The 55,784-nt window shown below is 64.3% G+C and carries 53 protein-coding genes and 1 pseudogene; 26 read left to right on the forward strand and 28 right to left on the reverse strand.

Going from position 1 to position 55,784, the window contains the following annotated elements; genetic code table 11:
- Positions 1–101 precede the first annotated feature (101 nt).
- Both AYJ54_RS15750 and AYJ54_RS47190 read right to left on the reverse strand, forming a co-directional pair.
- Positions 102–1,433 (reverse strand): IS1182-like element ISBrsp8 family transposase, encoded by a 1,332-nt coding sequence (locus AYJ54_RS15750; RefSeq protein ID WP_076611642.1) that lies wholly within the window; start codon positions 1,431–1,433, stop codon positions 102–104.
- 127 nt (positions 1,434–1,560) lie between these two features.
- Positions 1,561–2,092, reverse strand: a pseudogene (locus AYJ54_RS47190) (REP-associated tyrosine transposase).
- Between the two features lie 191 nt (positions 2,093–2,283).
- Between AYJ54_RS47190 and AYJ54_RS15760 the strand changes: the two are divergent.
- From AYJ54_RS15760 to AYJ54_RS15775, 4 genes are read left to right on the forward strand one after another with little or no spacing between them, the layout of a single operon-like run.
- Entirely contained in the window at positions 2,284–3,132 is an 849-nt protein-coding gene (locus AYJ54_RS15760; RefSeq protein WP_063699881.1) for a phosphodiesterase, read from the forward strand.
- A gap of 1 nt (position 3,133) precedes the next feature.
- The gene (locus AYJ54_RS15765) at positions 3,134–4,084 is read left to right on the forward strand and encodes a carbohydrate ABC transporter permease (protein ID WP_082905673.1); all 951 of its coding nucleotides are present in this window, start codon (positions 3,134–3,136) and stop codon (positions 4,082–4,084) included.
- A complete protein-coding gene (locus AYJ54_RS15770) occupies positions 4,081–4,950 on the forward strand; it encodes a carbohydrate ABC transporter permease (RefSeq protein WP_063699883.1) in 870 nt (289 codons plus the stop codon). Before AYJ54_RS15765 ends, AYJ54_RS15770 begins: the two co-directional genes overlap by 4 nt.
- 11 nt (positions 4,951–4,961) lie before the next feature.
- The gene (locus tag AYJ54_RS15775; protein WP_063699885.1) at positions 4,962–6,281 is read left to right on the forward strand and encodes an ABC transporter substrate-binding protein; all 1,320 of its coding nucleotides are present in this window, start codon (positions 4,962–4,964) and stop codon (positions 6,279–6,281) included.
- A 76-nt stretch (positions 6,282–6,357) separates the two neighbouring features.
- Here AYJ54_RS15775 and AYJ54_RS15780 read toward each other — a convergent pair whose 3' ends face one another.
- Positions 6,358–7,347 carry a zinc-dependent alcohol dehydrogenase family protein gene (locus AYJ54_RS15780; protein ID WP_063699887.1) on the reverse strand — a complete coding sequence of 330 codons (990 nt, stop codon included), beginning with the start codon at positions 7,345–7,347 and terminating at the stop codon, positions 6,358–6,360.
- 104 nt (positions 7,348–7,451) lie between these two features.
- On the opposite strand from AYJ54_RS15780, the gene AYJ54_RS15785 reads away from it, so the two are divergent.
- Positions 7,452–8,351, forward strand: a complete 900-nt coding sequence (locus tag AYJ54_RS15785) for a LysR family transcriptional regulator (protein ID WP_063699889.1) — start codon at positions 7,452–7,454, stop codon at positions 8,349–8,351.
- Positions 8,352–8,726: 375 nt separating this feature from the next.
- Positions 8,727–9,875 carry a ribonuclease D gene (gene rnd / locus AYJ54_RS15790; RefSeq protein ID WP_063699891.1) on the forward strand — a complete coding sequence of 383 codons (1,149 nt, stop codon included), beginning with the start codon at positions 8,727–8,729 and terminating at the stop codon, positions 9,873–9,875.
- Between the two features lie 192 nt (positions 9,876–10,067).
- Here the strand turns inward: rnd and AYJ54_RS15795 are convergent, their stop codons facing one another.
- From AYJ54_RS15795 to AYJ54_RS15810, 5 genes are all read right to left on the reverse strand, one after another.
- Positions 10,068–11,450: an aspartate aminotransferase family protein gene (locus tag AYJ54_RS15795; protein ID WP_063699893.1), complete on the reverse strand. Its 1,383-nt coding sequence runs from the start codon at positions 11,448–11,450 to the stop codon at positions 10,068–10,070.
- Positions 11,451–11,593: 143 nt separating this feature from the next.
- Positions 11,594–11,764, reverse strand: coding sequence for a hypothetical protein (locus AYJ54_RS51295; protein ID WP_201724198.1), 171 nt, complete (start codon positions 11,762–11,764; stop codon positions 11,594–11,596).
- 13 nt (positions 11,765–11,777) lie between these two features.
- Positions 11,778–12,362, reverse strand: coding sequence for an isochorismatase family protein (locus tag AYJ54_RS15800; protein ID WP_063699894.1), 585 nt, complete (start codon positions 12,360–12,362; stop codon positions 11,778–11,780).
- A 25-nt stretch (positions 12,363–12,387) separates the two neighbouring features.
- On the reverse strand, positions 12,388–13,008 hold the full coding sequence (locus AYJ54_RS15805) for a GNAT family N-acetyltransferase (protein WP_063699896.1): 621 nt from the start codon (positions 13,006–13,008) through the stop codon (positions 12,388–12,390).
- Positions 12,995–13,612 (reverse strand): hypothetical protein, encoded by a 618-nt coding sequence (locus tag AYJ54_RS15810; protein WP_063699898.1) that lies wholly within the window; start codon positions 13,610–13,612, stop codon positions 12,995–12,997. Before AYJ54_RS15810 ends, AYJ54_RS15805 begins: the two co-directional genes overlap by 14 nt.
- Positions 13,613–13,683: 71 nt before the next feature.
- On the opposite strand from AYJ54_RS15810, the gene AYJ54_RS15815 reads away from it, so the two are divergent.
- Complete coding sequence (locus AYJ54_RS15815) at positions 13,684–14,724, forward strand: LysR family transcriptional regulator (protein ID WP_063699899.1); 1,041 nt, start codon at positions 13,684–13,686, stop codon at positions 14,722–14,724.
- Positions 14,725–14,740: 16 nt separating this feature from the next.
- Here the strand turns inward: AYJ54_RS15815 and AYJ54_RS15820 are convergent, their stop codons facing one another.
- Entirely contained in the window at positions 14,741–15,901 is a 1,161-nt protein-coding gene (locus AYJ54_RS15820) for an autotransporter outer membrane beta-barrel domain-containing protein (protein WP_063699901.1), read from the reverse strand.
- A 380-nt stretch (positions 15,902–16,281) separates the two neighbouring features.
- Here AYJ54_RS15820 and AYJ54_RS15825 point away from each other — a divergent pair, with 380 nt between their 5' ends.
- Together AYJ54_RS15825 and AYJ54_RS15830 are read left to right on the forward strand one after the other, a co-directional pair.
- On the forward strand, positions 16,282–16,485 hold the full coding sequence (locus tag AYJ54_RS15825) for a cold-shock protein (protein WP_063699903.1): 204 nt from the start codon (positions 16,282–16,284) through the stop codon (positions 16,483–16,485).
- A gap of 99 nt (positions 16,486–16,584) precedes the next feature.
- Entirely contained in the window at positions 16,585–17,199 is a 615-nt protein-coding gene (locus AYJ54_RS15830) for a GNAT family N-acetyltransferase (protein WP_063699905.1), read from the forward strand.
- Here AYJ54_RS15830 and purN read toward each other — a convergent pair.
- Positions 17,185–17,862, reverse strand: a complete 678-nt coding sequence (gene purN, locus AYJ54_RS15835; RefSeq protein ID WP_063699906.1) for a phosphoribosylglycinamide formyltransferase — start codon at positions 17,860–17,862, stop codon at positions 17,185–17,187. The genes AYJ54_RS15830 and purN overlap by 15 nt on opposite strands.
- Before the next feature lie 4 nt (positions 17,863–17,866).
- The gene (purM, locus tag AYJ54_RS15840) at positions 17,867–18,940 is read right to left on the reverse strand and encodes a phosphoribosylformylglycinamidine cyclo-ligase (RefSeq protein WP_063699908.1); all 1,074 of its coding nucleotides are present in this window, start codon (positions 18,938–18,940) and stop codon (positions 17,867–17,869) included.
- A gap of 153 nt (positions 18,941–19,093) precedes the next feature.
- On the opposite strand from purM, the gene AYJ54_RS15845 reads away from it, so the two are divergent.
- From AYJ54_RS15845 to ppx, 4 genes are all read left to right on the forward strand, one after another.
- A complete protein-coding gene (locus AYJ54_RS15845; protein ID WP_082905674.1) occupies positions 19,094–19,636 on the forward strand; it encodes a CDP-alcohol phosphatidyltransferase family protein in 543 nt (180 codons plus the stop codon).
- 130 nt (positions 19,637–19,766) lie between these two features.
- A complete protein-coding gene (locus AYJ54_RS15850) occupies positions 19,767–20,444 on the forward strand; it encodes a P-loop NTPase family protein (protein ID WP_063699910.1) in 678 nt (225 codons plus the stop codon).
- Between the two features lie 150 nt (positions 20,445–20,594).
- Complete coding sequence (locus tag AYJ54_RS15855) at positions 20,595–22,784, forward strand: RNA degradosome polyphosphate kinase (RefSeq protein WP_063700492.1); 2,190 nt, start codon at positions 20,595–20,597, stop codon at positions 22,782–22,784.
- Positions 22,785–22,799: 15 nt separating this feature from the next.
- Positions 22,800–24,302: an exopolyphosphatase gene (ppx, locus tag AYJ54_RS15860; RefSeq protein ID WP_063700494.1), complete on the forward strand. Its 1,503-nt coding sequence runs from the start codon at positions 22,800–22,802 to the stop codon at positions 24,300–24,302.
- Positions 24,303–24,487: 185 nt separating this feature from the next.
- On the opposite strand, the gene AYJ54_RS15865 is transcribed toward ppx, so the two are convergent.
- Positions 24,488–25,348 (reverse strand): TerC family protein, encoded by an 861-nt coding sequence (locus tag AYJ54_RS15865; RefSeq protein WP_063699911.1) that lies wholly within the window; start codon positions 25,346–25,348, stop codon positions 24,488–24,490.
- Positions 25,349–25,389: 41 nt separating this feature from the next.
- Complete coding sequence (ndk, locus tag AYJ54_RS15870; RefSeq protein WP_063700496.1) at positions 25,390–25,812, reverse strand: nucleoside-diphosphate kinase; 423 nt, start codon at positions 25,810–25,812, stop codon at positions 25,390–25,392.
- A gap of 300 nt (positions 25,813–26,112) precedes the next feature.
- Between ndk and AYJ54_RS15875 the strand changes: the two genes are divergently transcribed.
- The 3 genes from AYJ54_RS15875 to AYJ54_RS15885 all read left to right on the forward strand — a co-directional run bounded on the left by AYJ54_RS15875 (position 26,113) and on the right by AYJ54_RS15885 (position 28,678).
- Entirely contained in the window at positions 26,113–26,367 is a 255-nt protein-coding gene (locus AYJ54_RS15875; RefSeq protein ID WP_063699913.1) for a hypothetical protein, read from the forward strand.
- Between the two features lie 216 nt (positions 26,368–26,583).
- Positions 26,584–26,766 (forward strand): hypothetical protein, encoded by a 183-nt coding sequence (locus tag AYJ54_RS52355; RefSeq protein WP_063699914.1) that lies wholly within the window; start codon positions 26,584–26,586, stop codon positions 26,764–26,766.
- A 49-nt stretch (positions 26,767–26,815) separates the two neighbouring features.
- The gene (locus tag AYJ54_RS15885; protein WP_063699916.1) at positions 26,816–28,678 is read left to right on the forward strand and encodes an ABC-F family ATP-binding cassette domain-containing protein; all 1,863 of its coding nucleotides are present in this window, start codon (positions 26,816–26,818) and stop codon (positions 28,676–28,678) included.
- A gap of 310 nt (positions 28,679–28,988) precedes the next feature.
- Here AYJ54_RS15885 and AYJ54_RS15890 read toward each other — a convergent pair whose 3' ends face one another.
- The 3 genes from AYJ54_RS15890 to AYJ54_RS53490 all read right to left on the reverse strand — a co-directional run bounded on the left by AYJ54_RS15890 (position 28,989) and on the right by AYJ54_RS53490 (position 31,819).
- Positions 28,989–30,416, reverse strand: coding sequence for a DUF1254 domain-containing protein (locus AYJ54_RS15890; RefSeq protein WP_063699918.1), 1,428 nt, complete (start codon positions 30,414–30,416; stop codon positions 28,989–28,991).
- Positions 30,417–30,565: 149 nt separating this feature from the next.
- A complete protein-coding gene (locus tag AYJ54_RS15895) occupies positions 30,566–31,234 on the reverse strand; it encodes a hypothetical protein (RefSeq protein WP_245329030.1) in 669 nt (222 codons plus the stop codon).
- Positions 31,235–31,435: 201 nt separating this feature from the next.
- Entirely contained in the window at positions 31,436–31,819 is a 384-nt protein-coding gene (locus AYJ54_RS53490) for a helix-turn-helix domain-containing protein (RefSeq protein WP_063699920.1), read from the reverse strand.
- Positions 31,820–32,006: 187 nt separating this feature from the next.
- On the opposite strand from AYJ54_RS53490, the gene AYJ54_RS15905 reads away from it, so the two are divergent.
- Positions 32,007–33,047, forward strand: a complete 1,041-nt coding sequence (locus AYJ54_RS15905; protein WP_063699922.1) for a helix-turn-helix transcriptional regulator — start codon at positions 32,007–32,009, stop codon at positions 33,045–33,047.
- A gap of 338 nt (positions 33,048–33,385) precedes the next feature.
- Here the strand turns inward: AYJ54_RS15905 and AYJ54_RS15910 are convergent, their stop codons facing one another.
- The 3 genes from AYJ54_RS15910 to AYJ54_RS15920 all read right to left on the reverse strand — a co-directional run bounded on the left by AYJ54_RS15910 (position 33,386) and on the right by AYJ54_RS15920 (position 35,998).
- Entirely contained in the window at positions 33,386–33,907 is a 522-nt protein-coding gene (locus AYJ54_RS15910; protein ID WP_063699924.1) for a hypothetical protein, read from the reverse strand.
- Between the two features lie 139 nt (positions 33,908–34,046).
- Entirely contained in the window at positions 34,047–34,499 is a 453-nt protein-coding gene (locus AYJ54_RS15915; protein WP_063699926.1) for a DNA polymerase III subunit chi, read from the reverse strand.
- Positions 34,496–35,998 carry a leucyl aminopeptidase gene (locus AYJ54_RS15920; RefSeq protein WP_063699928.1) on the reverse strand — a complete coding sequence of 501 codons (1,503 nt, stop codon included), beginning with the start codon at positions 35,996–35,998 and terminating at the stop codon, positions 34,496–34,498. The genes AYJ54_RS15915 and AYJ54_RS15920 overlap by 4 nt, the downstream gene beginning before the upstream one ends.
- 339 nt (positions 35,999–36,337) lie before the next feature.
- Here AYJ54_RS15920 and lptF point away from each other — a divergent pair, with 339 nt between their 5' ends.
- From lptF to AYJ54_RS15960, 8 genes are all read left to right on the forward strand, one after another.
- Entirely contained in the window at positions 36,338–37,507 is a 1,170-nt protein-coding gene (gene lptF, locus AYJ54_RS15925; protein ID WP_063699930.1) for an LPS export ABC transporter permease LptF, read from the forward strand.
- Positions 37,504–38,601 carry an LPS export ABC transporter permease LptG gene (gene lptG, locus AYJ54_RS15930; RefSeq protein WP_063699936.1) on the forward strand — a complete coding sequence of 366 codons (1,098 nt, stop codon included), beginning with the start codon at positions 37,504–37,506 and terminating at the stop codon, positions 38,599–38,601. Before lptF ends, lptG begins: the two co-directional genes overlap by 4 nt.
- Positions 38,601–41,093 carry an LPS-assembly protein LptD gene (locus AYJ54_RS15935; protein ID WP_063699940.1) on the forward strand — a complete coding sequence of 831 codons (2,493 nt, stop codon included), beginning with the start codon at positions 38,601–38,603 and terminating at the stop codon, positions 41,091–41,093. The genes lptG and AYJ54_RS15935 overlap by 1 nt, the downstream gene beginning before the upstream one ends.
- A 59-nt stretch (positions 41,094–41,152) precedes the next feature.
- Positions 41,153–42,103 (forward strand): peptidylprolyl isomerase family protein, encoded by a 951-nt coding sequence (locus AYJ54_RS15940; protein WP_136623731.1) that lies wholly within the window; start codon positions 41,153–41,155, stop codon positions 42,101–42,103.
- Entirely contained in the window at positions 42,103–43,137 is a 1,035-nt protein-coding gene (gene pdxA, locus AYJ54_RS15945; RefSeq protein ID WP_063699942.1) for a 4-hydroxythreonine-4-phosphate dehydrogenase PdxA, read from the forward strand. The genes AYJ54_RS15940 and pdxA overlap by 1 nt, the downstream gene beginning before the upstream one ends.
- Before the next feature lie 154 nt (positions 43,138–43,291).
- Positions 43,292–44,146 (forward strand): 16S rRNA (adenine(1518)-N(6)/adenine(1519)-N(6))-dimethyltransferase RsmA, encoded by an 855-nt coding sequence (rsmA, locus tag AYJ54_RS15950; protein WP_063699944.1) that lies wholly within the window; start codon positions 43,292–43,294, stop codon positions 44,144–44,146.
- Positions 44,147–44,272: 126 nt separating this feature from the next.
- Positions 44,273–45,331: an alcohol dehydrogenase gene (locus tag AYJ54_RS15955; RefSeq protein WP_063699946.1), complete on the forward strand. Its 1,059-nt coding sequence runs from the start codon at positions 44,273–44,275 to the stop codon at positions 45,329–45,331.
- Positions 45,332–45,422: 91 nt separating this feature from the next.
- Positions 45,423–45,734 (forward strand): hypothetical protein, encoded by a 312-nt coding sequence (locus tag AYJ54_RS15960; RefSeq protein ID WP_245329031.1) that lies wholly within the window; start codon positions 45,423–45,425, stop codon positions 45,732–45,734.
- Positions 45,735–46,232: 498 nt separating this feature from the next.
- Here AYJ54_RS15960 and AYJ54_RS15965 read toward each other — a convergent pair whose 3' ends face one another.
- Both AYJ54_RS15965 and AYJ54_RS15970 read right to left on the reverse strand, forming a co-directional pair.
- Complete coding sequence (locus AYJ54_RS15965; RefSeq protein WP_063699948.1) at positions 46,233–46,496, reverse strand: GlsB/YeaQ/YmgE family stress response membrane protein; 264 nt, start codon at positions 46,494–46,496, stop codon at positions 46,233–46,235.
- Between the two features lie 306 nt (positions 46,497–46,802).
- Entirely contained in the window at positions 46,803–47,306 is a 504-nt protein-coding gene (locus AYJ54_RS15970) for a helix-turn-helix domain-containing protein (RefSeq protein ID WP_161491864.1), read from the reverse strand.
- Between the two features lie 480 nt (positions 47,307–47,786).
- Between AYJ54_RS15970 and AYJ54_RS15975 the strand changes: the two genes are divergently transcribed.
- Positions 47,787–49,061 carry a hypothetical protein gene (locus AYJ54_RS15975; RefSeq protein ID WP_063699952.1) on the forward strand — a complete coding sequence of 425 codons (1,275 nt, stop codon included), beginning with the start codon at positions 47,787–47,789 and terminating at the stop codon, positions 49,059–49,061.
- Here the strand turns inward: AYJ54_RS15975 and gmk are convergent.
- The 7 genes from gmk to fabD all read right to left on the reverse strand — a co-directional run bounded on the left by gmk (position 48,994) and on the right by fabD (position 55,685).
- On the reverse strand, positions 48,994–49,653 hold the full coding sequence (gene gmk, locus AYJ54_RS15980; RefSeq protein ID WP_063699954.1) for a guanylate kinase: 660 nt from the start codon (positions 49,651–49,653) through the stop codon (positions 48,994–48,996). The genes AYJ54_RS15975 and gmk overlap by 68 nt on opposite strands.
- A 3-nt stretch (positions 49,654–49,656) precedes the next feature.
- Positions 49,657–50,544: a YicC/YloC family endoribonuclease gene (locus AYJ54_RS15985; protein ID WP_063699955.1), complete on the reverse strand. Its 888-nt coding sequence runs from the start codon at positions 50,542–50,544 to the stop codon at positions 49,657–49,659.
- Between the two features lie 113 nt (positions 50,545–50,657).
- Entirely contained in the window at positions 50,658–51,932 is a 1,275-nt protein-coding gene (mltG, locus tag AYJ54_RS15990) for an endolytic transglycosylase MltG (protein WP_063699957.1), read from the reverse strand.
- Between the two features lie 125 nt (positions 51,933–52,057).
- Entirely contained in the window at positions 52,058–53,323 is a 1,266-nt protein-coding gene (gene fabF, locus AYJ54_RS15995; RefSeq protein ID WP_063699959.1) for a beta-ketoacyl-ACP synthase II, read from the reverse strand.
- Positions 53,324–53,428: 105 nt separating this feature from the next.
- Positions 53,429–53,668, reverse strand: coding sequence for an acyl carrier protein (locus AYJ54_RS16000; protein ID WP_008551805.1), 240 nt, complete (start codon positions 53,666–53,668; stop codon positions 53,429–53,431).
- Between the two features lie 308 nt (positions 53,669–53,976).
- Positions 53,977–54,714: a 3-oxoacyl-[acyl-carrier-protein] reductase gene (gene fabG, locus AYJ54_RS16005; protein ID WP_063699961.1), complete on the reverse strand. Its 738-nt coding sequence runs from the start codon at positions 54,712–54,714 to the stop codon at positions 53,977–53,979.
- An 11-nt stretch (positions 54,715–54,725) separates the two neighbouring features.
- Positions 54,726–55,685 carry an ACP S-malonyltransferase gene (fabD, locus tag AYJ54_RS16010; RefSeq protein ID WP_063700504.1) on the reverse strand — a complete coding sequence of 320 codons (960 nt, stop codon included), beginning with the start codon at positions 55,683–55,685 and terminating at the stop codon, positions 54,726–54,728.
- Positions 55,686–55,784 lie beyond the last annotated feature (99 nt).

The following is a 55,784-nucleotide window of genomic DNA, read 5'->3' on the forward strand; positions in this document are numbered from 1 at the left end:
CGTAGAGCCTGTGAAGCTATTGGATCTGCGGAGATTGGCCGGCAGGGAAATGGCGAGTTGAGTTGATCCGAGGGCTGTGACGAGGCGGACTGTGGGTGCCACTATGGTTTGGCGAGATGGTGGCCCTGCAGGATGTTGTTGGTGAGCGCGTACCAGAGGACGACGGCGCGGACCTTTTCGATACCGCGGACGGTCAATTGCCGCAGGTCCCAGTTGCGCCAGCGGGCATGTATGCATTCGCAGATCGTACGGGCTCGGTACTGAGCTTTGCCGTCTTCGCTGGCCATGCGAGCACGCCAGGCCAACACGCCCGGACCGTCGCCATGCCGGGGCAAATAAGGATCGACACCGCTCCTGGACTGCGTTGGTGGACAGTAGATGTCGATGCCTTCGCTATGCGCCCACTCGATATCCTCGGCGCTGCAGAAACCGCCATCGACGAGGTGGCGGCGGGGAAAGCGGCCCAGCAGTGATCGCGTTCGTTCCAGCATCGGCCGCATCAGGCCGCGATCCGATCCATTGTTGTCGACGTCGACCGTGACCACGATCAGCTCGCCCGCCGCGCTGGCCACCTGCACGTTGTAGGCTGGACGAAAGCCGGCATCCGCCATCTTCATCACCCGCGCCTGCGGGTCGGTGGTGGAGGCCCGCGCCTCCTTCGGCTTTTTGCCATTGCCGCCCTTCTCGTCGAGCTGCTTTCGCTTGCGCTTGATCTCGGCCAGCGCCGCTTGCGCCGCCTGCACCCGCTCGCTGCGTTCGCGCGCCGCGCGCTCCCTCGCGGCCCGAATGCGCCGATTGCTGGCTTCCGGATCCGCATCGACCTCGCGCTTGAGCTCCTCCACCACAGCCTGGGCCTGCGCCATCTGCCGATCCAGCGTCGCCTCCCGCCGGAACGATCCGGTCCCCGCATTGGCCCGTATCCGCACCCCGTCCTGGGTCAACTTCTCCAGATCGACCAGCCCCGCCTTGCTCAGCGCCGCCAGATGCTCGCTCAGCAGGCGGTCGAGCAGGTCGGCACAGCCGACCCGGAAGTCCGACAGCGTGTGATAGTTCATCGACACTCCGCCACATAGCCAGCGATAGACGTCATGGCTCTCGCAGAGGCGGTCCAGCGCACGCGCGCTGCCCACGCCATCGCTCGTGGCGTAAAGCCAAAGCGCCAGCAGCAGTCGTGGCGATGGCGGCGGATGACCGGGCGTATTCTCCCGCGCCTTGACCCGATCCTCAAGCTCGCTCAGGTCCAGCCCCTCAACATAGGCCCAGATCACGCGCGCCGGATGCTCTTGCCCGATCAGGCTCTCGATATCCACGGCACGCAGTTCGATCTGGTCACGCATCGGCTCGCGCAGCCGCGGCGCTCCAACCGGCTCTGCACCTGCTCGCGGCTTCGCCTGTTCCGGCAGCTCTCCAAATAGCTCTTCGTCAGCCATCATCCCCTCCGCCGAATCAAGGCACACAGAGAATCACGACGGCCTTGATCTCCGCTACATCCGCCCAGCCGAAATGAAAGATTCACAGCCTCGTAGGGTGGGTTAGCCGAAGGCGTAATCCACCACGGGCTCACGTCCGCTCTCCGAACTCGCCGACAATCCCGGAGTCGCCGCCCCAATCCCCGGGAAACAATCCTGTACGGACATCGCGGTGAAACGACGAGTAAGGCCAATCGCGCACCTTCGAGACGTGCCCGTGCTTGACGGGATTGTAGTAGCAGTACTCGACGTGGCGCGTAGTCGGCCTCGTTGCGGATGAGATGTTCCCAAAATCGACGTTGTCGGACACCACGTTCGTTCCGTGCCGCGCGTACGGCGCTCAGTCGCTCGTTCGCTGGGAGTGCTTTGGCGAAACGCGTCTTAATCAGCCGCCAGCGGACCGAGAAATCAGAATCGCCCGGTGGCAGCTGCAAGATTGCGTGCAGATGATCGGGCAGGACCACAAAGGCATCGATAGCGAACGGATGGCTCCGGCGCGTTGCGGCGACAGCCTCTCGCAATATTTCGATCTGGGCAGTCAGGAGAGCTTTCCGCCGGTCAAGCAGGTTCACGGTGAAGAACCAACACCCTCCGGGAACGAATGCGCGGCGATAGTTAGACATGGGCGGGAAATAGCACAACTTTGAGTTGGCTCACAGTGGTGGATTACGCCTGCGGCTAATCCACCCTACGCGGCTGACATTGTTGACACCCTTGGAACCGCTGTCATCAAACTGATACACTCGCGCTCTAACGGGCTGGCAGGCCGTCTTGCCGGAGGCGACCGTCCTCCCAAAATCCAGACAAGCGCGCCATGCCCTTCAAATTCATCCATCTCACCGACACGCATCTCGCAGGCCCGGGACAACAGCTCTACGGCCTCGATCCGCGCGCCCGGCTGGATGCTGCCATCGCCGACATCAACAAGCACCAGTCCGACGCCGCCTTCGCCGTCGTGACCGGCGATCTCACCCATTGGGGCGAGCCTGCGTCCTACGCCAATTTTGCCGAGGCGATGGCCGCGCTGAAAATTCCCTACATTGCCATGGTCGGTAATCACGATCGCCGCGTGGCCTGCCTCGACGGGCTGAAGGCGGCGCCGCGCGATCCCAACGGCTTCGTGCAGGGGACGCGGACCACGGAGCACGGCCTGTTCGTCTTCCTCGACACGCTGGACGAGACCAGCCATGCCGGCGAGATGTGCGCAAAGCGCTTCAGTTGGCTTGCTAGCACGCTCGCCGCGGCGCCCGCCGCTATGCCGTTCGTGGTGTTCATGCATCACCCGCCCTTCCCGGTCGGCGTGCATGCGATGGACGAGATCGCGCTGAAGCAGAGCGCCGAATTCGCCGAAGTGATCGCGCCCTACCGGTCGCGCATCCGCCATCTCTTCTTCGGCCATGTGCACCGGCCGATTTTCGGCAGCTACGGCAAGATCCCCTTCTCCACGCTGCGCGGCACCAACCACCAGGTCTGGTTCGAGCTCGATGCGAACGCTCCGCATCTCGCAAGCCACGAGCCGCCGGCCTATGGCGTGGTGCTGATCGACCAGGAGAACCTGGTCGTGCACAGCCACGACTTCCTCGACACCAGTCTGCGCTTCCCCTTCGCCGCACCGGCGGGAATGGACGACCGCGACTATGCGCTCAATTTCCCGGCGCGATGAGATGAGCCTCGCTGAACCCGCGGCTCTCCCGGTCGCGACCTCGGCGCCGCCGCGACTTCATGCTCTCAGGAGGTTTGCAACCGGCTTCAAGGCCTCGCTGCCGGCCTATCTCCTGCTGCTGCCGTCGCTGGTCTTTCTCGCGCTGTTCACCTATGGCGCAATGGGACGCGTGTTCGTCGATGCGCTCTACCAGCGCACCACGCCGAAGGCGCCGGTTCGCTTCGTCGGCCTCGACAACATCACGGCGGTGCTCGCCGATCCCTCCTTCACCGGCGCGGTCGTCAACAATCTCATCTACGCCGTCGGCACCGCGATCCCCAGCATCGCCCTCGCACTGCTGTTCGCGCTCGCGCTCTCGCGCACCAACGCGGTGACCAGTGCGCTGCGCGCTGCGCTGTTCCTGCCGGTGCTGATCCCGATGGTCGCGGCGTCCGCGCTATTCCTGTTCATCTTCCTGCCCAATGTCGGGCTACTCGACTACTACATCGGCCGGCTGCTTCCGGTGCTGCCGAACTGGCTCGGCGACCCCGACATCGCGCTCTACGCGATCATGGTGATCACGATCTGGAAGAACGCCGGCTACTACATGCTGTTCTTCCTCGCCGGCCTGCAGGCGGTGCCGGAGGATGTCATGGAGGCGGCGCATCTCGACGGCGCCGGACCATTCATGCGCCTGCGCTACATCATCCTGCCGGAGCTGCGCCCGACCTTCCTGTTCGTCACCGTGATCGCCACGCTCAATGCGGTAACGCAGGTCGACCACGTCTTCGTCATGACCAAGGGCGGTCCGTCGAACGCCACCAATCTCGTGCTGTTCTACATCTATGAGCAGGCGGTGGAGCATTACGACATCGGCAAGGCTTCGGCGGCGACGCTGCTGACGCTCGCGGCGCTGATGGCCCTGACCGCGCTCTCCTTCCGCACGCTCGCGAACCGGGATGGTGGGCCATGAAGCTGTTCAACGCGCTGTTCAAGGACGCCCCGCTCGCCACCCGCAACGAGATCACGCCAAAGCTCGGCTTCGCGCTGACGGTGCTGCTCGCGATCGTCTGGCTCATCCCGTTCCTGTGGATGGGCGTGGCGACGTTGCGGCCGCCGTCGGACGGCATCAACCTCATGGCCGAGCTGATGCCGAGCCTGAAGCCGACGCTCGACAACATCAGGGACGCCTGGGAGATCGGCGATTTCCCGCGCTACTTCCTCAACACCGCGTTCATCTGCACCGGCATCCTGCTCGTGCAGTTCGTGACGATCACGCTGGCGGGCTTTGCCTTCGCGCGCCTCGCCTTCGCCGGCAAGACGCTGATCTTCTATTTGTTCCTGATGCAGCTCATGCTGGTGCCAGTGCTGCTGATCGTGCCGAACTTGAGGCTCGTGGCGCAGCTCGGCCTCTATGACAAGCTCACCGGCGTCATGATGCCGTTCTTCGCCTCGGCCTTCGGCACCTTCCTGATGCGACAGGCCTTTGAGGCTATACCGACCGAGCTCGAGGACGCAGCGCTGATCGATGGTGCAGGCCTCTTTCAGCGCATCCGCCACATCTACGTGCCGTTGTCGCTGCCGAGCTTCTCCGCCTTCGCCATCATCTCGGTGACCAGCCACTGGAACGACTTCCTCTGGCCGCTGATGGTGATCAATTCGCCGGACAAGCGGCCGCTCACGGTCGGACTGTCCGTCTTCACCGCCACGGCCGAGGGCACCCAGGCCTGGGGCACGATCGCCGCGGGCACGCTCATGGTGATCGCGCCGCTGCTCATCACCTTCCTGATCTTCCAGAAGCGTTTCATCAGCTCTTTCGTCACCTCAGGCATCAAATAGGAGATTTTTCGATGCTGTTCTCCCGCAGGCTCATGCTTGGCCTCGCCATGGCAGGCGCCCTCGCCTTCCCGGCGATGGCCGAAGGTCCGACCGAGATCGACCTGTTCTTCCCCGTGCCCGTCGACGGCAAGCTTGCGCGCGACATGGGCACGCTGATCAAGGAGTTCAACGAGACCCATCCGGACATCAAGGCGACCGCCGTCTATACCGGCTCCTATGACGACACGCTGATCAAGACGCGCGCTGCGATCAAGGCCGGCAAGCCGCCCGCCGCCGTGATCATGTCGGCGAACTTCCTGCTCGATATGCAGATCGAGAACGAGCTCACCAATCTCGATTCCCTGATCGCCGCGGACGGCACCACCAAGGAGCAATTCCTCGGCCAGTTCTTCCCGGCGCTGCAGGGCAATGCGGTGATCAACCGCTCGGTCTACGGCGTGCCCTTCCACAACTCGACGCCGCTGCTCTACATCAATGCCGATCAGGCCAAGGAAGCCGGCCTCGATCCGAACAAGCCGCCGCAGACCTGGGCGGAGCTCACCGACTGGGCCAAGAAGCTCACCAAGCGTGAGGGCGACAAGGTCACCCGCTGGGGCATCGCCATCCCCTGCGCCTATGACTATTGCGGCTGGATGATGGAAACGCTCACCATGACTAATGGCGGGCGCTACTACAACGAGGAGTTCGGCGGCGAGGTCTATTACGACACGCCCTCGATGCTCGGCGCGCTTACCTGGTGGAACGACCTCATTGCCAAGCACAAGGTCCATGCGCCGGGCGCCACGCCCGGTCCGGCCGTCAGCACATCCTTCATCTCCGGCAATGCCGCGATGATGATGCTGTCGACGGGCTCGCTGACCTATGTGCGCGACAACGCCAAGTTCAACTACAAGGTCGCCTTCATCCCGCGCAACGTCCGCAATGCCGTGCCGATCGGCGGCGCCTCGCTGATCATTCCGGCGGGCCTCGAGGCCGACAAGCAGAAGGCCGCCTGGACGCTGATCAAGTGGATGACATCGCCGGAGAAGAGCGCCTGGTGGAGCCGCGCCACCGGCTACTTCGCGCCCAACATGGCCGCCTACAAGACGCCTGACATGGTCGACTTCCTGGGCAAGAACCCGGACGCCAAGACCGCCGTCGAGCAGCTCGACGTCGCAAAGCCCTGGTTCGCCACCTACAAGACCGTGCCGGTCCGCAAGACCCTCGAGGACGAGGTGATGCTGGTCCTGAACGGCAAGAAGCAGCCGAAGGAGGCGCTCGCCGCCGCCCAGAAGGCCGCCGACGAGCTGCTCAAGCCGTACAATGCGGAGACGTCGCTGAAGCTGCCCTGAGGCCGGCTGCATACGCAAACAAGCTCCGGCGCTCCGCGATGCGGGGCGCCGTTTCTTTTGGAAGGCGCAGGCCCGCTCAGATCGTCACGACGATCTTGCCGAACTGCGTGTTTGACTCGAGGAAACGATGCGCCTCGACGATCTCCTCGAACGGAAACGTCCTGGCGATGATCGGCTTCAATGTACCGTCCGACAGCCCGTCGAGGATGAACGCCTTCGCCCGCGCAAGCCGCGCGGGATCACGGAGGATCTCGTGCACGAGATAGCCGCGCAGGATGAGGCTCTTGCTCAGCACGTGGAAGAGCGGGAACGGTGTCGGCTCGGGACTCAGTCCGCCATATTCGATGAGAATGCCGCCCGGCGTCATGGCCGCGGTCAGCGGCTCGAACGCTGGCCCGCCGACCGCGTCGAACACCACTCGGACACCATCTGAGCCCGCGGTATCCTGTAGCCGCGATCGAATGTCCTGTTCGGTCGACGCGATGACGTCGGCGGCACCCACATCGAGCAAGGACCGCCTCTTGATCGAGCTCCGCGTCACCGCGATCGGTCTCGCGCCGATCCGGTTCGCGATCTGAATGGCGGCAAGGCCGACGCTGCTCGATGCCGCCGTGATGACGACGGCTTCCCCTCGCCCGAGCCCGGCGATGTCGACCAGCGCCCCGAACGCCGTGAGATATTGCATCCACGCCGCAGCCGCCGCTTCGAAGCCGAGCTCGGACGGGTGCTTCACGACGAGCTCCGCTGGGAACGTCGCGAGCTCGCCATAAGCCGGCCATCGCACCATCGACACGGGCGGCACGATGCTGACGGCCTCGCCCGGCATAACGCCGGTCACATCTTCGCCGACCACTTCAACGGTGCCCGCGGCCTCTAGACCAAGGCCCGAGGGAAACGTCGCCGTTTCGATATAGGTGCCCGCCCGCAACAGCGCTTCCGCACGGTTCAGCCCCAGCGCCTTGACCCGGATCTGAACCTCGCCCCGTGCCGGTGGAGGCACGTTGACGGTTTCGATCTGCAGCACCTCGGGACCGCCAAGCCGGTGAAAGCGAACGACGCGAGCCATGGACATACTCCAAAACAGTTGAATTGAATGAAGCTATGCCAGCGGCGCTCCTGCCGGATAAATCACGCCGCAGGCCGAACAATCGAAACCAGGAGTTTATAATCATGGACCGCCTGACCAGCATGGCCGTGTTCGTCAAGGCCGTCGATCTGGGCTCGTTCGCCGCCGCGGCCGACGCCTTCGAGATGTCCGGGCCAATGGTCGGCAAGCATGTCCGTTTCCTCGAACAGCGCCTCGGCGTCCGCCTCCTCAACCGCACCACGCGACGCCAGAGCCTGACGGAGGCCGGACAGGCTTATTATGAGCGATGCCGCGCCGTGCTCACCGAAGCGGAGGCCGCCGATGCTGCCGCTTCTGACCAGCTGACCGAACCGCGCGGCAGGCTGCGCGTGACCATGCCCGCTCTGCTAGGGCGGCATTGCATCGCTCCTTTGCTATTGAAGCTCGCCCGGAAATATCCGCAGCTGGAGCTCGATCTCTCGTTCGGAGATCCGATCGCGAACCTCATCGACGCCGGCTACGATCTGGCAATCCGGACTGGCGACCTCGACGACCAATCCGGCGTGATCGCGCGGCGCATCGCCAGCCAGAGAATGGTGGTCTGCGGCTCGCGATCCTACCTGCGCGCCAACGGCAAACCGAAATCGATCGATGATCTCGGCCAGCACCAGGCGGTCATCTATCGCCGCTCCGGGCGCGTGCGGCCTTGGCTGTTCCCCTGCGAAGGTCAGTCCCCGTGCGAGGTCGTGCCAACCGGCCGGCTGCGGCTCGACGATCTCGACGCCATCGCCGATGCCGCAACGCGGGGGATGGGCCTTGCCTGGCTGCCCTATTGGCTCGTCCGCGAACGCCTCCGCTCTGGCGCGCTCGTCACCCTCTTCGAGGGCCAGCCGGAATTCCTCTACGATTGCCACGCCCTCTGGCCGCGCTCGCCCCAGTTGCCGCCGAAGGTTCGCGCCGCCGTGGACACCCTGGCGGCCGCCCTGCCGAAGCTCATGACCTGACGGGGGATGAAGCTCATGACCTGACGGGGGACAAGGCCCATTAACCTCTCGTCCACCATTCCGCCCGGCCCTCCGCCGGTAACCACGACAATTAACAGACCGTCAATGTGACCCCGACAAGTCTAGCGGTCTTACGGGGGATTTTGCCGTGGATCTGTTGGTTTTCGAGTTCCTGGGACTGGCGCTGGTCGCCATGTGCGTGGTCGTGGTGGCGCTGCCCTGCGCCCGCAAACCCTCGCAGCGGATCCGTTACGAGTAGGATTTTCGGCCGATGTGAGCGATTCCGGCCCAATGCAAGGCTCGAATTCGCTACGAGCCCCTTGACATCACAGCACTTTCGGCAGAACGGCTGATGCTACGTGTCATGGGCCGTTCATGGATCTGATTACCACCACCGCTGACCTCGCGGCTGCCTGCAGCCGGCTGGCCAAGCACCCCGTCATTACCGTCGATACCGAGTTCCTGCGCGAAACCACCTACTACCCGCTATTGTGCGTGGTGCAGATGGCGAGCGCTGAGGAAGCGGTGGTCATTGACGCCCTGGCCGAGGGTATCGACCTCAAGCCGTTCTTCGAGCTGATGAGCAATGAGAGCGTGCTGAAGGTGTTCCACGCCGCCCGCCAGGACATCGAGATCATCTGGCATCAGGCCAACATCATTCCGCATCCGGTGTTCGACACCCAGGTCGCGGCCATGGTGCTCGGCTACGGCGACAGCATTGCCTACGACCAGCTGGTCGAGAAGGTGACCGGCCACCGGCCGGACAAGACCCACCGCTTCACCGACTGGTCGCGCCGGCCGCTGACCAAGGAGCAGATGCATTACGCGGTGTCCGACGTCACGCATCTGCGCGACGTCTTTGCAACGCTGGACGCGGACCTGAAGAAGCGCTGCCGCAGCGAATGGGTCTCCATCGAGATGGAGGTCCTGACTTCGCCGCGCACCTACGACTTCCACCCCGAACGCGCCTGGGAGCGGCTGAAGACGCGGGTCCGCAAGCCGAAGGACCTCGCGGTGCTGATGGAGGTCGCGGCCTGGCGCGAGCAGGAGGCGCAGAGCCGCGACGTGCCGCGCGGCCGCGTGCTGCGCGACGAGGCGATCAGCGACATCGCGACCCACGCGCCGAACACGCTGGAAAAGCTCGCCCATCTGCGCTCGGTGCCGAAGGGCTTTGAGAAATCCAAATGGGGCGCGGATATCGTCGCTGCGGTCGAGCGCGGGCTGGCGCGGGATTTCTCGACACTGCCGAAGCTGGAGAAGCCGCGCAACAACTCCAATGGCGCGGCGATCGTCGAGCTGTTGAAGGTGCTGCTGCGCATGACGGCGGAGCGCCATGCGGTGGCGAGCAAGGTGATCGCGACCGTCGACGATCTCGAAGAGATCGCAGCCGACGACGAGGCCGACGTGCCGGCGCTGCGCGGCTGGCGCCGCGAGCTGTTCGGCGACGCCGCGCTCAAACTCAAGCGCGGCGAGCTGGCACTCGCGATCGAAAAAGGCCGCGTGATCGGGGTGAAGCGGGCGTAGTCTGCCCTCCATACCTCCCCAATGTCGTCCTGGCGAAAGCGAGGACCCATTACCCCAGGGAGGAGTTCGGCGAAGACGTGTTGTCCGGTACTCCTACCAACCGCTATCGATAGATTACGCGGTATGGGTCCTGGCTTTCGCCAGGACGACACCGAAGGTGTGAGCGACAGTCAACTCACCATGACCCGCCGCCTACGCCGGCGTAAGCTTCGCCGCCTCCGGCTTCATGTCGTCCAGCACGCCTGCGATCGCGGTGACCAGCTCGTCGATCTGGCCCTTGTTGACGATCAGTGGCGGGCAGATGGCGATGGCGTCCAGCATGTTGCGCGAGATCACGCCGCGCTCCTGGAGCATGCGACTGGCGATGCCGCCGACGGCGCCGGGCGTCGCCGCTGCCGTCTTGCGCTGCTTGTCGAGCACGAGCTCGAGAGCCGCGATCATGCCGACGCCGCGGACCTCGCCGACCAAGGGATGGCCGGCGAGCTCGCGCAACTTGCCCTGCAGATAGGCACCCGTCTCGGCGGCGTGCGCGACCAGACCGCGCTCCTCGATGATCTTCAGGTTTTCCAGCGCCACGGCCGAGCCGACGGGGTGGCCGCCGGCGGTGAAGCCGTGGCCGAGCACGCCGATCTTGTTGCTCTCATCTGCGACCGGCTCGAACATGCGGTCGTTCAGAATGATCGCCGACAGCGGGAAGTAGCTCGAGGTAATCTGCTTGGAGACCACGATCGCATCGGGCTTGATGCCGTAGGTCTCGCAGCCAAACATCTTGCCGGTGCGGCCGAAGCCGCAGATGACCTCGTCGGCCACCAGCAGGATGTCGTATTCGTTCAGGACCTTCTGGATCTTGTCCCAGTAGGTCGCGGGCGGCACGATGACGCCGCCCGCGCCCATCACCGGCTCGCCGAAGAAGGCCGCGATCGTCTCTGGCCCTTCCTTGACGATCAGGGCTTCCAGCTCCTCGGCCCGCCGCGTCGCAAAGGCTTCCTCGCTCTCGCCTGGTGCGCCGTCCTTGTAGAAATGCGGCGAACCCGTGTGCAGGATGTTCGGCAGCGGGAGGTCGAAGGAGCGATGATTGTTCGGCAGCCCGGTGAGGCTTGCGGAGGCGATGGTGACGCCGTGATAGGCACGCAGGCGGCTGATCACCTTCTTGCGCTGCGGCTGGCCCAGCGCATTGGAACGATAGGCGATCAGCTTCAGGACGGTGTCGTTCGCCTCCGAGCCGGAATTGGTGAAGAACACCTTGCTCATCGGCACCGGCGCGAGCGCAACCAGCTTCTCGGCGAGATCGATCGAGGGCCCGTGCGATTTTGCCGAGAACGTATGGTAGAAAGGTAGAGCCTGCATCTGCCGGTACGCGGCCTCGACCAGCCGCTTCTCGTTGAAGCCGAGCCCAACGCTCCACAGCCCCGCCATCGCCTCGAAATAGCGCTTGCCCGTCGCATCGAAGACGTAAGGCCCCTCGCCGCGCTCGATCACCAGGGGACCCACCTGCTGATGGGTGCGCGCGTTGGTGTAGGGATGGAGCTGGTAGGCTACATCCCGGGCCTCTTGCGAATTGGGCAGCATGGACATTGCGGAGATCCTCAAGGCTTCACGTCACGTCGCCGGCGTGGCCAGCATCGTCACTTGGCTATTGCGACAATAGAGAACTTGCAACGTCATTTCGTCGGCAGCAATTGCCCGGCAGCGTTGCAGAAAGCAGTGCCGTGCCCTGTTCAGGCCGCCCCGTCATCATCATCGTCATCGGCGCCGTCGGCGGCCTCCCTCACCTCGACGAGCGCCATCGAGAGAAGATAGACGGTCGTAGGCAGGCCAAGCCGGCGCGCCCTTTCGACGGCGCGCGACAAATCGCCTGCCAGCTCCTTCAGCTCGTCCCCCGGAGACAATGTCGTAGCCCACCTATCCGCCGGTCGCGTTCATCTGCACCGCGATGGCGCCGCCCGTCCTGACCAGTTCGGCGCTGGTCCGGATTGTAGCAAAATTAGCGATGACATTCATCACCGCCTGCTTGTAGGTGGCAGCCTCGCCCGCGCCCGGCTGCCGGCAGGCTACCGCGTCACCGACCACTTGGTAGCGATGACTGCGGTGAAATCCGTCGACCACGGTGGCCAGGATGGTCTCGTCCAGAGAAAAGCCGAGCAGTACGCACCGCACACTGCGGATATTGGACATGAAGTCGACGAACCGCGACGAACTATAGGCCGAGGGCAGCGGGTGCTCGAACGTCATTTCCCCCGGCCTCGGCTTCAGTTCGGGGATCCAATCGGTCAGCTTGGATGCCGGATTGAACCAGGCCGCCTGCGCGATGCGCTTTAAGTGCATCACCGGCCAGAGATTGTCGCGCCACAGCGTCAGCAGGTCCTGGCAGCGCGACATGGTGGCGTCGCCGTCGAGGATGACGTGGCGACGCCCCTGCGTCAGATACTCGACCTGGAGATCCGCGCAGACCAGGATCGGCGGATCGTCGTCGACGGAAACCAGCATTTGCTTGCTTATGGCTGCATCAATTCTAACGATCGGCCAGCGCGAGATCGCGCAACGGCGAAGTTACCGCCCGTCCCGCCGAGGCATCGAGCACGCCAGGCCGATCCCAGTCGCCCTCGGGACGGATGATCACATAGGGATCGCTGTCCAGCGTGATGGCGTCCGGCCCCGGCTCGATCTCGAGCACCATCTCCGTATAGGAGAAATCGGAGAAGGTGATCTTGCGGTTGTGGCCGAGCGGCTTGGCGCCGAAATGGGCCCAGAAATCGACCAGACGGTCCTGTGCCTGGCCGTAGATCTTGCGGAACCCCTTGCGCTTCACATAGTCGACGCTCGCCTGCACCAGCTTGAACGAGACGCGCGAGCGCCGATATTGGTGACGCACCGCGAGCCGCTCGACCTTGGCGAATTCGCCGAAGAAGCGCACCCGCAGGCAGCCTGCAGGCTCGTTGCCGACGAAACCGATGAAATGCGCCGCCACCAGATCGTTGCCGTCGAACTCCTCCTCGAACGGACAATCCTGCTCGGCGAGATAGACCGCAGAACGGATGGAGGTGACCAGCATGAGGTCGCTGGGATTGCGCGCGATCCTGACGGTGATGGCGCGGGAGTCCGGTTTGGCGAGAGGGATTCTAGTGCCGTGCATCTGCAAAACTCCTTGCTTGGATGACCGAGCCCGGCATGCGCATCGGCCGCCTATTCCAGGGCCGCTCGTAACACCAGAGATCGGGCTGGAAGCTCGCGACGGGCTCGAAGCCAGTCGCCTTCATGATGTCGCGTCCTGCGACGGTCGACGGCTGCGCATAGCAATCCGCGCTGCGAAACCGCTCCTGACGCAGATGCGCCGCGGCTTTGCCGAGTCCGGCGATCCCACGGCCCTTGGCCGCGATCGCCCAGATGTAGATGGCGGACACCTCCTCGCCGGCGGCGGCGAGATGGCGCGTATCGGGCGCGGTCAGGCAGATTTCGTCGAGCAGCAGCGCATCATGCCCGCGATCGTTGAGGAACAGGAAGGCCATGCCGCCGAGCAGGCTGCCTTTCCGGCTGAAGGTCAGGATGCTCTGGCGATCGAAGGTGAAGTATCTCGCAAGTTCCGCCGTCCCGATCCGCACGCCCGGCACCAGCCGGCGCGCCATGTCCGAAAGCGTCGCAATTTCGGAAAATTGCGCACAACGGACATCGATGTCCGGGCTCAGAGGGAGTGAGTCAAAATCATGCCTTGCGGCAAACGAGCCCCTTTCCATACCCATGTCACCCCTTTATCGTTCGTCGTTTTCGCGCGCCGCTATGACGGGCAGCTTAGCGGTTGGGGATCAGGAGTATGCAGCAACTATTGCACCGGGGTGCTGCGATGATGCAGCACCGTGAAGAAGCCCTGGATGCGTCTTGGGACGATTTGAAGCTGTTTTTAGCGTGCGCAAAATATAAAAGCTTTCGCAACGCCGCTGAGGAACTCGGCCTGACGTCGACCACGCTGATGCGCCGGATCGACCGGCTCGAGGAGAGCATCGGCTGCAAGCTGTTCCTGCGTGACCAGAGCGGGCTCACGCTCAGCGACGAAGGCACCGCGATGATTGCCGACGTCGCGCACATGGAGCGTCATGCCTTCAACGTGTTTCGCCGCGCCTCGCGCTCGTCGAACGATACGACCGGCACCGTGCGCGTCGCAGTGACGGAGGGCCCCGGCAATTTCTGGATTCTGCCGCGGCTGATCGATTTCCAGAAGACCTATCGCAAGATCACCGTCGATCTGCGCTGCGCGATGGAGCAGACCGATGTCGCGCGGCTGGAATCCGATATTGCGATTCAGCTCGCGCCCCCCACCAATCCCGATCTGATCGTCGCGAAGCTCGGACGTCTGCACATCTACCCCTTCGTCTCCAAGGACTACGAGAACCTCTACGGCGTGCCTGCGACGCTCGCCGAATTGAATAACCACCGGATCATCAAGCAGAGCGCGCCGCAGGTCGACGACAGCGCCTATGCCCGCGTGCTTGGGCTGCAGTCGCTGGAGGGCATCGTCGGGATCAAGACCAATTCCTCGGTCGGCGTGCTCTATGCGGTTGAGCGCGGCGCGGGCATCGGCTTCCTGCCGACGGTGTCGATCGCGCTCGGTGCTCCGCTCGTCGCGGTCGATCTCGGCGTGAGCCACCATGCCGACCTCTGGCTCACCTATCACAAGGAGTTTCGCGCCTCCGAGCGGCACAAGATCGTGGTCGACTGGCTGAAGAAGATTTTCGATCCCAGGACCTATCCCTGCTTCCGCGACGAGTTCATTCACCCGAACGCGCTGGTGCCGATGATGGCGTCGGCACGCGAAGGATTTGGACTGGCCGGCTACGTCGCGGCGACTCCGACGTGAGCGCGGGCGCGCCGCCTCACCATCTGTATTCGAAACCGACCGTGCCCTGGTGCGAGCTGAGCTCGTTGCGGAACTTGCCATCGTAGTTGATGTAGAGCCGCGCGGTGTTGGTCAGGCTGAGCGAGGCGGAAGCGCCGGCATCCATGCCGTAGCGGCTCTCGCCAATGCCGGGCACGATGATGCTCTGCGTGCCGAGGCTGACCTGGACCGAGCCCAGGTCCTGATGGAAATTGTCGACGAACTTGCCATAGCCCAACAGATCCAGAATCTTCTGGTCGAAGATGAAGTAGCGCCCGATCTCAGCCCCGATCATGACGCGCGCGCGCGAAATTGCCGTCGAGCCGACATTGAGCGGGTCAAGTCCGCCCGACTCCACGAACGAGGCGCTGGTGGCGCGGACATATTCGAGCGCGCCCTTGGGCACGATCCGCATCTGATCCTTGGTCCAGTAATAGCTGATCTCAGTCAGGGCGCCGTCGACCGCGGCGCGATAGCCCGCGGTCGCCAGGCCGAGGCCGGTGTCCCTGCTGGAATGGACCTTGCCAAAGCCGTGCACCACCGCGAAGGCCCAGGTCCAGGGCCCCTTGTCGACGGAGCCGTTGAAGCCGAGCTGGGTCAGGTCGAGCGTTGCCGACTGCAGCGCCAGCGGCACGTCGATGTCGGTGTGGCTCTGATCGACGGAGAAGCCGATATTGACGCCCGGCGCCAGCCGCGCGCCGAAGCCGGCGACGCCCCCGAACGTCTTGCGCTTGTCGCCGACGAAGTCGCCCTGCGCGTCGGTCCGGACCGAGATGCCATAGCCCTCGAACCAGGTGCGGTAGCGCGGGTCCTCCGTGCTCTCCGAAGCACCGCCGCCGCCGGGATTGGTGCGGAGGGAGCGGCTGACGCCGCCCGACGCCTGGTTGCCGAGCCGCTCCAAAAACCCCGAGCCGAGATCGAGCGTCGTGTTGCCGGCCGACAGGTCGTAGTTGGTGGCAGTCGGCACAGGGACCGGCGTCGGTGACGGCGTCGGTGTAGGCGTAGGCCTCGGGCTTGGCGTCGGGCTCTGCGCAAATCCCGGCGTTGCCGACATGATCACGGCGAACGCAAAAGCCATCGCGATCGCAGTCGCGATACAGCGGACCCGGTCCAGCCTGATCCTCTGCCGTATCCCGCAGAGCTGCGATGTGCAGCGCATGACGACAATTCCCGAAGCAAAATGGCAGCGCGCAAAAATGCAACACACGCGGCGGCGCGTGCGGCGATTTGTGCTGAACTGCCACGGAGTGGTCAATCGGTTGCAGCGCCCGATCAAGGGTGATTGCTTCCGATTGTGGTTCCTCTGCCACAGGTTTGAAATTGCAGTCCGGGACAACCGGTTCGCTCTTGAAAACTGCCCGCTGCTTGCTAACGCGCGATTTTCATGTTGCAATATCCGACACAATCGGATTTGGCCGCTCGACTGTGCGTTTCGCGACGTTGACACTCAAGACTCGAACAGACTTCCGGAAGCCCGTTTGTGGCGTGGCACGCGAAAAGCGGCCGCGTCTTTTTTGTATCTAGAGGAGGAGACTGGCGATGCAAAAGGGCACCGTCAAATGGTTCAACCCGACCAAGGGCTATGGGTTCATCAAGCCGAACGGCAGCGACAAGGACGTGTTCGTCCATATCTCTGCCGTCGAGCGCGCGGGCCTCACGACCCTCAATGAAAACCAGGTGGTTGAATACGACCTCGTGGAGAACCGCGGCAAGACATCCGCGGAGAACCTCAAGGTTTCCTGATTTCTCGCAACACTCTCGCGCAGAGATCACGACGTTGCCCCCGGCTCTGCCGGGGGATTTTGTTTGGCTTGGAGCCCCGGTCCGCATGGGCTGCATGCAATGAGGATTCGACGGGTCCGGGACGCTGACCTCGACGCGCTCTACGCAATCTCGCTTGCGACGGGGTCTGCGGGAGCCGACGCGGCTCATCTCTACCTGGACGGCCGGCTGTTGGGTCATATCTACTCGGCGCCCTATGCACGCCTCGCGCCCGATCTTGCACTGGTGGTCGAAGACCAAGCCGGTGTTGCCGGATTTGCTGTCGGTGCGACCGATACCGAGAGCTGGGAAGCGCGGCTGGAGCGGGAATGGTGGCCGTATCTGCGCAGGCAATATCCCGATCCCACCGGCGCGCCCGGCGATTGGGCGGCCGATCAAAGGCGTTGCGCCATGATCCATCATCCCGAGCGAACGCCGGCGAGCGTCGCGCGTGACTACCCGGCCCATATGCATCTGAATTTGCTTCCGCGACTGCAACAGCAAGGCCTTGGCACGAGACTCATGCATGCGTGGCTTGAGCGCGCGCGCGAAAGAGAAGCGCGCGCCGTCCATGTCGGCGTCAATCGTGCCAACTCAGGCGCACTGAAGTTCTGGGCGCGGCGGGGCTTTCAGCCGCTGGCGGTCAAGGACGGCGCGGCTCGCACGGCCTGGATGGGCCGTCTAATGCTCGTTTAGGTCCGACGCCCTGGCCGCCACAGGCGAAATCAGAAAATTCTCCGAAGGCCCGCTCCCCGCAGTCTTGGAGACGTCGCCCTCAATCCGGACCTTGCCGGTTGCGAGCAGGCGCAGCGCTTCGGGATAGATGCGGTGCTCGACTTCGAGAATGCGTTCGGAGAGCGTGTCCGCTGTGTCGTTGTCGCTGACGGGGACCGCGCCCTGCATCACGATCGGGCCGGCGTCGGTCGCGGGGATCACGAAGTGGACTGTCGCGCCGGACACTTTCACGCCGGCGCGCAAGGCCTGGCCGTGTGGGTCGAGGCCGGGGAAGGACGGCAGCAGCGACGGATGGATGTTGAGCATCCGTCCGTACCAGCTTTGGGTGAATTCGGCCGTGAACAGGCGCATGAAGCCGCCGAGACAAATCAGCTCGATGCCGTGCTGATCGAGCGCTGCCTGCAGCACCGCTTCAAAACCGGCGCGGTCCTTGCCGAACGGCTTGCTCTCGATCACAAGCGTCGGCACGCCGCTCGCCTTGGCCTTCTCCAGGCCCGGCGCGTCGGCCTTGTTCGAGATGACGAGTGCGATCTCCGCCGGGAAATCCGGCGCGGCCGCGGCCTTGATCAGGGCGACCATGTTCGAGCCCCGGCCGGAAATCAGGATGGCCACACGTCGCTTCATCGGCTTACAGCGCGAGATCGAGGTGGCCGTTATAGACGACGCGCTGCTCGCCTTCGGCCGGGATCACGGTGCCGAGCTGCGCCACTGTCTCGCCGGCATCGGTGAACACCTGCATCACCTTGTCGACGGCGTCCGGCTCGACGATCGCGATCATGCCGATGCCGCAGTTGAAGGTGCGCAGCATTTCGAGCTCGGCGAGGCCGCCCTGCGCCGCCAGCCATTTGAACACCGGCAGCACCGGCAGGTTGGCGAGATCGATGCCGACGCCGAGATGCTTCGGCAGCACGCGCGGAATGTTGTCGGTGAAGCCGCCGCCGGTAATGTGGGCAAGACCCTTCACCGCGCCGGTCTCGCGGATCGCGCGCAGGCAGGATTTGACGTAGAGCCGCGTCGGCGTCAGCAGCGCGCCGCCGAGGGTCATGACAGGCGAAAACGGCGCCTGCGCCTCGAAGCCGATGCCGGACTGCTCGACGATCTTGCGCACCAGCGAGAAGCCGTTGGAATGCACGCCGGAGGATGCCAGCCCAATCACGGCATCCCCGGCCGCGACGTCCTTGCGCGGCAGCAGCGTGCCGCGCTCGGCGGCGCCGACGGCAAATCCGGCCAGATCGTAGTCGCCATCCTTGTAGAGGCCGGGCATCTCGGCGGTCTCGCCGCCGATCAGCGCGCAACCGGATTCCCGGCAACCCTCGGCAACGCCCGCGACGATCGCCGCCGCGGCCTCCGGATCGAGCTTGCCGCAGGCGAAATAGTCGAGGAAAAACAGTGGCTCGGCGCCTTGCACCACAAGGTCGTTGACGCTCATGGCGACGAGGTCGATGCCGATCCCGCCATGCAGGCCGGTCTCGATCGCGATCTTGACCTTGGTGCCGACGCCGTCGGTGGCGGCGACCAGGACGGGGTCCTTGAAGCCGGCTGCCTTGAGGTCGAACAGGCCGCCGAATCCGCCGATCTCGGCGTCGGCGCCGGGGCGCGCGGTGGCGCGCACCATCGGCTTGATCAGGTCGACCAGGCGGTTGCCCGCGTCGATGTCGACGCCTGAATCGGCGTAAGTGAGGCCGTTTTTGCGGTCGGTCATGCCCGATTTCCAGTGGGTTTGCGGCTGGTTACGTCGAATTCCGGGGACACGCAATGGCTCGCATGGCGCCCCGCGCTATACTATGTAGATATCAACCGGTTCAGCCTCCAAAGGGCCGGATTTGAGGTCACACAGGGTGCCGGGAAGCGCCGCGTGAGTATTCCGAACATCATTACCCTGGGCCGCATCATGCTGGTCCCGATCATTGTCTGGGCCATCGTGTCGAGCCAAATGGAGGTGGCGTTCGCTGTGTTCCTGATCGCCGGCATCAGCGACGCCGTCGACGGCTTCCTGGCCAAGCGCTTCAACATGAGGAGCGAGCTCGGCGCCCTGCTCGACCCGCTTGCCGACAAGGCGCTGCTGGTCTCGATCTACCTGGCGCTCGGCATCTGGGGTGACATCCCGCGCTGGATCGTGATCCTGGTGGTGTCGCGCGACATCATGATCGTCGCTGCGGTGATCGTATCCTGGCTGTTCGACAAGCCAGTCGAGATGAAGCCGTCGATGGTGTCGAAGCTCAACACCGCAGCCCAGGTGGCGTATGCGGCCTTGGTGCTGGCCGCCCTCGCCTTCGGCTTCAAGCCGGCGCCCTATGATATTATCCTGATGGGCCTCGTGACGGTCTTCACACTCTCCTCGGTGTCGCTCTATCTGGTCGGATGGCTGCGGCACATGAGCACCATTGAGGCCAAGTGAGGTCGAGTGAGACCAAGTGGGCGAGCGCTGACAGGCCCTGCAAAAGGCCAAGTCAAACTGAATAAGCCGCGCTCGATACGTCGAATCTCTGCAAGTGAGGCCGGCACGCCCGGCATGGAGCAAAGCTAGCGTGGCAGGCCGCGTTCATCCCCGACAATTGGCATTTTCGCTCCCGCACGCGGAGAGCCTCAGCCGGGACAATTTTCTCGAAGGCCCCGCCAACGCAGCGGGGTTTGCCTTGATCGACGGCTGGCCGGAATGGCCGAACCGGATCATGTGGCTGGCCGGCCCTGAGGGGTCGGGAAAAAGCCACCTCGCCGCGATCTGGGCCGAGGAGGCCGGCGCCCGCTCGACCACGGCCAATGCGCTGACCGCGGCGACCGTGCCGGGAGCGCTGGCAACCGGCGCCCTGGTGGTCGAGGACCTCAGGGCCAAGGACTTCGACGAGCGCGCCCTCTTCCACCTGATGAACCTGGCCCGCGAGGACGGCGCCTATGTCCTCTTCACCGGGCGCGAACTTCCGGCCGCGCTCGACATCGAGCTGCGCGACCTGCGCTCGCGCCTGCGCGCGGTGCCGGCAATCTCGCTCCTGCCCCCGGACGACCAGCTGTTCCGCGGCCTGATCGTGAAGTTCTGTGCTGACCGCCAGCTCACGGTCGATGAGAGCGTGGTGAGCTACCTCGCCACCCGCCTGGAGCGGTCCTCAGCGGCCGCCCGGCGGGCGGTGGAGCTCCTGGACAGCGAGGCCCTGCGGCTCGGCCGGCCCGTGACCCGGGCGCTGGCCGCCGACCTGCTGCGCGACGCCTGACAGGGGACCCCGTCCCACCCCCCAAGGCCGCTTGACGCGGCGGAGCGGCGGAACATCAATGTCATTGAAACGTCATCGCATTAACACATGCTCCCGCCGGTTTTGCGCGTAAGTCGCAAGGTAAGGCGAGACAAGATGGACCGACTTCTGATGGACTCCGCGCAAGCCGTTGAAATCAAAGATAAAATCACGGAAATCGAGGGCCAGCCGGCGATCGCCACGAGCCCCGAGCGATTCATCAACCGCGAGCTCTCCTGGCTGCATTTCAACCGCCGCGTCCTCGAGGAATCGGTCAATGCCCACCATCCGGTGCTGGAGCGGGTGCGATTCCTGTCGATTTCGGCGAACAACCTCGACGAATTCTTCATGGTCCGCGTCGCCGGCATCAAGGCCCAGGTGCGCGAGGGCATTCCCGAGCGCAGCCCCGATGGCCTGACGCCGTCCGAGCAGCTCGCGCTGATCAATCGCACCGTCTCCCGGCTTGCCAGCGACCAGCAGGCGATCTGGCGCGACCTGCGCAGCACGCTCGCCGACGTCGGCATCGTGCTGGTCGACGGCAAGGACGTCACCAAGGCGGAACGGGCCTGGATCGAGGACTACTTCCTCAACAACGTGTTCCCGCTGCTGACGCCGCTCGCGATCGATCCGGCCCACCCCTTCCCGTTCATTCCGAGCCTCGGCTTCACCATCGCGCTGCAACTGACGCGCGCCGCTGACGGCAAGCAGATGAACGCGCTCATCCGCATGCCCGGCAAGATCGACCGCTTCATCCGCATGCCCGCGGACGGCGTGGTGCGGCTGATCTCGCTGGAACAAGCCACCGCCCTGTTCATCAACCGCCTGTTCCCCGGATACAACCTCCACGGCCAGGGCGCCTTCCGCATCATCCGCGACTCCGAAATGGAAATCGAGGAAGAGGCCGAAGACCTCGTCCGCGTGTTCGAGACCGCGCTGAAGCGCCGTCGCCGCGGGTCGGTGATCCGGCTCGAGATTGACGCCAAGACGCCGGAGGAGCTGCGCAGCTTCGTGCAGCACGCGCTGTCGGCCGCCGACGACGAAGTCTTCCTCGTGGACGGCGTGCTCGCCATGAACGAGCTCTCGCAGCTCACCCGCATCGACCGGCCCGACCTCGAATTCACCCCTTACGTGCCGCGCCATCCCGAGCGCGTGCGCGAGCATGGCGGCGACATCTTCGCAGCGATCCGCCAGAAGGATCTGATCGTCCACCACCCCTACGAATCCTTCGACGTGGTGGTGCAGTTCCTGCAGCAGGCCGCGCGCGACCCCGACGTCGTCGCAATCAAGCAGACGCTCTACCGCACCTCCAACAACTCGCCGATCGTGCGCGCGCTTGCGGAAGCCGCCGAGGCCGGCAAGTCCGTCACTGCGCTGATCGAGCTGAAGGCGCGCTTCGACGAGGAGGCCAACATCCGCTGGGCGCGCGACCTCGAGCGCGCGGGCGTGCAGGTCGTCTACGGCTTCCTCGAGCTCAAGACGCACGCAAAGCTTTCGATGGTGGTGCGCCGCGAGGGCGGCAGCCTCACCACCTATGTCCACACCGGCACCGGTAACTACCATCCGGTCACCGCGCGCATCTACACCGACCTCTCCTATTTCACTTCGGATCCGACCATCGGCCGCGACGCCGCGCGCGTCTTCAACTTCATCACCGGCTATGCGGCGCCGAGCGATCTGGAGAAGATGGCGGTGTCACCGCTGACGCTGCGCGGACGCATCATCGAGCACATCCAGGCCGAGACCGCGCATGCGCAGCACGGCCGGCCGGGCGCGGTCTGGATGAAGATGAATGCGCTGGTCGACCCCGACATCATCGACGCGCTCTACGAGGCCTCGCAGGCCGGCGTCCAGGTCGAGCTCGTGGTGCGTGGCATCTGCTGCCTGCGGCCCGGAATCCCCGGCCTGTCAGAGAACATCCGCGTCAAGTCGATCATCGGACGCTTCCTGGAACACGGCCGAATCTACTGCTTCGGCATGGGCCAGGGCCTGCCGAGCGCCAAAGCGGCTGTGTATATCTCGTCGGCAGACATGATGCCGCGCAACCTCGACCGTCGCGTCGAGGCTCTGTGTCCGTTACAAAATCCCACGGTGCATCAGCAGGTTCTCGAACAGATCATGGTCGCGAATCTGAAGGACAATGAGCAGAGCTGGCAGTTGTTGCCGGACGGGTCCTCAACGCGTATGAAAGCCGCGAAGGGCGAGGAGCCTTTCAACGTCCACAACTACTTCATGACAAATCCGAGTCTGTCTGGCCGTGGAAAGTCGCTCAAGGAATCCTCGCCGCGCCGTCTCACGCGCCGGAACGAACGCCATCAAGCCTGATCGGAGATTGTCGTGGTGACGCGGCCGCGCAAGCGCAGCGCGAGCGTCGCCGTCATCGACATCGGTTCCAACTCGGTCCGTCTCGTCGTCTACGAGGCGCTGGCACGCAGCCTCATTCCGATCTTCAACGAGAAGACGCTGTGCGGCCTCGGGCGCGAGGTGCAGAGCACCGGCCTGCTCGCGCCTGATGCCGTTGATAAGGCGCTGACCTCGCTCAGGCGGTTTCGGGCGTTGTGCCGCGTGATGCAGGTCGGGCGGGTCTTTGCGATCGCCACCGCCGCCTGCCGCGACGCCTCCAACGGCCCCGACTTCATCGCGAAAGCCGAGCACATCTGCGCCGTCAAGATCGAGATCCTGTCCGGACCGCGCGAGGCGCGGCTGTCGGCGCTCGGCGTGATCTCGGGGATTCATCATCCCGACGGCATCGTCGGCGACCTCGGTGGCGGCTCGCTCGAGCTGATCGACGTGCGCCGCAACAGCGTGCGCAGCGGCGTGACGCTGCCGCTCGGCGGTCTCGCGCTCCAGGACCTCGCGCACAAATCGCTGAAGCGCGCCGACCGCATCGTCCGCGACGAGCTCGACGACGTGCCGCAGCTCACGGCCGGCCGCGGCCGCACCTTCTATGCGGTCGGCGGCACCTGGCGCGCGCTCGCACGCATCCACATCATCCAGAGCGGCTACCCGCTCCAGGTCATGCACGGCTATTCCATCCCCGCCGCTGAAGCGCTCGACTTCGCGCGCCGGCTGCGGCGTTTGGCGGCCGCCGACATGCTGGCCGACATCGAGGTCGTTGCGGATGCGCGGCGTCCCCTGCTCACCTATGCGGCCCTGGTTCTCGAGCACATCATCCGCGTCGCGAAGCCGAAGACCATCGTATTCTCGACCTTCGGCGTGCGCGAAGGCCTGTTGCACGAGAAGCTGACGGAGGCCGAGCGCAGCAAGGACGGCCTGATCTGCGCGGCCGAGGAGCTGAACCAGCTCTTGTCGCGCTCGGCCCGCCACGCCCGCGAGCTGATCGCCTGGAGTGACCGCCTCGTGCGCGTGGTGAAGCTGCGCGAGACCGAGGAGGACCGCCGCTTACGCCACACCGCATGCCTACTCTCCGACATCGGCTGGCGCGTGCATCCCGACCATCGCGGCGAGCAGACGCTGAGCCTCGTCGTCAACGCCAATTTCGGCGCGATCAATCATCAGGAGCGCGCCTTCGTCGGCCTGTCCGTGTTCTACCGCTACGCGGGCTTAAGTCAGGAAAACCAGCCGCCGCTGACGATGCAGGAGCTGCTGACGCCGGCCCAGCTCGAGCGCGCCCGCTTGCTGGGCGCTGCGTTCCGCGTCGCGCATCTGATTTCGGCGGCGCGGCCCGGCGTGCTGCCGGCCACGCATTTCCGGAGCCAGAGCCGCAAGCTGATGCTGGTGTTCGAGCACAAGCTCGGCGACCTCGTCGCCGATCGCGTCGGTGGCCGCTTCCGCCAGCTCGCCCGCCTGATCGGCCGCTCCGGCTCGATCGTCCGCCGCTAGCACGACGAGTACAACAGCTGTTTGGTCACCTCTCCCGACGGGGAGAGGTCGGATTGCGAAGCAATCCGGGTGAGGGGCCGCGGCGCTCAGTGAGACTGTATCCCCTCACCCGGATCGCATCTGTCGATGCGATCCGACCTCTCCCTTCGGGAGAGGTGAAGCGCGTACCTCGATTCGGAAGAGGCCTACTCCGCCGACGCCTTGGCGTGACGCTCCGAGGATTCAAGCGCGGCCTGGCTCATGCTGCGCCGGCGCCAGATGTAGCCCACGACCAGCACGACGACGACGCCCAGCGCGGCGCAGAGATACTCGCCGCCTCCGCCGCCGTGGGCGAATTGCGGCGGGATGCGCAGAGCTGCGAGCATCGAATCCAGCGAGGCGCCCAACGGGCCGTCGAACAGGGTATGCAGCTTCGGCTCGACGCCGGGATCGGTCGCGATCACCTCGCCCGCGATCCAGCCGAGCAGCGCCGCGCCTGCCCAGACCAGGATCGGCAGTTTTGCCAGAAGTGCCATGATCAGCGCGGCGCCGGCCACGATCAGCGGCACGCTGATGGCAAGGCCGAGGATCAGCAGCGGGACGCTGCCATTGGCAGCGGCGGCCACCGCGATGACGTTGTCGAGACTCATGACGATGTCGGCGACAACGACGATCTGCACGGCCTGCCAGAGATGCGAGGCCGACTCGACGCCGTCCTCGTCCTCCTCTTCGGGCACCAGCAGCTTGGCCGCGATCACGATCAGCGCGAGACCGCCGATGAGCTTGAGGTACGGCAGCGCCATCAGGCTCGCGACGATGCCGGTGAAGATGATCCGGAGCAGCACCGCGGCGCCGGCACCCAGGATCATGCCCCACAGCCGATGCCGCGGCTTCAGGCCGCGGCAGGCGAGCGCGATCACCAGCGCATTGTCGCCGGACAGCAGGATGTTGATCCAGATGATCTTGCCAACCGCAATCCAGAAGGTCGGTTCGGCCATCTCATTGCGGAACTGGGTGAAGAACGACCCGATGGTGGCGGGATCGAAGATCTGCCAGAGCCAGTTCACAATGCGTCCTTTCGCCCCGAATTAACGTGCCGGCTGACGGGTCAGCCGACGATCTCGTTGCCCGAGAAGAACTGCGCGATCTCGACCACCGCTGTCTCCGGCGCATCCGAGCCGTGCACGGAGTTCTCGCCAATCGACTTGGCGTAGAGCTTGCGGATGGTGCCATCGGCCGCCTTCGACGGATCGGTCGCGCCCATCACTTCGCGATACTTGGTGATCGCGCCCTCGCCTTCCAGCACTTGCACCACGACCGGGCCCGAGGTCATGAAGTCGACGAGCTCGCCGAAGAACGGGCGCGCCTTGTGGACGGCATAGAAGGTCTCGGCCTGACCCTTGGTCATGCGGATGCGCTTCTGGGCGACGATGCGCAGGCCCGCCTTCTCGATCACGGCGTTGACTGCGCCGGTCAGGTTACGCTCGGTCGCGTCGGGCTTGATGATCGAGAAGGTGCGTTCAGTCGCCATGATCTTGTCCTTGAGGAAAAGCGGTGGTGTGGAGTTGCGGGGGCTTATATCGGCGCCTTCGCCGAACGGCAAGCGACCCCCAGAACGGCTTCACGGGCGCTTCGCCGCAGGGCGAAGCCAGCATGGATTACAACAATTTCACCCAGATGAACCCAATCTGTAGTCCCCGTCAGGATTCGGTTCAGCATCTCCGGCATAGGCTCTCCTCCATCGAAACCAAAGCCTCCTCCCGAGGCGGACCGTTTCGGCGGCCTTTCAATCGACGCGCAGGCCCGCGCCGGCAGTTTTCAGGAGATCACGATGTTGAGGAAACTTTCGCTTGCCGCAGTTGCCGCGGTCGCGCTGGGTGCCGCGCTGGCGCCGACCTCCGCCTCCGCTCACTGGCATGGCGGCTGGGGCTGGTACGGCGGTGGCTGGCATCACGGCTACGGCTGGGGCGCACCACGCTTCTATGTCGGCGGCCCCGTCTCCTACGGCTATGGCGGCTGCTATGTGCGCCGGCTGGTCCCGACCCCCTGGGGACCGCGCTGGCGGCTGATCAACCGCTGCTACTGAGCCCGACAGCACCTTAATCGTACCATCCAAGGTACCTTCCAGGAGAAGCCCCGGCGTGCCCCCGCCGGGGCTTTGCTTTTAGCGCCCAATTGGCCGCACATCACCGAATTAATACAATCTTTACTGAAAGGCGAAGCACCCCAGGCAGAGGGCGAAACAAATTCGCGGTCAGTGACTTGGTAGGGTGTCATTATCTTGAAGCAACGGAACCCTGCCATGACTGGCCTTTTCGCCAATGACAGCGAACAGATCGACCGGCGCACCAGCCGTTCGATTTGCGATGCCGTGGGCGAACGGCTGCAGCAGAGCCTTCGCCCAGAGCCGCGACTCACGTCGCATCTTGAGCACCTCCTGAACGAGCTCAAAAAGCGCGATCGCGAGGGCGGTTCGAACAACTGACGGATCAAAAACGGGTTGCGTTCGCGGCGCCTTGCGGTGACAAGGCGGCATGCTTTCCATCACCGACCTCTCGGTCCGGCTCGCCGGACGCCTCCTGATCGACCAGAGTTCCGTGCAGATCACCCCCGGATCGCGCGTTGGTCTGGTTGGGCGCAACGGCACCGGCAAGTCGACCCTGTTCAAGGTGATCCGCGGCGAGCTGGCCGCGGAACACGGCTCCGTCACCCTGCCGCCGCGCTGGCGCGTTGGCAGCCTTGCGCAGGAGGCGCCGAACGGACCGGAGAGCCTGATCGAGGTCGTGCTCAAGGCGGACCTCGAGCGCGACGCGCTGCTGCGCGAGGCCGAAAGCGCGACCGATCCGCACCAGATCGCGGAGATCCAGACCCGGCTCGTCGACATCGACGCGCATTCCGCCCCGAGCAGAGCGGCCGCGATTCTCTCTGGCCTCGGCTTTTCGGCCGCGGACCAGGCGCGCCCTTGCGCGGAATTCTCCGGCGGCTGGCGCATGCGTGTCGCGCTGGCCGCGACGCTCTTCGCCGCCCCTGACCTGCTCCTGCTCGACGAGCCCACCAACTATCTCGACCTCGAAGGCACGCTGTGGCTGGAGGACCATCTGGCGCACTATCCGCGCACGGTGATCGTGATCAGCCACGACCGCGACCTGCTCGAGAGCTCCGTCGACCAGATCCTGCATCTGGAGCGCGGTAAGCTCACGCTCTATCGCGGCTCCTACTCCTCCTTCGAGGAGCAGCGTGCCGCGCGCGAGCTGCTGGACGCCAAGCAGGTCAAGCGCCAGGAAGCCGAACGCGCGCGCCTGCAGGCCTTCGTCGACCGCTTCAAGGCCAAGGCATCGAAGGCACGACAGGCTCAATCGCGCGTAAAAATGCTCGAGCGGCTGAAGCCGATCACGGCGCTCGTGACCGAGGACGTGCACGAGATCAGCTTTCCCGCACCCGAAAAGATGCTGTCGCCGCCGATCATCGCCGTCGACAACGTCTCGGTCGGCTACGATCCGGCGACACCGGTGCTGGGCCGCGTCACCCTGCGTATCGACAATGACGACCGCATCGCGCTTCTCGGCGCCAACGGCAACGGCAAGTCGACGCTGGTCAAGCTGCTCGCGGGCCGCCTTGCACCGTACTCGGGCAAGGTCACGCGCGCCGATAAATTGTCGATCGCCTATTTCGCGCAGCATCAGCTCGACGAACTGAACGAGGACGCTTCCGCCTATGATCACGTTCGCAAGCTGATGGGCGATGCGCCGGAGGCCAAGGTGCGTGCGCGCGCCGGCGCGATCGGTTTCTCGGGCAAGGCGGCGGACACCAAGGCGGGCAAGCTGTCCGGCGGCGAGAAGGCGCGGCTGCTGCTGGGGCTTGCGACCTTCTTCGGCCCCAACATGATCATCCTGGACGAGCCGACCAACCATCTCGACATCGACAGCCGCGCCGCGCTCGCGGAGGCGATCAATGAGTTTCCCGGCGCGGTGATCATGGTCTCGCACGACCGCTATCTGATCGAGGCCTGCGCCGAGCGGCTCTGGATCGTCGCCGAGCGCACTGTGACCAACTATGACGGCGACCTCGACGAATACCGCCGCCTGGTGCTGTCGTCGCGCAACGCGGAAGCCTCGCCGCGCGAGCGCAACGGCGTGGGCGAGAAGCCGCAGCGCGCCAGGACCGACAACCGGGGCTCGTTGAAAAAGCGCATCGCGGAAGCCGAGGCCGAGATCGCCCGCGTCAGTGAGATCATCGCCAAGATCGACACCGCGCTCGCCCTGCCCGACATCTTCACGCGCGACCCCAAGCAGGCCGCGCAGCTATCGAAGGCGCGCTCGAATGCAGCCGACGCGCTGGCGCGTGCGGAGGAGCAATGGCTCGAGGCGAGCGCGCAATATGACGAGGTGGCGGGCTAAAGGCTCTCCGGGCCCGGTTGCGCGAGGCTCTTGTCAAAATTTGAAAAACAACCCCATGCAAAGTAGCAGGGCGGTATCATAACACCAAAAAGCTGACATCAGCGCTGTGTGATCGCGATCTGCCGGATATCCACTCCCCAAGCTCTTCGGACTCAAGAGAGGTATCACGCGGAGTCCACATCCCCCGCATTTTGAGCGTATCGCGAAACGAATTGTGCCGACCGCGTGATCGTTCTCTGCGCGGCGGCACAGCGCAACCTTCGACGAACTTCATGCCGGCCCGCCCGAGGGCCGGCATGAGTTCACATTCTCAACCGACCTTCTTGGCGGCTGGAACCGTCCATGTGCCGTTGATGATCGACGGGTCCGTTTCGTCCGGCCAATACATGCGCAGCATGAGTATGAAATCTCCCTCAGGCGCGGGAAGCCAGTTCGCTTCCTTGTCTTTGCCCGGCGAGTCCTTCTGAATGTAGAGATCGGTTGAACCGTCCGGATTTTCCTTCAAGTCTTGCCGCGCGCTGATCGAGTAGCGGTTGAGCGGATTGTTCACAAAGAAGTAGCTGCTGTCGTACATCGTCAGCGACCAAAATCCCTCGACGGGCGGCAGATGGCCCTTGGGAAACCGCATGACGTACTTGCTTGCGCCATTGTATTTTTGGCCATCCGCATCCTTTTGCGAGGTCGGGTAGACCGCGTCCTGCGGACGGTTGGCGCCGAGGCCGATGGCGGTCACGAGGGCCCGCATCAGATAGTCGGTGCCATAGATGCCGGTTTTGGTCGTGAAGGCAAAGCCATTCTCGTCCTTGACGGCCTTGTTGATCTTGAACTGAAGCATGATCCTGTCGAACGACACCTCCGGTAAGCGCTTTAGGAAGTCAGCCTTGAGCTTGCTCTCATCAAAATCCTGTCCGGGAACGATACCGATGCGGACGAATTTGGCGAGCTGGGGCGCATCTGCGGCCGACGGCGGATTGGTCTTCATCAGCTCGCACAGCAGCTTGAAATACGACACCGCGTCCATGCGATTGACCTGTTCGCGGACAGCCGTCTTCATGTCGATCGACGGATCGACTTTTCCCGGAGGTGGCGTGTACGGCTTGCCGTAGGCACTGAGCGGAACGAGCTTGCACTCGTCCTGCAGCTTGTGGACCGCCGCATAGTCCTCCGGCGTGCCGGTGCAATAGATGCGACCGAGCAGCCACACGATGTTGGTGGGCGACTTGTACTCCTTCACGCCATCCGGCAGCGTGCCTTTCCAGCCCGGTCCGGTGATTGCGTAGGTCTGTGCGTCCGTGCCGGTAGTGCGCTTCCCTGGCACGTGGAACACCGTCGTCCAGCCATCCAGCATAGGCATCAAGAAATAGCGCCCCTTCATGTCCGGGATGCTGAGGACCCACGGTTCTTTCCCGACATCGAAAAAGGAAGTCGTGTAGAGAGTGTCCGCGTTCGGCGCTGTGACATCCCTGAATGAGGCGTCCGGATAGTGGCGCAGCTTGATGATATGGCCCATCGGCCCTCGCGTGCCCACGGGCTCGGCGACGTTGGTGATAATCCGCCGGGTCATCTCCATCGTCACCAGAGGATAGCCGAATATGTAAGCGTCGCTCGCGAGCCAGAAATCCTCCAGGCCTTGGCCCACACCAAGGAAAGAATCTTGGGCAAGGGTTGACCCTGGTGCAGCTGCTCCTGCCAGCAGCCCCATTCCACCAAATGCGAGGGATCGACGGGTGATCGTCATCGTATTTCCTTTCCTGAATCGAACTCAAATGACGGGTAGCGATTTCAGATTGGGCTTATGCCCTCGAAGGCGGCGACGGTGATTTCCTCAATGACAGGGTGATCCGGGAAGAACTGCGCAGTGCTGCGGTGCCCGCCAGTCTGCGCTGATCAATAGCAAGGCGGATAAGGATAGTATCCGCACCGGGGCGCGTAGTACGGATAGGCCGCAGCTCCCGCGACGGCGGCCGCCCCCGCAAAGGCAGCACCACGATAGAAAGCACCGCGCCAGGCCGTCCGGCGGGCAACGCCGGCAAAGGACAACGGCGTGAAGGGTCGGCCAATGATGTCGATGAAGACCGATGCCGGTCCATCAGCTCCCGCAAGATCGCCTTCAAGTACATCGACATCGAAAGTCAGCTTGTCGCCTTCAAGCTTTGGCGATTTCAGTACAACGACGGCGTCGGTCACCGATGATCCGTCTTTCTTGAATCCGGAAACCGTGGCGTTTGGAGGATCTTTCGCGAAGTTGTCGCTGCCGTTGCCCCAATCCTCGACAATTCGCGCGGTAAGATCGTGACCGGCAGCCCGAACGGGCCGATCGGCAAATACGATTGCATTCGGCGAAATCCCGGTCAGAACAAGCCTCCCGTCCTTCAAGCTGGCGCCGCGCGAATTGAGGACGAAGAGAGAGGGAACGACTTCCGGCTTTGCCTGACCTATAGCTTTCTCAAGCGGAATGTGCGGCTTATTCTCGGGTGCGGATTGAGCAACAAGCTGTTGCGGGACGGCTAACAATCCGGCGGCGCAAACTGCAATCAGAGCTGCACGAAGGGTCATCGTGGTTCTCCCCGGAAAGTGGGTTGTTTTCTTTATCGCCGGCTAGCTTCCCAAACTCGGCCCACGCACGTTGCAGGCATTGTCGACAAACAGCGGATCCTCAGGAGTTTTGGCAATCGATTTCGGCAAGCAACTTCCTGAACATTTCGCGCCAATTCAGATCACAAGTCTTGCCATTTCGCGCCAATCGCTGAGAATAGTTCAGCGGTCGATCGCGCAAGGTCTTCGATGGCGCGCCTGCCCATGCTTACGGGCAAGTTGCTGACGCCTGTAAATGACAGGTTGAACTTTCATCAAACGCACGAAAGCGCGGCTGAAGCTGCTTGCGTTGGTATACCCGAGGAATTTGGCGATATCCGACAGGCGCTTGCTTGAATCCACGAGCAAGCGGCAAGCGATGTGCAGGCGAGCCTTGGCGAGCATTTCGCTGTGACTCGTGCCCATGCGACCGAGATGACGCTGCAACGTGCGAGCGCTGATCTTGAGTGCACGAGCGGTACTATCGAGGGTTGCGTCACCGTGTCGCAGCGACGCGACTATAACCGCGTGGACCGCCTGGGATGAAGGCAAACGGACAGCTCTCATCGGTCAGTGTGAGGCGTGAAGCCCATGCTCCCTCAAGAGAAAACCGATGCTTCAAAGTTAAAGCTGTTTCGGCGGACGAATCTGGCCATCAGCCGCCAATTGCCAAGCGTTACTCGGCAAAGGCAGGGCAAGAAGATTGGTGACCTGCTAGTCTGAGATCGCGGCAAAGCTTCTTGGGCAGGTAGTAATGACCGTCATTCCATTGACCCGCTGTCAATTTCTCATCCCCTTCGCAGAGATACATTCTGAAATCGGCGGTCCCACGGCGGCGCTTCTCGCCAAATTTCAGTTGCCTGCGTCTTTAGAGGAAAAAGCGGATCACTACGTGCCGTTGCTGCCGGCCGTTCGGTTCGCGACGACCGCCCAGGAAAGCCAAGGCTTGTCAGAGATTGCCTTTCGAGCAGCCCAGCGGCTCTCATTCGACCATTTGAGCGAGGCCATGAGGGTTCGAATCCGCCACGCGCCAACTCTTTTTGTTGCCCTTCAGCAGATGTGCAAGTGGGCGCCGATCGAAGACACAACCCTCCATCTATGGCTAGAGCCGTGCGGCGGGAGCATGAAAGTTTGCAGCAGGCTCATTGGAACGGAAGGCATTTCACATCTCGAGATATCCCAGTGGCTCCAGAACATATTTGTGATGCACATCGTCCGTCAGTTCGCTGGAGCGAATTGGTCTCCGAGAGTGATCGCGTTTGAAGCACACTATACACCAAGCATTGAGGTTCAATTGTACTGGCCGAATACGCGTTTCATATCGGGTCAGAAGGCTTCTTGGATCGAAGTGCCGCTGGAGCTCGTGAGCCTTACCAATCCCGCAAATGACTTTCTGCAAACGCCATCCAAGAACGAACTGCAGCCAATCGGCAGAGACGTCGTCAGCGTGCTCAGGCTTACCTTACCCGCCTACCTTGACGAGGGAGGGCTCACAATAACGCAGGCGGCCGAGATGCTTCGGCTGAGTGTCAGGAGTCTCCAGAGAAAGCTTTCGCTGGCTGGAATTACCTACGCGGGCCTACTCGAGCAGGCCCGCTTCAACAACGCGATAAAACTCCTAAGCGATACTGAAACCAAGATTATCGACATCGCGTTCTCATCGGGCTACGCCGACCCTGCACACTTTGCTCGTGCTTTCCGTCGGATCTCCGGATGCACGCCGCGAGAGTTTCGTCAGAGGCGGAGAAACGGGACAAGCGAGATCGGTCGTGCGGCCGACCAGTCACGGTATTAGCTCAATCGCGACTTTGGCTTTCGAGGCTAAAACAGACATTTCTCGCCGGCGCCAAGAAAAAATGGCTGAACGGGATTTCACTCGCCGCGACCTTCGAGGGCGAGTTCTCAGGGAACGTCACGAGCTACGCCGGCAAGGCCGCCATCAAATACGGCTGGTGAGCCCGCGATCCGGCGCTCGACGCGCCGACGATTGCACGGACCGCACGCGCCAGATGGCGCGTGCGAAATTCCGGCGCTGTGAAAACTGCAAGCACGGCAGACTTGGCGCGACAGACTTGGCACGAAAGATCTGGCGCCGGCCTTGACGGTCAACGCCTCCGGCACGCGCGCCTTCGCTCAGGTCGCGGCCTTCTTCTTCGCCTTCGGCTTGGCGGGCTTCGGTGCGGCCGGCTGCTCCGGCGTGCCTTCGATCGAGGACAGGCGGCCGGACGTGAACGTGTAGATGCCGGCACGTGGACCGGTCGTCCAGGTGACGACTGTGACGCGTCTGCCGGCGGCATCATTGGAGATGTTGACGCTGGAGGGCGCACCGATGCCGCGCACCACGTCGCATTCGGTATGGCCGAGCGCCACCGTTCCACCAGAGGTCGCAGGCGCCGTTGTCGACGCATTGGCATCGGCCGGTCCGGGCGGCGGCGCTGTGCCGGGACAGGCGCCGTCGGCGCTGACCAGATCCTCGGCCCCCACCGGCTTGTCGGGCGTCAATGGCGGCGATTCGATCGAGATGTTCTTGATGGACAGGCGGCCGGCCTTGGAAAACCATTCGGCGTCCTTCGAAAACAGATCGGTCCCGCTCGAGCAGCCCGCGATCAGCGGCGCAACGGCGGCCAACACAACTATGAGCGACCTTGGAAGCATTTGATGTCGCACGATAAACTAAATTCCCCGCGTGAAGGACCCACCCTAAGCGATTGTCCCAACATCACTTTGCGGCACGAAGGTGGCCGAAGCTAGCCTGATCCGGAAAGTGCAAATTATCATTAATTGCGAGCGACCGCTAATTCCGCCGCTGCCACCGGCCGCGCTCGTCGGCCTGCCAATAGGTCACCTCAAATCCGCGCGCCTTGCAAACCGTCCAGGCGCTGCGCGCCTGCGACAGTGCATCCGGATCGTCACCATTGAACAGCAGCACCATCCGCTCATAGCCCTGTGCGTCCTGGGGCAGCGCGGCGTTGTCGATCAGGAAGCGGACATTGGCTCCGTTCGGATTGTCCGCCTCGATCGCCAGCACGATCGGCTGATCGGCGGCATCGTTCACGCGCCATGTCGCGTGCGGCAGAAAGGAATCGTCGCGATAGGTCCACAAATGCGCATCCAGCGCATCAGCACGCTCCGGCGAGGTCGACTGCACCACGACGCGCCAGCCGCGTTCCAGCGACTTCTCAAGAAGTGGCGGCAAGACGTTCTCAACCGACATGTCTTGCAGATGGTAGAACAGGACCTCGGTCATTTGCTCTCGTAGTGGTCTGCCACCAGCCGGTCGAGCAGGCGTACGCCGTAGCCGGAGCCCCAGCTCTGGTTGATGTCGGTCTTCGGCGCGCCCATCGCGGTGCCGGCGATGTCGAGATGCGCCCAGGGCGTGCCGTCGACGAAGCGCTGGAGGAACTGCGCCGCGGTGATCGAGCCCCCGTGGCGGCCGCCGGTGTTCTTCATGTCGGCGAACTGGGAATCGATCAGCTTGTCGTATTCGGGGCCAAGCGGCATGCGCCAGACCTTCTCGCCGCTCTCGAGTCCGGCCGTCAGCAGCCGCTCGGCGAGTTCGTCATTGTTGGAGAACATGCCGGCATGCTCGGTGCCGAGCGCGACCATGATCGCGCCGGTGAGCGTGGCCAGATCCACCATGAATTTCGGCTTCATCTTCTTGGCGACGTACCAGAGCACGTCGGCCAGCACCAGGCGACCTTCGGCGTCGGTGTTGATGATCTCGATGGTCTGGCCCGACATCGAGGTGACGATATCGCCAGGACGCTGCGCGTTGCCGTCGGGCATGTTCTCGACGAGGCCGATAGCGCCAACGGCGTTGACCTTGGCTTTGCGCGCGGCGAGCGCGTGCATCAGGCCGACGACGCAGGCCGCTCCCCCCATGTCGCCCTTCATGTCCTCCATGCTGGCAGCCCCCTTAATAGAAATGCCGCCGGTATCGAAACAGACGCCCTTGCCGACGAAGGCGACGGGTGCAGTCCCCTTCTTGGCCCCATCCCAGCGCATGATCACGGTGCGGCTCGGCCGCGCCGAGCCCTGGCCGACGCCGAGCAGCGCGCCCATGCCGAGCTTCTGCATCGCCTTGACGTCGAGCACCTCGACCTTGACGCCGAGCTTGCGGAGCTGACTTGCCCGGCGCGCGAACTCCTCGGGATAGAGCACGTTCGGCGGCTCGTTGACGAGGTCGCGCGCGACGATCACGCCGTCGACCACATAGCCTGCCGACGCAAAGGCCTTCTTCGCCGAGGCGACATCGGCCACCGCAAGCGAGACGTCGGCGCGCAAGGCGCCGCCCTCCTCGCCCTCCTTCTTCTTGGTCTTGTAGCGGTCGAACTTGTAGGCGCGCAGCCGCAAGCCCGAGGCGATCGCGACCGCCTGCTCGCTCGTCATCGCCCCATCGGGCAGCTCCGCCATGATGGTCATGGCGCCACCTCCCGCCTGGAGCTTGCTCGCCGCCACGCCGCCGAATTTGAGGAAATCACTCGCCTTCAGGCCTGCGACCTTGCCGGCGCCGATCACGATCAGGCGAGTTGCCTTCAATCCCTCGGGCGCCAGGATGTCCAGCGCCGCACCGCTCTTGCCCTTGAAGGCGGCGGCCGCCGCCGCCCGCTTCACGAGATCATTGGCGGCGCCGAGCGCCTTGGCCGTCGCCGGCCCCATCTTCAGACTATCGTCGCAGAACACCACGAGGATGCCACGGGGCGCGGCGGCAAGCGGGACAAAGCCGACCTTGATGGCATCGGACATAGGTAACTCCTCCAAAACATGGGGCTTTTGCCGTTCGGCAGGTCCGGCCGAGGGCCGGCGCTGAACGTCGATTCACTGGACTTTCCGCACTATGGGCCACACGCCCGGCCGATGCCAAGCACCCCCCGTGGCCCGAACGCCACAACGAGCGAAATATTAACCATACCTTGACGGCGCCATGGGTCAGCCATTTTGTTGACGGATCAAAGGGATGGTAGTGAGAAGGTAAGCTGGCGGAAGAGGTGGCGGGTCGACCCTTGGGGATCCCTTTCAGGGATGGGTCGGGCGGTCAGGTTCCGGACCTGCGTTGGGGCCTTGGTGGGAATCGTGCGGTAGCGCATGGGGTCGATCGATAGGTATATTTTCCGCACGACGCTGGCGTCGTTTGCGCTCGTCCTGGTCAGCCTTACCGGCGTGATCTGGATTACGCAGGCGTTGCGCGGCATCGACCTGATGACGAGCCAGGGTCAGACCATCCTCACCTTCCTCGGCATCACCAGCCTCGTCATTCCGGCGCTGGTCCTGATCATCTCGCCGATCGCGCTGATGATCGCGATCTCGCACACGCTGAACAAGCTCGCGACCGATTCCGAGATCATCGTGATGAATGCCGCCGGCTTCTCGCCGTTCCGGCTGTTCTATCCGTTCTTCTACGCCACCTGCGTGGTGGCGCTCCTGGTCGCCTTCATCGCGGCCTATCTCGCCCCCGACGGCATGCGGCGGATCAAGCAGTGGGACGCCGAGATCACCGCCGACGTGCTGACCAACATCCTCCAGCCCGGCCGCTTCGCCCAGCTCGACCAGAACCTCACGATTCGGATCCGCGAACGCCAGCCCGGCGGCATCCTCGCTGGCATCTTCATCGACGACCGGCGCGATCCGAAGGAGCGCGTCTCGATCGTCGCCGAGCACGGCGAGGTCGTGAAGAACGGCAGCGGATCGTTCCTGGTGCTGAAGGACGGCAATCTCCAGCGCTTCGAGGCCGGCAAGCGCGATCCGGCGCTGGTGGCGTTCGGCCGCTACGGCTTCGACATGTCGAAGTTCTCCAACCAGGGTCACGACGTCACCCTCGGCATCCGCGAGCGCTATCTCTGGGAGCTGTTCTCGCCCGCCGAGGATGACCCCGTCTACAAGGCCGTCCCCGGCCAGTTCCGCTCCGAGCTGCATGACCGCATCATGGCGCCGCTCTATCCGTTTGCGTTTGCGGCGCTCACCTTTGCCTTCCTCGGCGCGCCGCGCACCACGCGCCAGAGCCGCAACTTTTCGATCGGCGGCTCGGTGATCGCGGTGTTCGGCCTGCGCATGGTGGGATTCGCCTGCTCGGTGATGGCGGTGAAGTCGCCGTTCGCGGCGGTGGTCCAGTACGCGATGCTGGCGGCCGCGATCGGCGCCGGGCTGTGGATGATCGTCGGCGGCGTCGTGGTCGAGCCGCCGCCCGCCCTGCTCGAAGCCATCAACAGATCGAACGCGCGGATCGCGCGCCTGTTCGGACGGCCGGCCACCGCATGAGCATGCTTACCAACACACTCGGGCGCTATTTCGCCGGCCGCTTCGTCGTCTCGGCGCTCGGCGTGTTCGCCAGCATTTTCCTGCTGCTCGTGCTGGTCGACTACATCGAGATGGTGCGCAAGACCTCGGGCCTGGCGTCGGCCTCCGCGATCATGGTCGCCGAGACCTCGCTGTTCCGCGTGCCGCAACTGCTGGAGAAGCTGACGCCGTTCTGCATGCTGATCGGCGCCATGACCTGCTATCTCGCCCTCTCCCGCCGGCTCGAGCTCGTGGTCGCCCGCGCCGCCGGCATCTCTGCGTGGCAGTTCATCTCGCCGGCGCTCGGCAGCGCGCTCCTGATCGGGGTGATCGCCACCACCGCCTACAATCCGATGTCGGCGAATCTGCGCGAGCTCTCCAAGCGGATGGAGGCCGAGCTGTTCGGCTCCGCGCCCGGCGGCGGCATCCAGGACGCCTCGGGCTTCTGGCTCAACCAGGTCACCAATGACGGTCAGGTCATCATCAACGCGGCGCGCAGCGAGCAGCAGGGCGTGCGGCTGACCGGGCTGACGCTGTTCCGGTTTGATACAGACTGGCATTTCAAGGAGCGCATCGAGGCGCGCGAGGCGACGCTGGAGGACGGTCACTGGCTGTTCAAGACCGTGCGGCGCTTCTCGCTGGACGCCCCGCCCATCGACCAGGCGCAGCTGGAGATTCCGACGACGCTGACCGAGGCGCAGGTCCGCAACAGCTTTTCCACACCCGAAACTGTGTCCTTTTGGCAACTACCGAGCTACATCCGCTCCTCCGAGAGCTCGGGCTTCGCGACAGCCGGATATCGACTCCAGTATCACAAGCTTCTGGCACAGCCGTTTTTGCTTGCAGCCATGGTGATGCTCGCGGCCTCCGTGTCGTTGCGCTTCTTCCGGATGGGCGGCGTGCAGAAGATGGTTTTGAGTGGCGTGGGCGCAGGCTTTCTGCTCTACGTTCTGTCGAAAGTAACTGAGGACTTGAGCAAGGCTGAGTTGATGCATCCGATCGCTGCGGCGTGGTTGCCCGTGTTGGTGGGCGGCCTCACCGGCTTCTTGGCCTTGCTCTATCAGGAGGACGGTTAGTGACTTCCGTCCGCCGAGGACTCGTGTCTCGTTTGACGCGGCGCACTGTCGTGCGCGCGAAGGGGTTCGGTTTGCCCGCGCGCAAGGTCCTGATTGCCGTCATCGCCGCCGCATCGCTCGCCGGCCTGATCGACGTCGCCGCCGTGACGCCGGCCGGGGCGCAGAGCTTCACCTACAATCCGCTGCCGCCGCGTCCCAAGCCGGCCCCGGTCGCCCACGACAACCAGATGCTGGTGCAGGCGACCGAGGTCGACTACGACTACAACAACTCGCGCGTCTCGGCGGTCGGCAACGTCCAGCTCTTCTACAACGGCACCAGCGTCGAGGCCGACAAGGTCATCTACGACCAGAAGACCAAGCGGCTCCATGCCGAAGGCAACATCCGCATGACGGATGCCGACGGCAAGATCACCTATGCCGAGATCATGGATCTCTCCGACGACTACCGTGACGGTTTCGTCGATTCGCTGCGCGCGGACACCGCCGACCAGACCCGCATGGCCGCGACCCGCGCCGATCGCTCGAGCGGCAACTACACGGTGTTCGAGAACGGCGTCTACACAGCCTGCGCGCCGTGCAAGGACGATCCGAAGAAGCCGCCGCTGTGGCAGGTCAAGGGTGCGCGCATCATCCACGACCAGCAGGAGAAGATGCTGTATTTCGAGACCGCGCAGCTCGAATTCTTCGGCGTGCCACTGGCCTACATGCCGTACTTCTCGACGCCCGATCCGACCGTGAAGCGCAAGTCCGGCTTCCTGATGCCCGGTTACTTTCCCGGTACGACGAACACCGGCTTTGGCGTCGAAGCTCCCTATTATTGGGCTATCGCACCCGACATGGACGCGACCTTCACCCCGCGCTTCATGACGCGGCAAGGCGTGCTGCTGCAGGGCGAATTCCGTCAGCGTCTGATCGATGGCTCCTACCAGATCCGCGCCTATGGCATCGACCAGCTCGATCCTGGAGCGTTTGCCGGGCAGCCCGGTGACCGCCAGTTCCGCGGCGCCATCGACACCAAGGGTCAGTTCGCGCTGAACGACAAGTGGGTCTGGGGCTGGGACGGCGTCCTGATGTCCGACTACTATTTCTTCTCGGACTACCGGCTGTATCAGTACCGCGATCCGCTCGGCTCGTTCCTGCTGCTGCCGACCGAAGCACTGTCGCAGCTCTATCTGACCGGCGTCGGCAACCGAAGCTTCTTCGATGCGCGCACGATGTACTGGCTGAGCTACTCGGGCAACCAGGGCCAGGTGCCGGTGGTCTATCCCGTGATCGACTACTCGAACGTGCTCAACTATCCGGTCTTCGGCGGCGAGTTCAGCTACCAGACCAACTTCGTGAACCTGTCGCGTGACGACGCCAAGTTCGACCCGATCACGACGCTCGCCAACACCGCCGGCCTGTGCACGACGGTGTCGGCCGATCCGCTCGCGCGCACGCCGTCGCAGTGCCTGTTGCGCGGCTTCCCCGGCACCTACACGCGGCTGACGGCGGAAGCGCAGTGGCGCAAGTCCTACACCGATCCGATCGGTGAGATCTGGACGCCGTTCGCCAGCGTCCGCGCCGATGCGATCAACTCCTCGGTGTCCAACCAGCCGGGCGTGTCGAACTTCCTGCCCGTCGGCGACACCCAGGCGCTGCGCCTGATGCCGACCGTTGGCCTCGAGTACCGCTATCCCTTCATCGACGTTCAGCCGTGGGGCTCGACCACGGTCGAGCCGATCGCGCAGATCATCATCCGGCCGAACGAGACCTATGCCGGCAAGCTTCCCAACGAGGACGCGCAGAGCATGGTGTTCGACGCCTCGAACCTGTTCAGCGTCGACAAGTTCTCCGGCTACGACCGCGTCGAGGGCGGTGGCCGCGCCAATGTCGGCGTGCAGGCCACCACGCAGTTCGACAAGGGTGGCGCCGTCAAGGCGCTGTTCGGGCAGTCCTACCAGCTGTTCGGCCTGAACTCCTTCGCGGTCAAGGATGAGATCAATACCGGCCTCGATTCCGGTCTCGACAAGCCGCAGTCCGATTACGTCGCGAGCCTCAGCTACTCGCCGAACCGGACCTACACGTTCAGCGTCCGCAGCCGGATGGACGAGCAAACCTGGAACATCCAGCGCTTCGAGGCGGAAGGCCGCGCCAATTTCGACCGCTGGTCGGTCAGCATGATCTACGGCAATTATGCGGCGCAGCCCGAGCTCGGCTATCTGACGCGCCGCGAGGGCATCCTGACGTCCGGCTCGGTGAAGGTTGCGGCCAACTGGGTGGTGACGGGCGCGGCGCGCTGGGATCTCGAGGCCAACAAGATCAACCAGTACGTTGTCGGCGCCGGCTATGTCGACGATTGCTTCGTGCTGGCGGCGAACTATGTAACTTCCTATAGCTACTCTGCGGGCACGACGCCGCCCGTGCTGAGCCACGCGTTCATGTTCCAGATCGGCCTGCGCACACTGGCGACCTCGACGGGGTCCAGCAGTTCCGGTCTCTCCGGCTATTAGTGAACGGTCTGAAGTGCCGGCCGCGTTTTCCCAGGGATCGCAGGTTCAGCGCGGCTGACATGCGAGCGACAATCATGACGACGACCCCATTGTCCATTCTTCGCCTCCTCCTTCCCGTCCTTGCTGCGGGGCTGATGCTCATCGGCACGCCGGCGCGGGCGCAGAACATCGTCGTCATGGTCAACGGCGATCCCATCACCGATTTCGACATCGAGCAGCGCAGCAAGCTCGACCAGCTCACGACGCAGAAGACCCCGAGCCGGCAGGACGTCATCAACGAGCTGATCGACGACAAGGTGAAGATGAAGGAGGGCAAGAAATACGGCGTCGATCCCGGCGTCTCCGACATCGACCAGTCCTACGCCGGCATGGCCCAGCGCATGCGCATCACACCGGAACAGCTCACCAAGTCGCTCGAGGTCAAAGGCGTCCGGCCGGAGACGCTGAAGAGCCGCATGAAAGCCGAGATGGTTTGGACGAGCCTCGTTCGCGGCCGCTACAAGGAGCGCTTGCAGGTCGGCGAAAAGGACGTCGCCGATAAGGTGCGGTCCGAGGGGGGCGAGAAGCTCCAGATCGAGGGCACCGAGTACAAGATGCAGCCGATCGTCCTGATCGTGCCGCGCGGATCGTCCCAGGCCTTCATGGAACAGCGGCACAAGGAGGCCGAGACCTATCGCGCACGTGTCGGAAGCTGCGAGGAAGCCAACTCGTTGTTCCGCTCGACGCCGAACGCCGCGATCCGCGAGAGCGTCACGAAGACGACCGCGGACCTGCCCGAGGCTCTTCGGAAAGTGCTCGACGACACGCCGATCGGCCACCTGACCCCGCCCGAGGTGACCAGGCAGGGCATCGAGATGGTCGTCCTCTGCTCGCGCAAGCCGACCACCATCGACACGCCGAAGAAGCGCGAGATCCGCGAGAAGATGTACGCCGAGAAATACGAGAAGACCTCGAAGGCGTATCTCGACGAGATCCGCAAGGCGGCGATGATCGAATACCGCAATCGCTGATGGCCAAGCCTCTCGCAGAGCCTTCTGCAAAGCCTCTCGCCCTCACCCTGGGAGAGCCCGCCGGCATCGGCCCCGACATCACGATCGCAGCCTGGCTCCGGCGCCGCGAGCTGAACCTGCCCGCCTTCTATTTGCTCGGCGACGAGGCTGTGGTCGCGCGGCGCGCCAGGGCGCTCGGCACTGAGGTCAGGATCGCTTCGGTGCGCGCGAGCGAGGCCGGAGCGGCATTCGCCGACGCCCTGCCCGTGGTTGCGACCGGCGAGATCGCGACGGCCGCGCCCGGCAAGCCCGACGAGTCCAGCGCGCCGGCCGCGCTCGCTTCGATCCGCCAGGCGGTCGCCGACGTCCGCGCTGGCCGCGCCGGCGCCGTCGTCACCAATCCGATCGCCAAGAGCGTGCTCTATCGCGGCGGCTTCCGTCATCCCGGCCACACCGAATTCCTCGCCGAGCTTGCCGCGCAGGACGGCCGCGTGCCGCAGCCGGTGATGATGCTGTGGTCGCCGCGGCTCGCCGTGGTGCCGGTGACGATCCACGTCTCGCTGCGCGATGCGCTCGCAGAGCTCACGAGCGAACTGATCGTGTCGACGGTGCGCATCGTCGCCGCCGAGCTGAAATCCCGCTTCGGCATCGTGCGCCCGCGCATCGCCGTCTCCGGCCTCAATCCGCATGCCGGCGAGGACGGCTCGATCGGCCATGAGGAGCAGACCGTGATCACCCCCGCCATCAAGGTGCTGCGCAACGACGGCATCGAGGCCAAAGGGCCCCTGCCTGCCGACACCATGTTCCACGACGCCGCGCGCACGACGTATGACTGCGCGGTCTGCATGTATCACGACCAGGCGCTGATCCCGATCAAGACGATCGCCTTCGACGATGCAGTCAACGTCACGCTTGGTCTGCCTTTCATCCGCACCTCGCCGGATCACGGCACCGCGTTCGACATCGCCGGCACCGGCAAGGCCAATCCGGCGAGCCTGATCGCTGCGCTTCAGCTTGCAAGCCGCATGGCCGGCGCGGTAGTGCCGCCGATCTGAAGTTCCCGCACGGGATGCTGCGAGTTCATCCCAGGAACTTCAGATCGACAAGCGGGACTACAATGATAGAGTTTTTGGTACCCTTGGCTTTCCGAAGTTCGCGCACAGGGTACCGCGGCTCACGACGAACTTCGGAAGGCTAAGGGCACGTGGCATGAGCGCGATCGATGACCTCCCGCCGCTTCGCGAGGTCATTCGCCAGCATGCCTTGTCGGCTCGCAAATCGCTCGGCCAGAACTTCCTCCTCGACCTCAATCTGACTGCGCGCATCGCGCGCGCGGCCGCACCGCTCGAGGAGGCCACCATCGTCGAGATCGGCCCGGGCCCGGGCGGGCTGACGCGCGCTTTGCTCGCGCTCGGTGCCGCGCGCGTCATCGCGATCGAGCATGACGAGCGCGCGATTCCGGCGCTCCGGGACATCTCCGCGCGCTATCCCGGCCGGCTCGATATCGTGCACGGTGATGCCATGACCTTCGACCCGCGGCCGCTGCTGGGCAGTGCCAAGGCCAAGATCGTCGCCAACCTGCCCTATAACATCGCGACCCAGCTCCTGATCAACTGGCTCACCATCGAGCCGTGGCCGCCCTGGTACGAGATGATGGTCTTGATGTTCCAGCGCGAGGTCGGCGAGCGCATCGTGGCGCGCGAGAACGAGGAGGCCTATGGCCGCCTCGGCGTGCTCGCCAACTGGCGCGCCGAGACGAAAATCCTGTTCGACATCTCGCCTTCGGCCTTCGTGCCGCCGCCGAAGGTCACCTCCTCCGTGGTACGCCTCGTGCCGCGCGCAAATCCGTTGCCTTGTGATCGCCGGCTGCTCGAGCAGGTCGCCGCCGCCGCCTTCGGCCAGCGCCGCAAGATGCTGCGGCAGAGCCTGAAATCGCTCGGAGCCGATCCGGCGCGGCTTGCGGCCGCTGCCGGCGTCGATGCGACGCGGCGCGCGGAGACCATCCCGATCGCGGGCTTTGTTGCCATGGCCCGTGAATTGGCCGATATACGCAGCGAACCCTGAAGCATGATCCGGACCGGAAGGGCCGCGTCAGCGCAAAGTGCGCAGCGGTTTTCCGAAGAGATCATGCTCAAACAATAAGCTAAAGCGCGATGATCGCGCTTTGGGCAAAATTTCGGAGGAGGAAATATGGCGCTGATGCGTCGGCAGTCCCTGGTCAAGTTCGATGCGCCGCTGTGCGAGACCATCATCGACACGCCCAAGCCGCAAGGCCGCGAGGTCCTGGTGCGTATCGAGCGCTGCGGCCTCTGCCATTCCGATCTGCATATCCAGGACGGCTATGCAGATCTCGGCGGCGGCAAGAAGCTCGACACCACGCGCGGCATGACGCTGCCCTTCACGCTCGGCCACGAGATCGCAGGCGTCGTCGAGGAAGTCGGCCCCGACGTGCCGGCCGGCCTCGTCGGCGCGAAGAAGGCGGTGTTTCCGTGGATCGGCTGCGGCCAGTGCCGCGACTGCCAGAACGGTGACGAGAACCTCTGCGTCAAGCAGCGCTTCCTCGGTGTCTCCATCGACGGCGGCTTTGCCAGCCACGTGCTGGTGCCCGACGCAAAATACCTGCTCGACTACGATCCGCTGCCCGTCAACCAGGCCGCGACGCTGATGTGCTCCGGCGTGACCGCCTACGGCGCGCTCAAGCGCCTGCTCGATCGCCCGCGCCAGCGCAACCTCTTGCTGATCGGTTTGGGCGGTGTCGGCATGATGGGCCTGTCGTTCGCGCAAGCCATGTTCAAGCAGCCGATCACGGTCGCCGATCTCAGCCCGACCGCGCGCGAGACCGCGCTGAAGAACGGCGCGGCGGTCGCCTATGATCCCGCCGAGCCTGATGTGATCAAGCGCATCCTGAAGGAGACCGAGGGCGGCTTCGACGAGATCGTCGATTTCGCCGGCAACGAGAAGTCAATGGCCTTCGCTGTCGCGGTCGCCGCGCGCGGCGGCAAGATCGTGGTATCCGGCCTGATGGGCGGACAGTTCACACTGCCGATGGTGCAATGGGTCTACAAGCGCATGACCATCGAGGGCTTCATGGTCGGCACGCTCGCGGAAGGCCATGAGCTGATGGCGCTGGCCCGCGCCGGCGAGATCAAGCCGACGCCGATGCGCGAGGAACCGATGGCCGACGTCCAGAAATGGATCGACGAGCTGCGCGCCGGCAAAGTGGTCGGCCGTATCGTGCTGAAGAACTAAGCTTTCGGCGCGGCGGCGTGGCGGAACACCTCGCCGCGCCCATGCGAAGATCAACACCAGGTTCGACACGACCAGCGCGTCGCTGAAGTAAATGCACGAAGGCGCAGATTCGTTCGGAGCGCAACGCCGCGCGGAACGGCAGCGGCCCGAACGGCGTTGGCAGCGCATGTCCATTCGCTGCGTCGTCGAAAACGCATTCTTCATCGCCTGGGGCTTTCTGGAAAAAAGCGGAGAGCTCGGCGAACCTGATGCGTCCGCAAACGTCATCCTCGACACGATCGAGGCGCAGCTCAAAACCGGCGAGCGCCGGCAGTTGATGCTCGCCAACAGGGCGATCACCGCCTACCGCGAGCACGCCGCGCGGACTCGCGCGTCGGCCGATCGCGAAGCACGCAGCGGATAACGGCCGCCCGCGACGCTCTCGGACCCGCCGGCCTGGCGGCGTTCAACGGGTGTCGGCCGGCGGTCCGTCGGGCAGAGCGCACGCGGTGCTCGGCAACAGCCACGCTAGTCTAATCCGCACTCCGCTTACGTTCACTCCTGAACAGAGCGCTTTTTGGCGAAGTGCTGGCCGCGATGCTGCGGCCGCCGGGTAGCGCCTGGGGTCCTCCACCTCGATTGTCGCCGAGACACGCAGCATCGGGCCCGGCAATGAACACCGGGCGTCGAAGCGAGCCAGGCCATCGACCATGCAGCGTGCGACCGGACAGAAGCGCGGGGCGTGTCCATCCTGCCCGTTCGGCGCGGTGCAGGCAGCACTGCAATCGCGCCTGAGCTTCCTGGTCAGTGTCCTTACTGATATCGGTGCTGACGAGATCGACCGAGTACAGACGGAAGCACCCCGGCCAGGTGCTTCATGATCAAATCGGGCCGTTCAGGGCGGAGGCCGCCGGCTGCGTGATCAGCTCGTTCGTCCTTGACGGCCCATGAGGAGGCCATAGGCGAAAAGCAGGATGACCGCGCCGACCACGGCGCCGATGAACCCCGCGGATTCGCCCGGCCCATACCATCCGACGGACTGGCCCAGGAAGGTCGCGACAAACGCGCCGACAATTCCCAGGATCGTGGTCAGAATGAAGCCCTTCGGCTCATTGCCACCTGGCATGACGAACTTGGCGATCACGCCCACGATAAAGCCAATGACGATAGTCCAGAGGATGCTCATCTCATCGCTCCTGTCCCGGGCAGGCAATCGGCACGACCGCCATCGTGAACGGGATCGCATCGAGCCGCCCTTGACATAGATCAAGGAACGTCATCGTTCCTGCCGCGGCGTGGTACGTCTGCCCGCCTGCTCGGCTGGTCCGCGGAAACGTCGCGGTCGTGCGGCATCCCGGCCAGGCAATCCCCATCGAAGGCTCGTGGTTCGGAGATACCAACGACTATGAGAGCATGTCCGTCAAAGTGACGGTTCACAAGATCAGCGATATTCGCGACCCTTCCGAGAGCTGACGGCGCGGCCGCAACGGCGTCAACGCGCCGAACCCTCCGTGCTTCTCAGCTTGGACAGCTCGCGGGCCGTCTCAAGGATCATGTCGATCCGCTGCTGCAGCCGCTGCTGCAAGTCGGGAATATTGACCTTGTCGGTGACGCGGTAGGCGTTGCCGACGTGTTCGACATAGCCTTGCTTGATCATCTCCTCGAGACGCCGCAGCACCGTCGCGCGCGGCAGCTTCAGCGCCTGTGCGATCGTGGTCGCGCGCACCGGCGAGCACATCGCGGTCCGCAGGAACAGGTAGATGCCGATCGTGCGGAACGTCGCACTGTCATTCTGCCTGACGAAGTCGGCACCATAGTCGTCGTTGAGGCTGCGGATCAGGCCGAGATAAAGCCGGCTCAGCAGCATGCGCTCCCGCGCCATCTCGATGCGCGTCGGGGGCTTCGCGGCATCGAGAAGCACGAACTCTTCGCCCGCCGCCGTCCATTTCGACGGTTCAGCGGAGTCGCTCTTGTCGGAATGATCCTGAAGGGCCATGACCATGTTCCTTCAAATGTCATCACGAGGTCCAGCTTACCGCGCATTCGCGGCATCTAGATAGGCAGTTTAAGCCAAAAGGGCCGACGCTTCGAAATCGTGAAGAAAGGAACCGCATCCCGTGGCCCGAGCGAAACACCTCGAAGAAGAAGCTTCCTCCCGGACAAGGTCGCGACGATCAGCCGTCACGATGGAAGGCGATGGCAAAAGAAGGAGATGAGTTTCAAACGGGCTCAAGCCATCCTACGGGGCTTATTGTCGTTCGAGATGGCATGGATCGCCGCTCCGACGGCTGTTCGGGCACATGGACCTCGACGAGCAGCAATTGCGGCCGAAAATTGTCCGATTTCGCCGCAGAACGAACGCGGCACGGGCCCGATTTAAGCCTCATCCTCTCCGGATTTGCGGCTCATTGCCACCCAACTCTTTGACGAGAAGGGGCTGCTAACAAGTTGCGTCGTGCGTAACCGGGAGACCAGGATGGGCAACCGATCCGCGAAATTCATATCCACGCTTGTCGCCAGCATCATCGCGGGCGTGCCACTGGCAGCCGTGTCGCAGAACGCGCCGAGCACATCGAATGCCGCGAGCACGCAGAACGCCGCGAGCACAGCCGACGACGACTGCCTCGCCTCACCCAAGGCCACCGCGCCGCAGGGGCAGCACTGGTACTATCGCCTCGATCGCGCCAGCAAGCGGAAGTGCTGGTATCTGCGCGCCGAAGGCGACAAGGGCACGCAGACATCGACCGTGCAGAACACGCAAAACGCGACCAGAACGGCGGACGCGGAGCCACTAGCACCGCACCCGGTCCAGGATGCCCGCGCTGAATATGTGGCGCCGCAGGGCGGAACCGCACCGAGTCCGCCGAATGTGACTGCGCCTACGCCGACCGCGGCGGTCGCGCCGCCGGCGCCGCAGCAGCGGCCTTCGGGGACCCCCGCCGACAACAATGTGCAGCAGCCGGCGGTCAGCGCGCGTTGGCCCGATCCCTCACCCGCGCCGGCTGCGCCAGAGGCGCAGCCGGCGGCCGCACCGGTCACGGCCGATGCGCCGCCGAGCGCGGAGCCCTCACAATCCGCTGCTCCGCAATCCCCTGCTCCGATGACGCTGGCTACGGCCGATGCCTCCGCCAAGCCGACCGGCTCGCTGCAGACGCTTCTGCTCGTGATCGGCGGCGCGCTGGCGCTCGCGGGCATCACCGGCAGCGTGATCTATCGCTTCGCCGGCTCACGTGTCCGCGTCCAGGCCGTTGACGGTCCCCGTCGCGTGAATTGGGACAATTGGGAGCAGCAGGATCAGGACCACAACCGTGCACCCTGGCGCGACGCGGCACCTGCCTCACGCGTACAACGGCCCCGCCCGGTCGATTTCGACGTCGTATTCCCGCGCGCCGCAAGACCCGCAATCGCCGACAATCTCGATGCGATCCAGACGCGCGCGATCGAGGACGAGCAAGACGGCAGCAATGTCGAGGCATTCAAGGCCGCGACGCCCGCACCGCAGTTCGCGGCAATCGACGCCTATGTCGAAGAGGCTCAAGTCGAAGAGACCCATATCGAGGAGGCCCATGCCGAAGAGACTGCAGTCGAAGAGCCGGCCGAGTCCGATGCCGACGCAGTCGACATCGACGTCATCACCCAGATGCTGGAACAGCTGGCGAAGGAAGGGCCGCGACTGACGCGGCCTAACCCTGAAGCTGGCCTTGCAGACTTCGCACAAAGCCGACGAGGCCAATCCGCCGCTCGCGCTTGAGGCGCTCGGCCTTCAGGATCGACTGCACCTCGGCGAAGGCCTGATCGACGTCGTGGTTGATGACGATGTAGTCGTACTCGGCCCAGTGGCTCATCTCGTGGCTGGCGCGGCTCATCCGCTTGCGGATGACCTCGTCCGAATCCTGGGCGCGCGAGTGCAGGCGCTTCTCGAGATCGGCCGCCGAGGGCGGCAGGATGAAGACGCTGACGACGTCGGCGCGCGCCTTCTCGCGCAGTTGCTGCGTGCCCTGCCAGTCGATGTCGAACAGCACGTCCTGCCCCGCTGACAGCGCAGCCTCGACGGGGCCGCGCGGCGTGCCGTAGCGGTTGTCGAACACGGTCGCCCATTCCAGGAGCTCGTCACCCTTCACCATCGCTTCGAAGCGGGGCTTGTCGACGAACAGATAGTCGCGGCCGTCGACCTCGCCGGGGCGCATCGGACGCGTTGTCGCGGAGACCGACATTTTCAGACCGGGCATTCGCTCGATCAGAAGACGCGACAGCGTCGTCTTGCCCGCCCCCGATGGCGAGGACAGCACGAACATCAGCCCGCGCCGCTCGACACCGTCAGTTCCGTGACCGCCCGTCGTCATCGATCACTCCAGATTCTGGACCTGCTCGCGGAACTGCTCGACCACGTTCTTCATGGCGAGTCCCGTATTCGTCAGCTCGATGTCGTTCGACTTCGAGCAGCAGGTGTTGACCTCGCGGTGAAACTCCTGGGCGAGGAAATCGAGCTTGCGCCCGATCGGGCCGCCCTTGCCGATCAACTCGCGCGCCTGCGCGACGTGCGAGGCGATGCGGTCGAGCTCCTCGCGGATGTCGGCCTTGGTCGCGATCAGGATCGCTTCCTGCATCAGGCGGTCGGAATCGAAACGGTCGGAGGTGTCGAGCAATGCGGCGATCTGCTCGGCGAGCCTCGCCTTGATTGCCTCCGGCTTGCGGCCGGGGGCGGCCTCCGCCTTCGTCGCCAGCGCCTCGATCTCGTCCACGCGCTGGGTCAGGATCTGCCCGAGCGAGGTCCCCTCGCGCTTGCGCATCGCGACGAGATCGGCGAGCGCCTTGTCGAAAGCTTCGGCTGCTGCTGCTCGCGCCGCCTTGTCCTCCTCCTCGTCGCCCTCGGGCTCGGCGACTTCGACGACGCCTTTGATGGCGAGCAGGCCATCGATGCTCGGAGCCACCGCGTCGACCTTGCCGGCTATCAAGGCGGCAGCCTTGAGCACAGCGCCGAGCACGTCCTCGTTGATGCGGACCGTGGCGGCGGCATTGGTGCGCTTGACATTGAGATTGGCGTAGATGGTGCCGCGCGACAGCACCTCGCCGGCGCGTTTCTTGGCATGGGCCTCGAGCTCGTCGAACCCCTGCGGCAGCCGCACGCGCAGGTCAAAACCCTTGGCGTTGACCGACTTCAATTCCCATTCGAACGTATACGGCCCGCTAGCGCCGTGGCTGCGGGCAAAGCCGGTCATGGACGACAGCGCCATCGGGTGAGCTTCTCCGGACAGATGAGATTCGTAAGGCCATCAAGGCACGCGAATCTTAAGACTATTTTGCAGGAAAGTGGAATCCGCAAAGTCCCGTAAGGGAGCCGGCGATCCTAGCGCTGGACCACCGGCGGCGAGGGCCACACCGAGCCCTGCCGCGCCGGCGCGGGATTTGCGGGCCGCGCCGGCGGCTTTTTCTGCTGCGTCGGCTTCGGCGGCGTGGTCGCGGTCGGCGCCGTATCGACAGCGGCAGGCGCGCCGGGCGCAGGCGCCTGCGCATCGTCGGCCGGCTCGACCGTGTCGTTCTGGATCTGCTTCTCCATCGCGCGGAGCCTGGCGACGTTTTTCTGATGCGCGTCGTAGGTCTCGGTGAAGGCGTGCCCGCCGGTGCCGTCGGCGACGAAATAGAGGTCGCGGGTGCGGGCCGGGTTGGCGGCGGCCTCGAGCGAGGCGCGGCCGGGATTGGAGATCGGGCCCGGCGGCAGGCCGTCGATCACATAGGTGTTGTAGGGCGAAGGCTGCGTGATCTCGCTGCGCTTGATCGGCCGACCGAGCGTGCCCTTGCCGCCGACGAGGCCGTAGATGATCGTCGGATCGGACTGGAGCTTGATTTTCTGCTTCAAACGATTGACGAACACCGCGGCGACGCGGCTGCGCTCGTCCGGCTTGCCGGTCTCCTTCTCCACGATCGAGGCGAGCGTCACCAGCTGCTCCGGCGTCTTGACCGGAAGATCCTGGCTGCGGCGCTCCCAGATCTCGGCCAGCACGCGCTTGTGCGCCTGCTGCATGCGCTGGATCACCTGCTCGCGCGTGGTCCCGCGCGGGAACTTGTAGGTCTCCGGCAACAGCGTGCCTTCACGCGGCAGCTCACGCACGCTGCCGGTGAAGATGTCGTTGTCGGAGAGCCGCGCCACGATCTGCTCGGAGGTCAGGCCTTCCGGAATCGTGACGGCATGCTGCACCACCTTGCCCTCGACGATGGTGGCGATCACGTCGCGCAAGGAGGCGTTCCTCTGGAACGAATATTCGCCCGGCTTCAGGTCCGAACTCGCCTTCAGCGCAGCCACGCTGGCGATGAACACCCACGGATTGACGTCGGTCACGCCTTCCCGGTTCAGGGTCTCGGCGATGTCACGCTTGCCGGCGCGCTGGGGGATGTTGACGATCTTGTCTTCGTTGAGCGGTCCCGGCGCCTCCAGCACCTGCCGGCCGTAATAATAGACGGCGCCGGCGCCCAGCATGCTGATCAGCACGAGGGTGATGATGGCGTTTCCGACGACCACGAGGGGGTTGCGCGCCCGGTCCGATCGCTTCGGCGGCGGCGGGACCTGCTCGGGCTCCAACGCGGCCCGCGGACTCCGCGGCGAAATGGGCGGCCTTTCACTCATCGAAGCAACCTGAATCCTGCCGGTTCAATCGGGGCCTGACAATCGCTTGCCCTGCCAAACGTACACGCCCACGACTATGACTATCGCCGAATACGGCAAAACGGTGGATTCGTCTCAAACGCAAGCTAATCGGCCAGGCGCCGGATGATCACCGACGCATTGGTACCGCCAAAACCAAAAGAATTCGACAACACGACATTGATCTCACGCTTCTTTGCAGTATGCGGCACGAGATCGATCGCGGTCTGGACTGACGGATTGTCCAGGTTGATGGTCGGCGGCACGACGTTATCGCGAATCGCGAGAATGGCGAAGATCGCCTCGATCGCGCCGGCCGCACCGAGGAGATGGCCGGTCGACGATTTGGTCGAGGACATCGCGACCTTGGAGGCGGCATTGCCGAGCAGCCGCTCCACCGCGCCGAGCTCGATCTCGTCGCCAAGCGGCGTCGAGGTGCCGTGCGCGTTGATGTAGTCGAGATCGGACGGCGTAAGGCCTGCGCGTTTCAGTGCCGCCGACATGCTGCGGAAGCCGCCATCGCCATCGGGCGACGGCGACGTGATGTGATAGGCATCGCCGGACAGGCCGTAGCCGATCACCTCGGCATAGATCCTCGCGCCACGACGCCTGGCGTGATCGAGCTCTTCCAGGACCACGACGCCAGCACCCTCGCCCATCACGAAGCCGTCGCGGTCCTTGTCGTAGGGACGCGAGGCCTTCTCGGGCGTCTCGTTGAAGCCGGTGGAGAGCGCGCGCGCCGCGTTGAAGCCGGCAATGCCGATGCGGCTGATCGGCGACTCCGCGCCGCCCGAAACCATCACGTCGGCATCGCCGAGCGCGATCAGGCGGGCGGCATCGCCGATCGCATGCGCGCCGGTCGAGCAGGCCGTTACCACCGAATGGTTCGGTCCCTTCAGCCCATGCTCGATCGAGACATAGCCGGAGGCGAGATTGATCAGGCGGCCCGGAATGAAGAACGGCGACACCCGGCGCGGCCCACGCTCCTTCAGCAGGATAGCGGTGTCGGCGATGCCGTTGAGACCGCCGATGCCGGACCCGATCATGGTGCCGGTCGCGCACTTGTCCTCTTCGGACTCGGGATGCCAGTTGGCGTCGTCGAGCGCCTGCTTGGCGGCCGCCATGCCGAAGATGATGAAATCGTCGACCTTGCGCTGGTCCTTCGGCTCCATCCACTGATCGGCATTGAAGCTGCCGTTGGAGCCGTCACCGCGCGGCACCACGCAGGCGATCTTGGTCTGGAGATCCGAGACGTCGAAGCTCTCGATCCGGCGCGCACCGCTCTCGCCGTTGAGGATGCGCTTCCAGGTCGGCTCGACGCCACAGCCGAGTGGCGTAACCATGCCGAGGCCCGTGACGACAACCCGCCTCATATCGCAATCTCCGCTTCGAAAGATTCACGGCCGATAACAAGAAACCGGGTGACCGCTGGTCAGCGGTCCGTCCGGTTTCAATGTTGTCCCGCGAAATGAAGAGCCTTAGCTCTTCGCGTTCTTCTCGAGAAACTTGGTGGCGTCGCCGACGGTGAGAATCGTCTCCGCGGCGTCGTCCGGAATCTCGCAACCGAATTCTTCTTCGAACGCCATCACCAGCTCGACGGTGTCCAGACTGTCGGCGCCGAGGTCGTCGATGAAGCTCGCGTTGTCGACAACCTTCTCGGGTTCAACACCAAGGTGCTCGACCACGATCTTCTTAACCCGCTCGCCAATGTCACTCATTGCTTAACCTCTTGTTCCCTGTAGACCCGACCCCCCGGGACGATACGAGCCGTCGTGGTCGTTGACTGCCTTCGCTTACGAACTTTGATTTGGCCCCATCCTAGCCGATGCAGGGCCCGGCGAACGACGGCCAAAGCTCTGCATCGCCAATATACAGGGTTTCAAAAACCTGCAATGGCGTTCTTTGCCCATCCGTTGAAGGTCCGGTTATCATACTTCAACTGCCTTGACTATAAGCCTCATTTCACTCCGGAAACGGCCGTTTGCCGCATCCCGCGCCGCCCACTTGCGGGAGGTGCGACGCGGGTTCAGATCATGGCCATGCCGCCGTTGACGTGGATGGTCTGGCCGGTGACGTAGGCTGCTTCGTTCGAACTCAGGTAGACGGCGGCCGCCGCAATGTCCTCGGGAGTGCCCAGGCGAGCGGCAGGAACCTTGGTCAGAATCGTTTCCCGTTGTTTGTCGTTCAGCGCATCCGTCATCGGCGTCTTGATGAAACCGGGCGCGATGCAGTTCGCAGTGACGCCGCGCTTGGCATACTCGGCGCCGAGCGTCTTGATCATGCCGATCAGGCCGGCCTTCGACGCGGTGTAGTTGCCCTGCCCGGGATTGCCGGTGACGCCGACCACCGAAGTGATGGCGATGATGCGGCCGAAGCGCTTGCGCATCATCAGTTTGGTGGCGGCGCGCGCGAGCCGGAAAGTGGCGGTCAGGTTGACGTTGATGACCTCGTCCCAGTCTTCGTCGCGAAGCTGGACGAAGAGATTGTCGCGGGTGATGCCGGCATTGGCGACGAGGATGTCGACCTGCCCCATCGCCGCTTCCGCGGCGGGCACCAGCGCCTCGACCTCATCGGCCTTGGACAGGTTGCAGGGCAGCACGTGGACGCGCTCGCCGAGCTTGCCGGCAAGCTCGTCCAGCACTTCCTTCCGCGTTCCCGAAATGGCGACCGTAGCCCCCTGCGCGTACAGGGCCTGCGCGATCGCGCCGCCGATGCCGCCGGTCGCGCCGGTGACGAGCGCCTTCCTGCCAGTCAGATCAAACATCGATAACTCCTCTAGGCCTGCTTCGCAGCGGCCAATGCATCCTTGGCGGCGGCAACGTCGTTCGGTCCGCCGACCGCAACCCCGACGGCACCGTCCGCAATGCGCTTGACGAGACCGGTGAGCACCTTGCCCGCGCCGATCTCGAAGAAACGGGTGACACCCTGCCCTGCCATATAGGCAACCGACTCGCGCCAGCGCACCGTGCCGGTGACCTGCTCAACAAGGCGGCGCCGGATCTCGTCGGGGTCCGTGACGGCACTCGCCAGCACGTTCGACACCAAGGGCGCCGCCGGCGCCTTGATCGTGACCTTCGACAGCGCTTCCGCCATGGCATCGGCGGCCGGCTGCATCAGCTTGCAATGGAACGGTGCGGATACCGGCAGCAGCATCGCGCGCTTGGCGCCCTTGCCCTTGGCGATCTCGACGGCGCGATCGACGGCTGCCTTGTCGCCGGAAACGACCACCTGCCCGCCGCCATTGTCGTTGGCCGCCTGGCAGACCTGGCCCTGCGCCGCCTCGTTGGCGACTTCCATCGCGGCCTCGTAATCGAGACCGAGCAGCGCGGCCATGGCGCCTGCGCCGACGGGGACAGCTTTTTGCATTGCGAGACCGCGGGTGCGAAGGAGACGCGCGGTGTCGGAAATCGTCAGGCTGCCGGCCGCAGCCAGCGCCGAATATTCGCCGAGCGAATGGCCGGCCACGAAGGCCGCGTCCCGCCCGACGGAAAAACCGGCCTCGCTCTCCAGCACACGCAGCGTGGCGACGGAGACCGCCATCAGCGCCGGCTGGGCGTTTTCGGTGAGCTGGAGGGTTTCAGCGGGGCCATCCCAGATGGTGGCCGTCAGCTTTTCCCCCAGCGCGGCGTCGACCTCGTCGAACACGGCGCGCGCCGCCGGAAAGGCGTCGGCCAGGGCCTTGCCCATGCCAATCGCCTGGGAACCCTGCCCCGGAAATGTGAATGCTGCCGTCATCGGCGCTCCCTGCTTGTCGAGCGTGATCCCTGCGAGAACCGGCAGCCGATTACGCGCAGGCTTACGTTCTGGTTCCGGATCACGCTCCAAAGGGGGCCG

The organism is Bradyrhizobium centrolobii, assembly GCF_001641635.1.
GTDB lineage: Bacteria > Pseudomonadota > Alphaproteobacteria > Rhizobiales > Xanthobacteraceae > Bradyrhizobium > Bradyrhizobium centrolobii.

Excerpts from the sequence above, each read along its gene's own strand:
- AYJ54_RS15750 (WP_076611642.1), bottom strand. The coding sequence starts at position 1,433 with ATGATGGCTGACGAAGAGCTATTTGGAGAGCTGCCGGAACAGGCGAAG.
- AYJ54_RS15760 (WP_063699881.1), top strand. The coding sequence starts at position 2,284 with ATGCCCTTCAAATTCATCCATCTCACCGACACGCATCTCGCAGGCCCG.
- AYJ54_RS15765 (WP_082905673.1), top strand. The coding sequence starts at position 3,134 with ATGAGCCTCGCTGAACCCGCGGCTCTCCCGGTCGCGACCTCGGCGCCG.
- AYJ54_RS15770 (WP_063699883.1), top strand. The coding sequence starts at position 4,081 with ATGAAGCTGTTCAACGCGCTGTTCAAGGACGCCCCGCTCGCCACCCGC.
- AYJ54_RS15775 (WP_063699885.1), top strand. The coding sequence starts at position 4,962 with ATGCTGTTCTCCCGCAGGCTCATGCTTGGCCTCGCCATGGCAGGCGCC.
- AYJ54_RS15780 (WP_063699887.1), bottom strand. The coding sequence starts at position 7,347 with ATGGCTCGCGTCGTTCGCTTTCACCGGCTTGGCGGTCCCGAGGTGCTG.
- AYJ54_RS15785 (WP_063699889.1), top strand. The coding sequence starts at position 7,452 with ATGGACCGCCTGACCAGCATGGCCGTGTTCGTCAAGGCCGTCGATCTG.
- rnd (WP_063699891.1), top strand. The coding sequence starts at position 8,727 with ATGGATCTGATTACCACCACCGCTGACCTCGCGGCTGCCTGCAGCCGG.
- AYJ54_RS15795 (WP_063699893.1), bottom strand. The coding sequence starts at position 11,450 with ATGTCCATGCTGCCCAATTCGCAAGAGGCCCGGGATGTAGCCTACCAG.
- AYJ54_RS15800 (WP_063699894.1), bottom strand. The coding sequence starts at position 12,362 with ATGCTGGTTTCCGTCGACGACGATCCGCCGATCCTGGTCTGCGCGGAT.
- AYJ54_RS15805 (WP_063699896.1), bottom strand. The coding sequence starts at position 13,008 with ATGCACGGCACTAGAATCCCTCTCGCCAAACCGGACTCCCGCGCCATC.
- AYJ54_RS15810 (WP_063699898.1), bottom strand. The coding sequence starts at position 13,612 with ATGGGTATGGAAAGGGGCTCGTTTGCCGCAAGGCATGATTTTGACTCA.
- AYJ54_RS15815 (WP_063699899.1), top strand. The coding sequence starts at position 13,684 with ATGCAGCAACTATTGCACCGGGGTGCTGCGATGATGCAGCACCGTGAA.
- AYJ54_RS15820 (WP_063699901.1), bottom strand. The coding sequence starts at position 15,901 with ATGCGCTGCACATCGCAGCTCTGCGGGATACGGCAGAGGATCAGGCTG.
- AYJ54_RS15825 (WP_063699903.1), top strand. The coding sequence starts at position 16,282 with ATGCAAAAGGGCACCGTCAAATGGTTCAACCCGACCAAGGGCTATGGG.
- AYJ54_RS15830 (WP_063699905.1), top strand. The coding sequence starts at position 16,585 with ATGAGGATTCGACGGGTCCGGGACGCTGACCTCGACGCGCTCTACGCA.
- purN (WP_063699906.1), bottom strand. The coding sequence starts at position 17,862 with ATGAAGCGACGTGTGGCCATCCTGATTTCCGGCCGGGGCTCGAACATG.
- purM (WP_063699908.1), bottom strand. The coding sequence starts at position 18,940 with ATGACCGACCGCAAAAACGGCCTCACTTACGCCGATTCAGGCGTCGAC.
- AYJ54_RS15855 (WP_063700492.1), top strand. The coding sequence starts at position 20,595 with ATGGACTCCGCGCAAGCCGTTGAAATCAAAGATAAAATCACGGAAATC.
- ndk (WP_063700496.1), bottom strand. The coding sequence starts at position 25,812 with ATGGCGACTGAACGCACCTTCTCGATCATCAAGCCCGACGCGACCGAG.
- AYJ54_RS15875 (WP_063699913.1), top strand. The coding sequence starts at position 26,113 with ATGTTGAGGAAACTTTCGCTTGCCGCAGTTGCCGCGGTCGCGCTGGGT.
- AYJ54_RS52355 (WP_063699914.1), top strand. The coding sequence starts at position 26,584 with ATGACTGGCCTTTTCGCCAATGACAGCGAACAGATCGACCGGCGCACC.
- AYJ54_RS15885 (WP_063699916.1), top strand. The coding sequence starts at position 26,816 with ATGCTTTCCATCACCGACCTCTCGGTCCGGCTCGCCGGACGCCTCCTG.
- AYJ54_RS15890 (WP_063699918.1), bottom strand. The coding sequence starts at position 30,416 with ATGACGATCACCCGTCGATCCCTCGCATTTGGTGGAATGGGGCTGCTG.
- AYJ54_RS15895 (WP_245329030.1), bottom strand. The coding sequence starts at position 31,234 with ATGACCCTTCGTGCAGCTCTGATTGCAGTTTGCGCCGCCGGATTGTTA.
- AYJ54_RS53490 (WP_063699920.1), bottom strand. The coding sequence starts at position 31,819 with ATGAGAGCTGTCCGTTTGCCTTCATCCCAGGCGGTCCACGCGGTTATA.
- AYJ54_RS15905 (WP_063699922.1), top strand. The coding sequence starts at position 32,007 with ATGACCGTCATTCCATTGACCCGCTGTCAATTTCTCATCCCCTTCGCA.
- AYJ54_RS15910 (WP_063699924.1), bottom strand. The coding sequence starts at position 33,907 with ATGCTTCCAAGGTCGCTCATAGTTGTGTTGGCCGCCGTTGCGCCGCTG.
- AYJ54_RS15915 (WP_063699926.1), bottom strand. The coding sequence starts at position 34,499 with ATGACCGAGGTCCTGTTCTACCATCTGCAAGACATGTCGGTTGAGAAC.
- AYJ54_RS15920 (WP_063699928.1), bottom strand. The coding sequence starts at position 35,998 with ATGTCCGATGCCATCAAGGTCGGCTTTGTCCCGCTTGCCGCCGCGCCC.
- lptF (WP_063699930.1), top strand. The coding sequence starts at position 36,338 with ATGGGGTCGATCGATAGGTATATTTTCCGCACGACGCTGGCGTCGTTT.
- lptG (WP_063699936.1), top strand. The coding sequence starts at position 37,504 with ATGAGCATGCTTACCAACACACTCGGGCGCTATTTCGCCGGCCGCTTC.
- AYJ54_RS15940 (WP_136623731.1), top strand. The coding sequence starts at position 41,153 with ATGCGAGCGACAATCATGACGACGACCCCATTGTCCATTCTTCGCCTC.
- pdxA (WP_063699942.1), top strand. The coding sequence starts at position 42,103 with ATGGCCAAGCCTCTCGCAGAGCCTTCTGCAAAGCCTCTCGCCCTCACC.
- rsmA (WP_063699944.1), top strand. The coding sequence starts at position 43,292 with ATGAGCGCGATCGATGACCTCCCGCCGCTTCGCGAGGTCATTCGCCAG.
- AYJ54_RS15955 (WP_063699946.1), top strand. The coding sequence starts at position 44,273 with ATGGCGCTGATGCGTCGGCAGTCCCTGGTCAAGTTCGATGCGCCGCTG.
- AYJ54_RS15960 (WP_245329031.1), top strand. The coding sequence starts at position 45,423 with ATGCACGAAGGCGCAGATTCGTTCGGAGCGCAACGCCGCGCGGAACGG.
- AYJ54_RS15965 (WP_063699948.1), bottom strand. The coding sequence starts at position 46,496 with ATGAGCATCCTCTGGACTATCGTCATTGGCTTTATCGTGGGCGTGATC.
- AYJ54_RS15970 (WP_161491864.1), bottom strand. The coding sequence starts at position 47,306 with ATGGCCCTTCAGGATCATTCCGACAAGAGCGACTCCGCTGAACCGTCG.
- AYJ54_RS15975 (WP_063699952.1), top strand. The coding sequence starts at position 47,787 with ATGGGCAACCGATCCGCGAAATTCATATCCACGCTTGTCGCCAGCATC.
- gmk (WP_063699954.1), bottom strand. The coding sequence starts at position 49,653 with ATGACGACGGGCGGTCACGGAACTGACGGTGTCGAGCGGCGCGGGCTG.
- AYJ54_RS15985 (WP_063699955.1), bottom strand. The coding sequence starts at position 50,544 with ATGGCGCTGTCGTCCATGACCGGCTTTGCCCGCAGCCACGGCGCTAGC.
- mltG (WP_063699957.1), bottom strand. The coding sequence starts at position 51,932 with ATGAGTGAAAGGCCGCCCATTTCGCCGCGGAGTCCGCGGGCCGCGTTG.
- fabF (WP_063699959.1), bottom strand. The coding sequence starts at position 53,323 with ATGAGGCGGGTTGTCGTCACGGGCCTCGGCATGGTTACGCCACTCGGC.
- AYJ54_RS16000 (WP_008551805.1), bottom strand. The coding sequence starts at position 53,668 with ATGAGTGACATTGGCGAGCGGGTTAAGAAGATCGTGGTCGAGCACCTT.
- fabG (WP_063699961.1), bottom strand. The coding sequence starts at position 54,714 with ATGTTTGATCTGACTGGCAGGAAGGCGCTCGTCACCGGCGCGACCGGC.
- fabD (WP_063700504.1), bottom strand. The coding sequence starts at position 55,685 with ATGACGGCAGCATTCACATTTCCGGGGCAGGGTTCCCAGGCGATTGGC.